General features: G+C 32.5%; 42 protein-coding genes and 2 tRNA genes (2 of these 44 cut by a window edge). 17 read left to right on the forward strand and 27 right to left on the reverse strand.

Translation table 11 applies throughout. The annotated features are described in order from the left end of the window. From JM80_RS03815 to JM80_RS03830, 4 genes are all read left to right on the forward strand, one after another. Positions 1–4,201, forward strand: partial view of a T9SS type B sorting domain-containing protein gene (locus JM80_RS03815; RefSeq protein WP_144709273.1) — the 3' end only. Its footprint begins 10,121 nt before the window's first position; the window shows 4,201 of its 14,322 coding nt (coding positions 10,122–14,322); its start codon lies beyond the left edge, outside the window; it ends in the stop codon at positions 4,199–4,201. A gap of 26 nt (positions 4,202–4,227) precedes the next feature. After that, a complete protein-coding gene (locus JM80_RS03820) occupies positions 4,228–5,181 on the forward strand; it encodes a type IX secretion system membrane protein PorP/SprF (protein WP_034644288.1) in 954 nt (317 codons plus the stop codon). 48 nt (positions 5,182–5,229) lie between these two features. Beyond that, a complete protein-coding gene (folB, locus tag JM80_RS03825) occupies positions 5,230–5,586 on the forward strand; it encodes a dihydroneopterin aldolase (protein ID WP_144709274.1) in 357 nt (118 codons plus the stop codon). A 216-nt stretch (positions 5,587–5,802) separates the two neighbouring features. After that, positions 5,803–5,873: transfer RNA gene (locus JM80_RS03830), tRNA-Cys, on the forward strand. Between the two features lie 74 nt (positions 5,874–5,947). On the opposite strand, the gene JM80_RS03835 is transcribed toward JM80_RS03830, so the two are convergent. Genes JM80_RS03835 through rnr form a run of 4 tightly spaced genes read right to left on the reverse strand, consistent with a single transcriptional unit; the run spans position 5,948 to position 10,072 of the window. Beyond that, the gene (locus tag JM80_RS03835) at positions 5,948–6,433 is read right to left on the reverse strand and encodes a Clp protease N-terminal domain-containing protein (protein WP_013620889.1); all 486 of its coding nucleotides are present in this window, start codon (positions 6,431–6,433) and stop codon (positions 5,948–5,950) included. 26 nt (positions 6,434–6,459) lie between these two features. Continuing rightward, positions 6,460–7,125, reverse strand: a complete 666-nt coding sequence (locus JM80_RS03840; RefSeq protein ID WP_013620888.1) for a LysE family translocator — start codon at positions 7,123–7,125, stop codon at positions 6,460–6,462. A 12-nt stretch (positions 7,126–7,137) separates the two neighbouring features. Then, positions 7,138–7,818, reverse strand: a complete 681-nt coding sequence (locus JM80_RS03845) for a head GIN domain-containing protein (protein WP_013620887.1) — start codon at positions 7,816–7,818, stop codon at positions 7,138–7,140. A gap of 58 nt (positions 7,819–7,876) precedes the next feature. Beyond that, positions 7,877–10,072: a ribonuclease R gene (rnr, locus tag JM80_RS03850; RefSeq protein WP_144709275.1), complete on the reverse strand. Its 2,196-nt coding sequence runs from the start codon at positions 10,070–10,072 to the stop codon at positions 7,877–7,879. A 620-nt stretch (positions 10,073–10,692) separates the two neighbouring features. Between rnr and rpiB the strand changes: the two genes are divergently transcribed. Together rpiB and JM80_RS03860 are read left to right on the forward strand one after the other, a co-directional pair. Continuing rightward, positions 10,693–11,124, forward strand: coding sequence for a ribose 5-phosphate isomerase B (rpiB, locus tag JM80_RS03855; RefSeq protein WP_013620886.1), 432 nt, complete (start codon positions 10,693–10,695; stop codon positions 11,122–11,124). Between the two features lie 8 nt (positions 11,125–11,132). Beyond that, a complete protein-coding gene (locus JM80_RS03860) occupies positions 11,133–11,573 on the forward strand; it encodes a GNAT family N-acetyltransferase (protein ID WP_013620885.1) in 441 nt (146 codons plus the stop codon). On the opposite strand, the gene JM80_RS03865 is transcribed toward JM80_RS03860, so the two are convergent. Next, positions 11,570–11,944, reverse strand: coding sequence for a hypothetical protein (locus tag JM80_RS03865; RefSeq protein WP_034644296.1), 375 nt, complete (start codon positions 11,942–11,944; stop codon positions 11,570–11,572). The two genes, JM80_RS03860 and JM80_RS03865, sit on opposite strands and share 4 nt — an antisense overlap. Positions 11,945–12,094: 150 nt before the next feature. Between JM80_RS03865 and JM80_RS03870 the strand changes: the two genes are divergently transcribed. Further along, complete coding sequence (locus JM80_RS03870; protein WP_144709276.1) at positions 12,095–13,300, forward strand: SH3 domain-containing C40 family peptidase; 1,206 nt, start codon at positions 12,095–12,097, stop codon at positions 13,298–13,300. 77 nt (positions 13,301–13,377) lie between these two features. Here JM80_RS03870 and JM80_RS03875 read toward each other — a convergent pair whose 3' ends face one another. From JM80_RS03875 to JM80_RS03910, 8 genes are all read right to left on the reverse strand, one after another. Beyond that, positions 13,378–13,911: a DUF4442 domain-containing protein gene (locus JM80_RS03875; RefSeq protein WP_255436623.1), complete on the reverse strand. Its 534-nt coding sequence runs from the start codon at positions 13,909–13,911 to the stop codon at positions 13,378–13,380. A gap of 16 nt (positions 13,912–13,927) precedes the next feature. After that, entirely contained in the window at positions 13,928–15,556 is a 1,629-nt protein-coding gene (locus tag JM80_RS03880; RefSeq protein ID WP_038505404.1) for a S41 family peptidase, read from the reverse strand. Further along, positions 15,540–15,950, reverse strand: a complete 411-nt coding sequence (rnpA, locus tag JM80_RS03885) for a ribonuclease P protein component (protein WP_013620879.1) — start codon at positions 15,948–15,950, stop codon at positions 15,540–15,542. The genes JM80_RS03880 and rnpA overlap by 17 nt, the downstream gene beginning before the upstream one ends. A gap of 193 nt (positions 15,951–16,143) precedes the next feature. Then, the gene (locus tag JM80_RS03890; protein WP_013620878.1) at positions 16,144–18,003 is read right to left on the reverse strand and encodes a M1 family metallopeptidase; all 1,860 of its coding nucleotides are present in this window, start codon (positions 18,001–18,003) and stop codon (positions 16,144–16,146) included. Between the two features lie 2 nt (positions 18,004–18,005). Continuing rightward, positions 18,006–19,646 carry a S8 family peptidase gene (locus tag JM80_RS03895; RefSeq protein ID WP_144709277.1) on the reverse strand — a complete coding sequence of 547 codons (1,641 nt, stop codon included), beginning with the start codon at positions 19,644–19,646 and terminating at the stop codon, positions 18,006–18,008. Between the two features lie 84 nt (positions 19,647–19,730). Continuing rightward, positions 19,731–20,591 (reverse strand): MBL fold metallo-hydrolase, encoded by an 861-nt coding sequence (locus JM80_RS03900; RefSeq protein WP_144709278.1) that lies wholly within the window; start codon positions 20,589–20,591, stop codon positions 19,731–19,733. A 54-nt stretch (positions 20,592–20,645) separates the two neighbouring features. Then, positions 20,646–22,856 (reverse strand): SulP family inorganic anion transporter, encoded by a 2,211-nt coding sequence (locus JM80_RS03905; protein WP_144709279.1) that lies wholly within the window; start codon positions 22,854–22,856, stop codon positions 20,646–20,648. Then, positions 22,837–23,715, reverse strand: a complete 879-nt coding sequence (locus JM80_RS03910) for a universal stress protein (RefSeq protein WP_013620874.1) — start codon at positions 23,713–23,715, stop codon at positions 22,837–22,839. Before JM80_RS03910 ends, JM80_RS03905 begins: the two co-directional genes overlap by 20 nt. Before the next feature lie 103 nt (positions 23,716–23,818). Between JM80_RS03910 and JM80_RS03915 the strand changes: the two genes are divergently transcribed. The 4 genes from JM80_RS03915 (at position 23,819) to JM80_RS03930 (ending at position 30,004) form a co-directional block, all read left to right on the forward strand. Beyond that, the gene (locus JM80_RS03915) at positions 23,819–25,672 is read left to right on the forward strand and encodes a sodium:proton antiporter (protein ID WP_038505398.1); all 1,854 of its coding nucleotides are present in this window, start codon (positions 23,819–23,821) and stop codon (positions 25,670–25,672) included. A gap of 181 nt (positions 25,673–25,853) precedes the next feature. After that, on the forward strand, positions 25,854–28,208 hold the full coding sequence (locus JM80_RS03920; protein ID WP_144709280.1) for an outer membrane beta-barrel protein: 2,355 nt from the start codon (positions 25,854–25,856) through the stop codon (positions 28,206–28,208). A 15-nt stretch (positions 28,209–28,223) separates the two neighbouring features. Next, entirely contained in the window at positions 28,224–29,234 is a 1,011-nt protein-coding gene (locus tag JM80_RS03925; protein WP_144709281.1) for a sensor histidine kinase, read from the forward strand. A 5-nt stretch (positions 29,235–29,239) separates the two neighbouring features. Continuing rightward, on the forward strand, positions 29,240–30,004 hold the full coding sequence (locus tag JM80_RS03930; protein WP_144709282.1) for a LytTR family DNA-binding domain-containing protein: 765 nt from the start codon (positions 29,240–29,242) through the stop codon (positions 30,002–30,004). A 55-nt stretch (positions 30,005–30,059) separates the two neighbouring features. Here the strand turns inward: JM80_RS03930 and lepA are convergent, their stop codons facing one another. Beyond that, on the reverse strand, positions 30,060–31,856 hold the full coding sequence (gene lepA / locus JM80_RS03935) for a translation elongation factor 4 (protein WP_144709283.1): 1,797 nt from the start codon (positions 31,854–31,856) through the stop codon (positions 30,060–30,062). Between the two features lie 301 nt (positions 31,857–32,157). Here lepA and JM80_RS03940 point away from each other — a divergent pair, with 301 nt between their 5' ends. Together JM80_RS03940 and dusB are read left to right on the forward strand one after the other, a co-directional pair. Then, entirely contained in the window at positions 32,158–32,988 is an 831-nt protein-coding gene (locus tag JM80_RS03940; RefSeq protein ID WP_013620869.1) for an OmpA family protein, read from the forward strand. A gap of 190 nt (positions 32,989–33,178) precedes the next feature. Then, a complete protein-coding gene (gene dusB, locus JM80_RS03945) occupies positions 33,179–34,171 on the forward strand; it encodes a tRNA dihydrouridine synthase DusB (protein WP_013620868.1) in 993 nt (330 codons plus the stop codon). 112 nt (positions 34,172–34,283) lie between these two features. Here dusB and JM80_RS03950 read toward each other — a convergent pair whose 3' ends face one another. Together JM80_RS03950 and rbfA are read right to left on the reverse strand one after the other, a co-directional pair. After that, on the reverse strand, positions 34,284–35,492 hold the full coding sequence (locus tag JM80_RS03950; protein WP_144709284.1) for an ABC transporter permease: 1,209 nt from the start codon (positions 35,490–35,492) through the stop codon (positions 34,284–34,286). A gap of 2 nt (positions 35,493–35,494) precedes the next feature. Next, a complete protein-coding gene (gene rbfA / locus JM80_RS03955; RefSeq protein WP_013620866.1) occupies positions 35,495–35,887 on the reverse strand; it encodes a 30S ribosome-binding factor RbfA in 393 nt (130 codons plus the stop codon). 114 nt (positions 35,888–36,001) lie between these two features. Between rbfA and mce the strand changes: the two genes are divergently transcribed. Both mce and JM80_RS03965 read left to right on the forward strand, forming a co-directional pair. Beyond that, the gene (gene mce, locus JM80_RS03960; RefSeq protein WP_013620865.1) at positions 36,002–36,415 is read left to right on the forward strand and encodes a methylmalonyl-CoA epimerase; all 414 of its coding nucleotides are present in this window, start codon (positions 36,002–36,004) and stop codon (positions 36,413–36,415) included. A gap of 74 nt (positions 36,416–36,489) precedes the next feature. Further along, positions 36,490–36,563 (forward strand) — tRNA-Ile (locus tag JM80_RS03965). A gap of 121 nt (positions 36,564–36,684) precedes the next feature. On the opposite strand, the gene JM80_RS03970 is transcribed toward JM80_RS03965, so the two are convergent. Next, positions 36,685–37,032 carry a YegP family protein gene (locus tag JM80_RS03970; RefSeq protein ID WP_144709285.1) on the reverse strand — a complete coding sequence of 116 codons (348 nt, stop codon included), beginning with the start codon at positions 37,030–37,032 and terminating at the stop codon, positions 36,685–36,687. A gap of 383 nt (positions 37,033–37,415) precedes the next feature. On the opposite strand from JM80_RS03970, the gene JM80_RS03975 reads away from it, so the two are divergent. Beyond that, a complete protein-coding gene (locus tag JM80_RS03975; protein WP_013620861.1) occupies positions 37,416–38,495 on the forward strand; it encodes a metallophosphoesterase in 1,080 nt (359 codons plus the stop codon). Between the two features lie 105 nt (positions 38,496–38,600). Next, on the forward strand, positions 38,601–39,776 hold the full coding sequence (locus JM80_RS03980; protein WP_034645812.1) for a dicarboxylate/amino acid:cation symporter: 1,176 nt from the start codon (positions 38,601–38,603) through the stop codon (positions 39,774–39,776). A gap of 129 nt (positions 39,777–39,905) precedes the next feature. On the opposite strand, the gene JM80_RS03985 is transcribed toward JM80_RS03980, so the two are convergent. From JM80_RS03985 to JM80_RS04030, 10 genes are all read right to left on the reverse strand, one after another. Further along, positions 39,906–41,543 carry a sulfatase gene (locus tag JM80_RS03985; RefSeq protein WP_144709286.1) on the reverse strand — a complete coding sequence of 546 codons (1,638 nt, stop codon included), beginning with the start codon at positions 41,541–41,543 and terminating at the stop codon, positions 39,906–39,908. Positions 41,544–41,545: 2 nt separating this feature from the next. Beyond that, positions 41,546–42,475, reverse strand: a complete 930-nt coding sequence (locus tag JM80_RS03990) for a carboxylesterase family protein (protein ID WP_034645810.1) — start codon at positions 42,473–42,475, stop codon at positions 41,546–41,548. A 9-nt stretch (positions 42,476–42,484) separates the two neighbouring features. Then, positions 42,485–44,749, reverse strand: a complete 2,265-nt coding sequence (gene bglX, locus JM80_RS03995) for a beta-glucosidase BglX (protein WP_144709287.1) — start codon at positions 44,747–44,749, stop codon at positions 42,485–42,487. Between the two features lie 56 nt (positions 44,750–44,805). Further along, positions 44,806–46,188 (reverse strand): glucoamylase family protein, encoded by a 1,383-nt coding sequence (locus JM80_RS04000; protein WP_144709288.1) that lies wholly within the window; start codon positions 46,186–46,188, stop codon positions 44,806–44,808. Further along, the gene (locus tag JM80_RS04005) at positions 46,178–47,515 is read right to left on the reverse strand and encodes a glucoamylase family protein (protein ID WP_013620855.1); all 1,338 of its coding nucleotides are present in this window, start codon (positions 47,513–47,515) and stop codon (positions 46,178–46,180) included. Before JM80_RS04005 ends, JM80_RS04000 begins: the two co-directional genes overlap by 11 nt. Positions 47,516–47,550: 35 nt before the next feature. Then, the gene (locus tag JM80_RS04010; RefSeq protein ID WP_144709289.1) at positions 47,551–49,275 is read right to left on the reverse strand and encodes a LamG domain-containing protein; all 1,725 of its coding nucleotides are present in this window, start codon (positions 49,273–49,275) and stop codon (positions 47,551–47,553) included. 13 nt (positions 49,276–49,288) lie between these two features. Beyond that, positions 49,289–50,839, reverse strand: coding sequence for a RagB/SusD family nutrient uptake outer membrane protein (locus JM80_RS04015; RefSeq protein ID WP_013620853.1), 1,551 nt, complete (start codon positions 50,837–50,839; stop codon positions 49,289–49,291). 5 nt (positions 50,840–50,844) lie between these two features. After that, positions 50,845–53,871, reverse strand: coding sequence for a TonB-dependent receptor (locus tag JM80_RS04020; protein WP_144709290.1), 3,027 nt, complete (start codon positions 53,869–53,871; stop codon positions 50,845–50,847). Between the two features lie 232 nt (positions 53,872–54,103). After that, a complete protein-coding gene (locus JM80_RS04025; protein WP_144709291.1) occupies positions 54,104–56,869 on the reverse strand; it encodes a triple tyrosine motif-containing protein in 2,766 nt (921 codons plus the stop codon). 66 nt (positions 56,870–56,935) lie between these two features. Further along, positions 56,936–57,671: the 3' portion of a sulfite exporter TauE/SafE family protein gene (locus JM80_RS04030; RefSeq protein ID WP_089118722.1), read on the reverse strand. It continues 20 nt past the right edge of the window; the window shows 736 of its 756 coding nt (coding positions 21–756); its start codon lies off the right edge, out of view; it ends in the stop codon at positions 56,936–56,938.

Below are 57,671 nucleotides of genomic sequence, written 5' to 3' on the forward strand. Positions count from 1 at the left end.
CTATATAGAAGTACAACAAACTCCAGATCCTAGATGTACGTATACACAAGCATTTACTATTGCTGGTCCTAGTGCTGCAATAACTGCTGCTACAGAAGTTACACCAGTAACTTGCTTAGGTAATGACGGAGTTATAGAAGTTATTAATGCTGCTGGTGGTTGGGGAGACTATGTTTACTTTGTAGATGTAACAACTAATCCTGCTCCAGTATATCCAACAGATTATGTTTCTAATCCTAGATTTACAGGTTTATCTGGTGCTGCAGCTCCGGCTGGTACAGATTACCAAGTTTGGATTGCAGATAAAAATGGGTGTATTGTTCAATTAGCAGATGTTAATTTAGTAACACCAGACCCTATAACTGCAACTTTACAGGTAAACCAAGAAAATTGTACAAACCTAGAAGGTGAAATTGAAGTTATTGGAACTACAGGTGGACAAGGAAGCAACTACACATACCAACTTATTAAAGATGGTACAGCAGTTGGTTCTCCACAGACTACTACAATATTCTCTGGTTTAGGTGCTGGTTCTTACACCGTATTAATTAACGATCAATGGTCTTGTGACTTTACAACACTTGCAACAGTATTGTATGAAGAAATGAATGTTTCTACTATTGTTGATAAACCAATAGATTGTAATACAGTAAATCCGGGCGGACAAATAACAGTAAATGTAACTGGCGGTTCTACAAACTTAGAGTTTGTAGCTACTTTACCAATAAGTGGTGCTACAATTACAAACACAACTGGTGTATTTACTGGCTTAACAGAAGTTGGTGTGTATAGCTTTAGGGTTCGTGATTTAGACACAAGTGCACCAATATGTGAAAAAACAGTTACACAAGAATTGGTTGATAAGGTAGATCCTATTTTATTAGCTTCAACTATAGAAAATGTTAGTTGTTTTGGTTTATCAGATGGTAGTATTACTGCTAATTTAGATCCTGCAACAAATGTAGATCCTATATATAACTATAATTTATATGATGCTACAGGAGTAACTCAAATAGGAGTAACTCAAACTAGTCCAACTTTTACAGGTTTAGCTGCTGCTTTTTATCAAATAGAAGTAGTATCTGCAAAAGGTTGTTCTATTAGACAAACTGTTGAGGTTACTCAGCCTACAGAATTACTAATAAGTGCAGTTGCAACAGACTTTGCTTGTGCTCCTAATAACACTGTAAATACAGCAACAATTACAGTAACTATAGAGGATGGTGCTACAACACCAGGAACTCCTTCTGGTACTAGTCCATATTTGTACAGTATAGATAATGTAAACTTCCAAACAGGAAATACATTTACTGTTACAGATACTGGAGTTACACAAACAATTACTGTTTATGTTAAAGATGATAATAGTTGTCCGCAGACAACAACAGTAACAATAGAGCCTATTAATAAGTTTACTGCTATAGTAACTAAGGATACAGACATATCATGTAATGGCCCAGAAGAAGTTACTATTACAGTAACAGATAACGGAGATGCTACAAATGTTTATACGTATGAGTTGTTACCAATTGGTAATACAAATGCTACGCAAACAACAACACCAACATATAACACTGCAACTTTTGAGTTAACTGCAGTGGGTGGTTATGTATTTAGAGTAACAGATACAAATACTGGTTGTTACGTAGATACAGATGTATATAATATTGCTCCTTATGATTTAATTAAGGTTTCTGCTAGAGCGTCGTCTCCAGTAACTTGTTTTGGAGATACAAATGGAGAAATAGAAGTAACGGTAACAGACGCTACTGCACCATTTACATATACAGTTTTAAATGCTGATGGTACTTTAACAGGTATAAATGGTAATGCAACTACAAATACATTTACAATACCAGGTTTATCTGGTGGTAATTATTATGTAGCTGTTACAGAAGATAATGCTCCTTTTTGTACAGAAGATTCTAATGTAATAACAATAGCATCTCCAGATATGGCGCTAACAGCTACAGTAAACAAAACTGCAGATGTAACTTGTGATGATAATGCTGGTGAGATAACAGTAGTACCAACTGGTGGTTACGCACCTTATGACATTGTTTTAAGAAACAATACTACTGGTGTAGAAACTACTTTTACAGATGTTAATTCTGCTAGTTTTGTAAGATTAAGTGCTGCTACATATACTGTAACAGTAACAGATAATGGTGGATGTCCGTTTACAGACACCATAACGCTAGACCCTGCAATACCTATTACTGCAGATATTACACCACTAACACAAATGTTAACTTGTTTTGGTGATAGTAATGGTAGTGTAAGTGCAGTAAACGTACTAAATGGTGAAGGTGTTTATACATATCAATTAAACGTTTATGATGATGCTGGTACAACAATACTATACTCTAGTAGTCCGCAATCTAACCCAATGTTTAACAATTTAGGTGCTGGTGTGTACACCATAACTGTTTCTGACGGATGGAATTGTGATGTAGAAACCGTACAAGCCGTTATAACAGAGCCTACAAATATCACTGGTTCTCTAGTTCAAGTATCACAATTAACGTGCGTAGATCCAGCTGAAATAAGATTAACAGCTACTGGTGGTACAGCTCCTTACGAGTTTAGTGTAGATGGTGTAAACTTTACTCCAATGAGCGGTGGAAATACACATACATTTACAGTAACACAAGGTGTATACCAATACTATATAAGAGATAATTTTAACTGTGGTAATATTATTAGTAACCAAGTAACTATTGATGCTGTACCACCATTACAAATATTGTTAGATGAAACTGCTGCAGTAATAAACTGTAACGGAGAATCTACTGCAAGTATACGTGCAACTGCAATTGGTGGTTTAGGTAACTATTCTTATGAGTTGTTAGATACCCCAACAAGTACAACTCCATTACAAGGACCACAAACTAGTGGTGATTTTAGAAACTTAGGAATTGGAACTTACTATATAAGAGCAACATCAGATGGTGGTTGTGAAGAAGTATCTACTGCAATTACAATTACAGAACCTGCACCATTAGTTGTAGAAAACGAAGAATTTACAGACGTACTTTGTTTTGGTGAAGAAAATGGTACTATAACTGTTGAGGTTAGCGGTGGAACAGGAGAAATTAAATACTCAATAACACCTAATTTAGACCAGTTTGATACTAAAAATGTATTTACAGATTTAGCTCCTGGAGTTTATGATGTAATTGCACAAGATGAAAATGGTTGTTTTATTACATTTAATTTTACAATTAGTGAACCAACTGCAATGCAATTGAGTACTACTACAACTGGTGAAACATGTACAGGTAATGAAGATGGTATGGCTACAGTTACAATAACTGGTGGTACAGCTCCTTACAGTACAAGTTTAGATTCTAATGATCCGGCAGATTATGAGCTAGACAGGGTAGACTTTACAGGTTTATCTTCTGGTACACACGTAATATTAGTAAAAGATGCCAATGGTTGTGATGCTAATATTGTAATAGATATTGCACCAGGTGTAAATTTAAAAGCCACAGCAACACCTATTTATGAGTGTAGTACAGATACACCAACAAATTATTTAGAAGTTGTTTTAGAAGACAACACAATAACAGACGTATTATACGGTTTAGATACTACAGATCCTGCTGCAATGCAATTAACACCAGACTTTACAAATATGTCTGCTGGTAATCATTATTTACACATATTGCATGCAAACGGATGTTCTGAAACTATTGACTTTACTGTAGCAGATTTTGAACCGTTAACTCTTGTATTAGAAAATAGAAATATTAACGAAATAACGGCAATTGCTGCAGGTGGTAACCCAAAATATACTTTCTATCTGGAAGGAAACAATAATGGGGAAGACAATACGTTCAGAATACGTAAGACTGATACTTATACCGTTGTTGTTGTAGACGAAAATGGTTGTGAAGCTACTCAAGATATATTTATTGAGTTCATCGATATAGAAATCCCAAATTTCTTTACACCTAACGGTGACGATGTTAACAACACATGGAAGCCTAAAAACACAGAAGGGTTCCCTAATATCTTAACTATTATCTATGATAGATATGGTAGAGAATTATATAGAATGGGAGCTGATGACAAAGGATGGGACGGAACTTATGATAATAAGGAACTACCATCTGGAGATTACTGGTATACTATTAAGCTTAAAGATGAAGTAGATGACAGAGAATTTGTTGGACACTTTACATTGTACAGATAAAAAATAAAAGAACTTAACCTATAATTATGCGATTTAAATTAGCAATCTTATCATTATTTGCTGGCACAATGCTATCAAATGCACAGGAGCTAAACTCCCCACAGCTCTCACAGTATTTAGCAGATAACCCATTTGTTTTATCACCAACATACGCAGGTATTGGTGACCACGTAAAAATTAGAATGAACGGCCTTGCACAATGGGTAGGAATAGAAGATGCACCTAGAACACAGTCTTTAGCTGCAGATGCCAGAATTGGGAATAAATCTGGTTTAGGACTATTTTTATACAACGATAAAAATGGATATACAAAACAACAAGGTGCCAGAATTTCTTTTGCTCACCACTTAACTTTAGATAGATATGAAGACGAGTTTTTATCGTTTGGTATATCTTACAACTTTAACCAGTTTAGATTAGATATACAAGAGTTTAACCTTGTTGCTAATCCTGATAATGCTGTAACAGATGATAGGTCTACTACAAACCATAACTTTGATGTTGGACTTATGTATAGAATTAATAAATTTTATGCTAGTTTAAACGTATCTAACCTTGTAAACAAAGACATATCTAACTTTAATGAAACTTTTGAGCCAAATGCTTTAAGAAACTATTACTTGTATACTGGTTACAGATACAAAAAAAGTAGAAATAGCGACTGGGAAATAGAACCTTCTGTACTTTATAAAATGTTTGAGAGTGATGGAAGATCTGAAACAGATTTAAACTTAAAGTTTAGAAAATACGATTTTGAAGATTACTACTATGCAGGTGTAAACTACAGGTTTTTAAATGACCAAATAGGTAAACCATTATACTTAGCACCTTTTGCAGGTTTAAAAAAAGATAACTATTATTTTGGTTATTCATATCAAATAATTTTAAATGATATTTTAAATTATAGTACAGGTACACACGTTATAACAATTGGTGTAGATTTATTCCAAGGATTAAGTAATTGTAGATGTACTTACTAAGTTTTTTTTAATTCTATTAGTTAAGTTTGCAAATCTAAACTAAACCTAATGGGAAAAATAACAGTAAGTACTATTAAAACATATGCTTACCATGGATGTTTAAATGAAGAAGCATTAATTGGTAGTGATTATGTAGTTAATGTTAGTTTAAATGCAGATTTAAGTAAAGCATCAATATCAGATGATTTGGTAGATACTGTAGATTATGTACATATTAACCATATTGTAAAAGAAGAAATGGCCATAAGATCTAAATTATTAGAACATGTAGCCAAACGCATTATAGATCGTATTTTTTTAGAATTACCTATTGTTACAGAATCTGAAGTAACAGTTTCTAAATTAAACCCACCAATAGGAGGAGATGTAGAAATGGTTTCGATAACATTGCAATTAACTCGTTAAACTGCATATTAGTAAATTTTTTATACATATAAATATATGTACATTTGAACTCTCCCCCGCATAAATGGCATTGTGGTCGAAATGGATAGACATAATCCCGCAAGGATTAGCATAGTGGTTCGAATCCACTCGATGCCTCGAAAAAAAATGCAAAATTGATTTAAAAAAACTTATTTGCTTATGAATTTATTTTTGTAAGTTTGCAGTCCAAAAAATGGCATCGTGGCCGAGTGGCTAGGCAGAGCTCTGCAAAAGCTTGTACAGCAGTTCGAATCTGCTCGATGCCTCAAAAACCTTCACTAACGTGGAGGTTTTTTTGTTTGTAGTTATAGCTATAAAATTATCTGTCTTAAAATCAATTTTATATAATAGAAAGCAATCCTAAAGAAACTAAGCGTTTATTGCTACCAAAAAATTCTAGAAATTTATTAGATTTTATGCTTCTAATTTTCTCACATTCTTTTTTAAATTTAAAATAATCCATTTCTATTTCATTTAAATAATTACCAGCATAGCTATTTTTATCAGCTAGCATAGCAAGTATTATATGTTCTGGATTAACTTTTTTATCTGAATATATGCGAGCATAAAATGAACCATTTTTTAAAACATTATTAAACTCTTTAGTTAAATAGTACTTACTAAGTATTTTTTTATCATCTGATTTTAAGAGTTCTATTAATTTTTGAAATTTCCAATCGTTAGATTTAAATATTTTTTGAGCAACATTATTAGATTTTAAAGTAGCTATTAAAAAATGAAAAGAAGAAATATATTCGGAATTTAAATCTATAGCTACTAGTCTACTATTAGCTATTATTTTTTCTAGTTCAGAATCAAATTCCATTTTTGTATACAATAGTATTTAAAAAATTATTTTTCTAATAACTCTAATCCTTCTTGTATATTTAATTGGTCTTTAGGTAAAAACCCTTTGGTTATAAGTACTAAACCACAAATCACAAGTATAATACCTAATATTTTTTTAGTTAAAAAAATACGTTTTGGAGTTAAGTATCTTTTTAATTGTTTAGCTAATAATATTTTAATTATGTCTGTAATAAAATATGTGCCTAGCATAGCAGAAAAGAAAACTAAAATTCTGTTAGGATTGTTATCTAAACTTGGGCCTACTACTAAAATTACACCCAACCAAAATACCAAAACACCTATATTTATAAAGTTTAATAAAAAGCCTTTAATAAATAAACTTAGGTAAGCGCTTTTACTGGATTTAAGTTGAGTTGGCTTTTCTTTTACAGGTTTTTTTATAATTACAATTATGCCATAAACAAGCAATATAACACCACCAAAAATATATAATCCTGGTAAATTACTTAGGTTTTCTAATAATTGGTAACTACTAAAATAAGCAACAGTTAAAAATAAAACATCTGCTAAAATAACACCAAGGTCAAAAACCAATGCAGCTCTAAAACCTTTAACAGCACTAGTTTCTAGAAGAACAAAAAAAACAGGACCAATCATAAAACTTAAAAAAAAGCCTAATGGTATTGCTGCCTGTATATCATCTAACATGTAATAGTTTTTCTATTTTCTAATAATTTTACCACCAAAAACGGTTTTCTCATCCATTTTTGCTGGGTCTCCGTAAACCAAAACTTCACCACCGGCTTTTACAGTGGCTTGTACATAATTTGTTGCATTTATTTCTGCATTTCCACCAGCATTTACACTAATTGTTGTAAGCTCAGTTTCAAAGTTTTTACCGTAATAAATACCACCAGTATTAATTTTTATATCTTGATTTTTAGCAAAACCGTTAGAAGTAATAACACCACCAGTAACGGATTTTACCAATAGTTGTGTTACCTGAGCATCTATAATTAACTCGCCACCTTCTTGAGATTTTAACTCTAACAAATCCTGTTTTATAGTTTCATTAGAGCTAATTCTTGCATCTTCATTTACATCTATAACAGTTAAATTATCTGTATAATACAAATCTATAAAAGTTCTATAACCACTAAAAATTTTATCCAATTCCATACGTAGTTTTAGAACACCATCATTATTAACAATTGCAACTTTTTGTGTATTAGCCCCTGTTATAACTGCTTCATTTTTAGTAGATTTTATTAGATTTACAGATAAACCGTCAAAAGCTTTAACTTCTGTAAAATTATCTAACTTTTGTGTAATTTTTTCGTTTTGCGCATTTGCTAAACTAATAGCAAAAAATAACAGCGTAAATAAGGTTAACTTATTCATTTTAATGTTTTTAGGTATAATTCCTAATCTAATTTACAAATTTCGTTCCAAAAATACTTTATTCTGCCTTTCTAAGTAATGAAAAATCTAAATGTCTTTTTACTAAATCTGTGCTTTTAACCATTACTACAACTTGCTCTCCTAACTGGTAGCTGTTGTTTGTACGTTGCCCTACTATAGAATAGCTTTTTTCATCAAAAGTATAGTAATCGTCTTTAATATCTCTTATACGCACCATACCCTCGCATTTATTATCTATAATTTCTACATAAATGCCCCATTCTGTTACACCAGATATTACACCTACAAATTCTAAATCTTTATGATCATCCATAAATTTAATTTGCATGTATTTTATAGAATCTCTTTCTGCACTTGCTGCCAAACCTTCCATATCTGAAGAATGCTTACATTTTTCTTCATAAATTTCTTGTTTTGCACTTGCTCCACCATCTAAATAATGTTGTAATAAACGGTGAACCATAACATCTGGATACCTACGTATTGGAGAGGTAAAATGAGAATAGTAATTAAAAGCCAAACCGTAATGTCCTATATTATCTGTGGTATAAATAGCTTTACTCATACTACGTATAGCAAGCGTATCTACTAAGTTTTGTTCTTTTTTACCTTTTACATCTTCTAACAATTGGTTTAAAGAACTACTTATAGTTTTTTTACTTTTAAAATCTAGTTTATGACCAAACCTAGAAATGATGCCATTTAAATTGGCTAATTTTTCTTCGTTTGGCTCATCATGAACTCTATATATAAAAGTTTTTTCTGGTTTTTGTTTTCCTATAAACTCAGCTACTTTTCTGTTTGCTAGTAACATAAACTCTTCAATAAGTTTATTGGCATCTTTAGACTCTTTAAAGTAAACACCAGTTGGATTTGCGTCTTCATCTAAACTAAACCTAACTTCTACTTTATCAAAAGAAATAGCTCCAGCATTCATACGTTTATCACGCATAATTTTTGCTAATTTATCTAATGTTAGTGTAGCATCAACAATTTCATTACTAACACTATAAGCTCCGTTTTCTCTAATAGAAATAGCCTCTGGAATGGTATTTTCACCAGTTTCTATTATATGTTGTGCTTCTTCATAAGCAAAACGTTCATTAGAGTTTATTACAGTTCTACCAAACCATTGGTTAATAAGTTCTGCTTTTTCATTAATCTCAAAAACTGCAGAGAATGTATATTTTTCTTCATTTGGTCTTAAAGAACAAGCATTGTTAGATAAAACTTCTGGTAACATTGGTACAACACGGTCTACTAAATATACAGATGTAGCCCTGTCATAGGCCTCATCATCTAAAATAGTGTCTGGTTGTAAGTAATGAGATACATCTGCAATATGAACTCCTATTTCATAATTACCATTTTCTAATTTTACAAAAGACAATGCATCATCAAAATCCTTTGCATCTTTAGGATCTATAGTAAAGGTAAGCGTATCTCGCATATCTCTACGTTTTGCAATTTCATCTGCTTTTATAGATGTATCAATTTTATTAGCATAATTTTCTACTTCTAACGGAAAATCATAAGGCAATCCGTATTCTGCTAAAATTGAATGTATTTCTGTATTATGTTCTCCTGGTTTACCAAGTACTTCTACAATTTCTCCGTAAGGTGAGTCTGCATCATCTGGCCAATCTTTCATTTTTACAATGACTTTATCACCATCTTTAGCATTATTAACTTTATCCTTAGGAATAAAGAAATCTGTATACATTCTAAAATCTGTAGCTGTTACAAAAGCGTAATTCTTTTGCAATTGTACAATACCAACAAAGTTAGTTTTGTCTCTTTCTATAATTTTAGTGATTTCACCTTCTAATTTTCTTCCTTTTCTTCTAGGAAAAATATAAACTTCTACAATATCTCTATGAAAAGCTTTTTTTAATTTATTGCTAGAGATAAATACATCATCTTCTAAACCTTCTATAACTATATAGGCATTTCCTTTACTAGTAATATCTACTTTACCTGTATGGTAAGTTTTAGTATCCCTAGCTACAGCTTTATATTTGCCTCTACTTTCTTCTATAATTCTTTTTTTCTCTTTTAATTGTACTAATCTCTTTACTAGTACATTTCTCTTATTTGCATCTGTTATTCCTAATTTAGCAGCAATTTGCTTGTAGTTATAACTAGCATTAGGATCTTTTTCTAATACCGTAAATATACCTTTAGTAATAAGATTACGGTCTTGGTTTTTAGGTCCTTTTTTTTTCTTAGTCATTCATTTTATTTATTTCTGGTAAATTACAAATTATAATCTACTCTTATCTTAATTAAACAGTTTCTTAATTTTTTAGTAAAGAAAACGTTGTTATAAACATATATATAATATACTATTTTTCTTTTATTAAATTTTTAAAAAAAATGGTGATTATAATAGTGTGTTAATATCTACAATAAAATTATGTAATATTTCTTGTGTTGAACAGTAATGTAAATTTATTGTAAAGTTATTAAGTCTTTATATTTAACTTTTTATTTAGAAATCAATCTATTACCATAATTATTAACGGTTATTAACAACTTCTATTAACAACAAATTTTTAATAATTTATGGCTAAAAAATTGTTTACATTATTAACAATAGTCTTAATATCTTTTATCTAAAAAGTAAAAAATAGATTTGGTTGAAGAAATTCTAAGCTATAATGCAACAATTTTTACGAAAAACAAAATTTATGTTTTGTATAGTTATTAAAGTGTTGTGAACAACTTGTTAGTTGTATGTGATACTATCAAAAATGTATGTAAAAATGGGGGTTTGTATTTATTAACAATTTTAGAATAGGATATACAATGGTATTTGTACTTTTGTAATGTAAAACTACAAAAAACAATATAATGCATATAGCTATAGGTAATGACCACGCCGGTACAGAGTATAAATTTGCGGTATTAGAACTTTTAAAATCTAAAGGTATAGAAGTAACTAACTACGGTACAGATAGTAATGATAGTGTAGACTACCCAGATTTTGTGCACCCAGTTGCAGCAGATGTAGATACAAAAAAAGTAGATTTTGGTATCCTTATATGTGGTAGTGGTAATGGTGTGTCTATGACAGCCAATAAATACCAAAATGTTAGAGCTGGTTTATGCTGGACTAAAGAAATTGTTTCTTTAACACGTGAGCATAACAATGCTAATATATTAAGTATACCTGCACGTTTTGTTTCTTTACCACAAGCATTAGAAATGGTAAATACGTTTTTAGATACAGAATTTGCTGGTGGAAGACATCAAAACAGAGTAGAAAAAATAGCTTGCAAATAATACAATAAATGATTGTATGTGTTAAAAGCTTTAATGAGCTTACTACAAAAGACTTATACGCAGTTCTACAACTTAGATCAGAGATTTTTGTTGTAGAACAAAATTGCGTTTACCAAGATATAGATGGTAAAGATTTTAATGCCCTACACGTTTTAGGATTTAAAAATGATAAATTAGTAGCTTATACACGTATTTTTAAACCCGGAGATTATTTTAAAGAGGCTAGTATTGGTAGGGTAGTAGTTAAAAAATCTGAAAGGCAACATAAATACGGTTATAGTATTATGGAAGCATCTATAGCTGCTGTAAAAGAACATTTACAACAAACTACCATAAAAATATCTGCTCAAAAATATCTTTTAAAATTCTATAATAATTTAGGCTTTAAAGAAGACGGTGAAGAATATTTGGAAGATGGTATACCACATATGGTAATGTACAAACACTAAATTTTTATAGGTGTTTTATTGGTAAGGTTTATATCTTCTAACATTGTATCTGTAAATTTAAAATGTCCCTTAGTGGTAATAATTCTAAATCTGTTAGAATTCATTCTACTTAAAGTGTCTAAAAACAGCCATTTAGATTTTAAAAGTTTAGGTTTATCAGACTTTAAACTTATTTCAAAAAAATACTTTCTTCCATTTTTCATAGCAACAATATCTGGTGTTACCTTATCGCCAGTACTTTTTCTAATGTATGACTTAGGAATTTCACAATCAGTTACATCAGCTTTAATATTAGTAAACCCTCTAGATTCTAAATAGCCAATTGATTTTTTTATAAACGCTGTATTTTCAATTTTATCTGTCTCTATCATAGTTATCAACATAATAAAATAAACTTTAATTTCCTAATTTATATACTGATTAACAGTACTTTAACGTAATTATTAACATTACAATGTTCATTTTGTCTACATTAAAATAAAATTTTCATAATTTCACTCATCCAAATAAATACGTTTATAATGATGAAGAAAATCAATTCTAAAATACCATTTATAGCCCTTACATTATTAATGGTTTTAGGTAGTTGTAAAAATGAAGTAGTTACAGAAGCAGAAAACCCTGTTTTAGAATATGTAAACCAAGTAAAACAAGAGTATGCACCAGATAAGCGTGTAGCTCTTTTTAATATTGATTCTAAAGCTGCAGACAAACAATATGTACTAACAGGTGAAACCAACCTACCAAAAGCTGTAAACGAGCTTAAAACAAAGCTAAATGAGGCTAAAATTGAATATACAGACAGTATACAATTACTACCAACAGCAGAATTTAAAAATAGCAATTGGGCTATTGTAAAAATTTCTGTTGCCAATTTAAGAAGTAAAGCAGGACACTCACAAGAACTTGCTACACAAGCAACTTTAGGTACACCAGTAAAAGTGTATAAAAATGATGGCGATTGGTATCTTATACAAACACCAGACAATTATTTGGCTTGGGTAGATAAAGGTGGTATAGAAATTTTAAAAAATGATGATTTTAAAACCTGGAAAGCAACTGAAAAAATAATATACACTAATATTACAGGTTTTTCTTATACATCAACAACAGGTCAAGAAACTGTTTCAGATTTAGTAGCTGGTAGTATTTTAGAATTGGTTGCTGATAAAGGTCTATTTTACCAAGTTAAATACCCAGATGGTAGAATTGCTTTTGTTAAAAAAGATGAAGCACAAACGTATAATAGTTGGTTGGGAGCATTAAACCCAACACAAGAATCTTTAGTAGCAACATCTAAACAATTAATGGGTTTGCCGTATTTATGGGGAGGCACATCTAGTAAAGGAGTAGATTGTAGCGGTTTTACCAAAACAATATACTTTTTAAATGGTATGGTGTTACCAAGAGATGCATCACAACAAGTAAACGCAGGTACAGTAGTAGATAAAGATAAAGATTTTAGTAAGCTAGCAGTTGGTGATTTATTGTTTTTTGGAAGACCAGCAACAGATTCTACCAAACAAAGAGTAGTACATGTTGGTATGTGGATTGGCAACAACCAATTTATACATTCTTCTGGCCGTGTACATATTAGTAGTATAGATAAAAACGCTACTAATTTTGATGAGTTTAATTTAAACAGATATTTACAAAGTAACCGCATGTTACACCAAAATACAGAAGCCATTTTAGAACTTAAAAATGCAGCACTTTTTATAGAGTAAAGTGTGTAGAAAACACCAAAAAAAGAGACCTAAAATAACTATATTTTAGGTCTCTTTTTTATTTATATAAACAAATGTTACGCCTTTTGTTTCTTTCTATTTTTCATTTTTTGCTTGTAAAACTCTTTGTTGGCTACATAAATGGTTTTATGTACCACGCAAAAGGTAGTAGTACCATCTTCGCTTTTAATTTCGGTAGTTTTTTTAACCTCAATTTCGTTTTCTGTGGCAATGCGGTTTTTAATATCTTGTAGTTCTTCTTCAGTATATCTAAAATCTGCATAAACATTTTGTTTGGCAGGCTTTTTAAATCGTATATCTGCAGCTTTATCCCAAACCACATAATCATCCCCAATTAAATACAACAACTGTATCATAGGTATTGGGTCTACAGCAGAAAACAAACTACCCCCAAAAATAGAATTTACATAATTTCTGTTTTTCCAACTAATAGGAATTTTCACTTTAACGTGTAGCAAATCTTTAGTAATTTCAATTATTTTACCAGTACTTCTTTTGTACATAGGCGAATAATTAAATCCGTATTTAAACAAAATGTGTTTAGAAAATAGTTTTTGACCAATACTGGCCATTTTTTGGTATGCAGACATAGTTAAATTAAGTATTCTACTTTAAATAATCATTGTATTTAGTAGCGTTATTAAGCAATTCTGTTGCTGTTAAAATAGCATCGTCATGAGATAAGTAATACTCATACAAACCATCTCTGTAAAAATAACGTTTTACAATTTCGTCTTCAATATTTTTTACAATTTGTGCTTTGTACTTATCTAAAGCTTTAATTTTATTTTTATTGATATCTACTAAAAGACTTTTATATTTATCCTGAATTTCTTCACCAAAAATGGCGTTGTCATTACTATTTATAGCAGCCGTTAATGCTTTTTCTGTATCGGTTTCAAATGAAAAATTAGAGGCGTTTACGTGCTCTTTAAAATTTGCAAAATCTGCATCAGTTAAATTAAAATCTGCAATACTATTTACTTTATTATTGTAGTAGTAGTTTGTAGCAAAATCAAAAATAACATTGTTAACAATAAGTGCTTTTGTTAAAGAGTTTGTTTTAGCAGCAGCAATTTGTATTTCTGGTAAAACACCACCACCATCTTGTACTTTACGTCCGTTTTTGGTTTTAAATTCATTAAACTTAGTATTTTTTACGGCTTTACCGTTTTCATCTCTATGCCAATAATCTAATGATTGTATACATCTTCCGCTAGGAGTATAGTATCTAGAAATGGTAACTTTTAATTGCGTACCATACGTAAGCTTAAGAGGCCTTTGTACCAAACCTTTACCAAAACTACGAGCGCCAACAATTACAGCCCTGTCTAAATCTTGTAAACTACCCGAAACAATTTCACTAGCAGATGCGCTAGAACCATTTACAAGTACTACCAAAGGTATTTCTGTATCTACCGGAGCATTTCTAGTTTTGTATGTTTTATTAAACTTTTTAACCTTAGATTTTGTGGTTACAATAAGTTCTCCTCTAGGAACAAATAAATTGGTAACATTTATAGCTTCAGACAATAAACCACCTGGATTTCCTCTTAAATCTAGTATAATTTTTTTAGCACCTTCATTTTTTAGGTTTACTAAAGCTTCTTTTGTTTGTGAAGATGCCTTTTGGTTAAATTTGGTTAAAACAATGTAACCCGTAGTTTCATCTACCATTTTGTAAAATGGCACAGCATCTACTTCTATATCTTCTCTGTTAATAGTTGTAGTGTTTGTTTTACCTTGTCTTTTATAAACAACACTAACACCGGTGTTACTAGCACCTTTAAGAAGTTCTGTTGCATCATCTTTAAAAGTTGCAACATCTGTATCGCCAATTTTAATAATCTCGTCACCAGCCTTTAAACCAGCCTTATCTGCAGGTAGGTCTTTATAGGCTTCTATAATTAGCATTTTATCTTTGTAAGTACGTACAGTAGCACCAATACCAGAGTATTTACCAGCATTATTAATACGGTAAGCTTCTACATCTTGTTCATTTAAAAAACGAGTATAAGGATCTAAACCATTTAGCATATTTTTAATGGCATTATCCATTAATTCTGCAGGATTGGTTTCATCCACATAATTCATATTTAACTCTTTAAAGAGCGTAGTAAAAATTTCAATTTGTTTTGCTATTTCAAAAAAATCGCCTTTAAAACTGCTGGCTCCTATTAAAATAAAAACGGCAAAAACCGGAATTATTATTCTTTTTTTAAATACGTTCTTCATTGTTTACTTTCTTATAAAATTTGGCAAGCACCTCTGCAACAGATTTCTCTATTTCAGCGTAATCTGGCATCTTTTTACCAAGGTATAAAAATAGTAACGCAAAATCTTTATCTATGTTGTTAAAAATTACGTGTTTGTTAAGTCTGTAACCTTCTCGTAATAATCTTTTAATTCTATTACGGTCTACAGCACTTTTAAAATTACGTTTAGGTACAGAAACACCTACTTTTAAGGGTGTATTTTGTAAGCTGCAAGGCAAGTAAATTAGTTTTACTGGGTAGCTAGATACACTTTTGCCGTCTGCAAACAATTCTCCTATTAACTTTCTGCTTTTTAATTTTTCCTTGGTAGGAAACTTAAAATTAGGAGTATTTTGTTGTTTTTGGGTAGACATTAAAAATGTATTAATTATTTAGTTTGATAAAAATGAGTGTTTAACGCAACTGCACATCTTTACTAAAGAGCAAAGGTATTATAAAGTTATTATTTATAAGTCTTATTGGTTTATTAATAGTTAGGTTAGAAAATAAAAATCCGTTTAAAGCAAAGCTCTAAACGGATTTTTATTGGTATTTAAAAGGAAGATTTTACTCTGCCTGATAAACGTTATTTTCTTTATTTATATCTGCCATAAGGTTAGATGGGTCTATAACAATTGCTTTAATACTTGCTTTTGGTTTGTTAATAGTAAAGCTGTAGTTAGAGTTTGCCCAAGGCCAATCTGGCAATACAGTTCTTTTTAAATCTGTATATGGGTTTTCTTTTTCACCACGCATCATACGCAAAGGAGCATAAAATGTTTCTTTAGTACCATCTGCATAAACAACTAAAATATCTAAAGGCATTGGCATTAAACCAATTCTTTCTAAAGCTACTGTAGAGCTGTTATTAGATTCTGTAATTTCTTTAATACCGTAATCTATTGTATTAGTTGTTTGTGTCCAGTCTGTTAAATACCAGTCTAGCTCCATACCAGATACCTTTTCTGCTGTTCTTTTAATATCATTAGGTGTTGGGTGCTTAAACTTAAAATCTTCATAGTATTTACGTACTGTTTTCATTAAGTTTTCTTGACCAATAATATAGCCTAATTGTGATAAAAACACAGATCCTTTACTGTAAGCAGCAATGCTATAAGGCATATTTTCATGGTAACGGTCTGCGTGTGTAGTTTGTGGTTGCTCTTTTCCAGATTTTACTAGGTAGTAATAACTTCCATAAGATCTTTCAAAAGGGTTATCTTTTTTCTGATCCATTACCTCATTCATACACAATGAAGAAATAAATGTTGTAAATCCTTCATCCATCCACTCGTGTTTAGCTTCATTAGTTGCTAATACGTGTTGAAACCAAGAGTGTGCCATTTCATGAGCAGTTGTACCTGCAAGGCTACCGAATTTTTTACCACCAGCAATTAATGTACTCATAGCGTACTCCATACCACCATCTCCACCTTGTATAATAGAGTATTGTTTGTATGGGTATTTACCAATATTTTTGCTAAAAAACTGCATCATTTCTGCAGCTTTAGGTTGTACTTTTTCCCAGTTTGCCTTAATTTCAGCATCATCACCTTGGTATAAAAAGTGTAATAATGGTCCGTTTTCTACTTGTAGCGTATCATGAATATAATCTGGATCTGCTGCCCACATAAAATCATGTACCATAGGTGCTTTAAAATGCCATGTTAATTTTTTACCACGTTGCTTTTTAACCTTAGTTCCAGGAGCCTCATAACCGTGTCCTATTTCATTAGCATTTTGTAAATAACCTGTACCACCAACAACGTAATCCTTATCTATTGTAAGTTTTACATCAAAATCTCCCCAAACACCATGAAATTCTCTGGCAATGTATGGGTCTGCGTGCCAACCTTCAAAATCATACTCAGCTAATTTTGGGTACCACTGCGTCATAGATAAAGACACACCGTCTTTGCTATTACGACCAGATCTACGTATTTGCACAGGAACCTGGCCTTTAAAAACCATATCAAAAGTTGTTTTAGCACCAGCAGCAATTGGCTTAGCCAATTCTACTACTAAAACAGTACCTTCTACACTGTATTTTACAGGAACACCATCTTGTTTTAATGAAGAAACCTTAATAAAGCCAATTTCATCTTCTTTTAAAGTAGCAATTCTGCTATTTTTATCTTTATCCGTCATTCTTCCATCAGGATCTGAAATGCTATGTAAACGGGCATCCATTTCACTACCTGGCTGAAAAGCGTTAAAATACAAATGGTAATACACACGTGTTAGCTCATCTGGTGAGTTGTTTGTGTATACCAATTTTTGTGTTCCATCATACTGGTAGTTTTCAACATTCATATCTATCTCCATAGAATAATCAACGTGTTGTTGCCAATACGGACTATTTTGCGCAGATAAAGGAGAAAGCAATGTTGTAAACACTGCTATCCCTGCTATTAATAATTTTTTCATAATTATAATTTTACTTTTCCTTTAGAAACGCTTTCAGCTAATAAAAGTGCGTTATATAAGTTTACCATTTTACCCGATGTAGATATATTAGCTAATGTATTGTTGTTTGATGGATCTCCACCAATAACCACTTTAGTTTTAGTTGCAATACCAGATTGCATGATTATTTTTTTAACCTGTGCAGCAGTTAATTTAGGATACTGAGATCTAATTACAGCAGCAACACCAGCAACACCAGGTGAAGCCATAGATGTACCACCCATAAACTCATACTTGCTACCTGGTACAGTAGAATAAATTTCTGCTCCTGGTGCAAAAACATCTACATTTATTTTACCGTAGTTAGAGAAATCTGCAAGCATTGTAGATCCGTATTTGTTGGCTAAAGCACCAACTGTTATTACGTTATCTGCAAATTCTGCACCATTTTTAATTTGGTCATTAGGGTAGTTAGGGTGATTTTCATAATCGTCTAAATTAGCACCATCATTACCAGCTGCGTGTACAAAAAGTACATCATTTTCTGCAGCATATTTTAAAGCTTCATATACCCATTCTGCTTTAGGAGAGTATGCCTTGCCAAAACTAGCGTTTATAACTTTAGCTCCGTTATCTACAGCATAACGTATACCTAAGGCAATATCTTTATCATACTCATCTCCATTTGGTACAGCTCTAATGCTCATTAACTCTACATTATTAGCAACACCATTAGCACCTTTACCATTGTTACGCTCTGCAGCAATAATACCAGCAACGTGTGTACCGTGACTTTCTGTATCTACAGTGTTCATTGGGTTACCATTACCATATTTTGTATCTGTAATATCGTAAGGATTGTCTCCAACTGGTTTTCTTCCGTTAAAATCTTTATTTAAGTTGTAGTTTACTTGGTCTGTAAAGTATGTAATACCACCAGTAATACTTTTTATAGCTTCAGGAATAGAAGCACTAAAAGAATACATTTGGTTTAACACTGCTAAGTTACGTTGCATAGCTTCGTCTTTAGCAGTAATACCAGCTAAATCTTTTTTAGTATAGCTATCCTTACCTAGTTCTTTTTTAACAGCTTCATCTGCATTTTTTACAGCTTGTAAAATTTGTTCATATCTTTGTTTACCAGCTAAAGCTTCAGCATAGTCTGCTTTTACTTCTGCCTTAGCTTTTGCTTGTAATGCAGCATCACCAAGACCTAACCTTACAATTCTTGCGCTTTCTAATTGCTCATTATAAGAGTCTCCTAAAAAGTTATATCCATGAACATCATCAATAAAACCATTGTTATCATCATCAATGTTATTACCAGGAATTTCTTTTTTATTTGTCCATAAAACATTTTTAAGATCCTCGTGGTTTAAATCCATTCCAGAATCCATAACTGCTACAATAACTTTGGTTCCTTTTTTATTACCAATAAGTTCTTTGTAGGCTTTATCTACACTCATTCCAGGTATAGTGTCTGTAGCAAGATCTGCATGACCCCAGTTTTGTTTTTGTTGCTCTGTAAGTTCCGATACTTTTAAAGGCAAAGCATCTATGTTTTCTACAGGAGTAGAAACCAAGGTAGGAGCAGAGCCACAACTAGCCATTATTAGGGCTACAGCTGATAAGCTTAAAACAGATTTTGATAGTCTGATATTCATATTATGTTAATTTAATTTGTGTATTTATTATTTTGATGAATTTAGTAATTTCTTTATAAATGGTGTAGAGCGTAATTTATACGCTTAATTAAAAAGCTCATTAAAGGTAAAAGTCTCATTTAATCTTACTCCTTTTTCTGTGTGTTTTACAGTACAAACTTGGTTGTGTGCATCATGCTCTAGTACCAAGTAATAATTATTATCTGCAGCAGTGTTTAAAAATAGTTCTTTTTCAGACAATGTTAATAAAGGTCTAGTATCAAAACCCATAACATAAGGTAGTGGTATATGGCCAACTGTAGGTAATAAATCTGCCATAAAAGCTAGTGTTTTACCTTTGTATTGTATGTGTGGTATCATTTGTTTTTCTGTATGGCCATCTGCATAAAAAATACCAAAACCAAGCTCAGATTCAGCTTCAAATTGATGCTGGTTAGGTTTTAAAAATTTTAATTGCCCGCTTTGTTGCATTGGCATTAAGTTTTCTGTTAAAAACGATGCTTTTTCACGTGCATTAGGTTTTGTTGCCCAGTTCCAATGGTTTTCATTAGTCCAAAATGTTGCATTTTTAAAAGCTACTTCAAAACCAGTTCTATCTTTGTTCCAAACAGCACAACCACCACAATGGTCAAAATGTAAATGTGTTAAAAATACATCTGTGACATCATCTTTACTAAAACCTAATTGTTTTAAAGAGTTATCTAAAGTATGGTCTCCCCACATGTAGTAGTAGCCAAAAAATTTATCAGATTGTTTGTTACCCATACCAGTATCTATAAGTATAAGTCTGTTGCCGTCTTCTATTAATAAGCAGCGGCCAGCAATATCTATCATATTATTAGCATCTGCTGGGTTTGTTCTGGTCCAAATAGATTTTGGAACAACGCCAAACATTGCACCACCATCTAACTTAAAATTGCCTGTTTCTATTGGGTAAATCTTCATATTTACAAAATTAGGTAAACTAAAATGTTTATAATGCGCTAAATTATGTTAACATTATTGTAAAATTTGATGCAATTGCTTGCCAAAATATAGCATTGCTTTTACTTCTTGTACACTTAATAATCGTTCTTTTTTAATAATTAGTAGAGCAGATCCGTTACACTCTATGTGGTAATAAGGATTACTTTCTAAAAATAGAATAAGTTCATCTGTAAATAACTGTTGTATTTGCTTTGGTTTTTCTCCACTAAGGTAAAACCTACGATTAAAATCTGGATGATTTTCTATATTTAACTCTTTAAAGCCAGCTAAGCTATACAAGTACTTTATAAGACCTTCTTTATCTAAAGTAAAAACAGGTACTTCTCTATCTAATTTTATGTGTAAAACGGTTGTTTTTATTACTTCTCTTGCTATAAATGCACCTTCAGTAAACTCTACATCCATAAGAGCAACTTTATTGTTTTTTGCTTTAAGTTGATTATAAAAATAGCGTATTTCTCTACTTTTAAAGAAAACAAAATTTGTTAAAAAATCTGCATTTTTATTTTTCTCTGGTATGTAGTCCCATTTAAAATTTGAAGCTGTATTTTTTAGTAACAACTGCCTTTTAGTAAGGTTGCCCTCTACAGGAGTTAATTTTGTAGCAAACGGAAGAATTTTACGTATTGCAAATGGGTGTGCAGAGTCGGTACCATGTTTATCTAGTCCAATAAGCTCAATGCTACCCCCTTTTTTACTAAAGGTATCTACATAGCCCTCTAAACCTTCCATAACAGTATGATCTACAAAATTACACATAGAAAAATCTAAAACCACAATATTATCTTCTGGTATGGCATCTAGTTTGTTTTTTAGTTTGTAAAAATTTAAAAAGCTACAAAAGTATTTTACACTAATATAAAAGTTACCACCGTCTGGCTCTTTATACATTAGTATGTTAGGTTTTAGTAAGTTACTAAAAAACAGCGTAAAACTTTTGTTAAGTATAATATGTATAATAAACGTTATTAAAATACCAGCGCTAATACCTGTAATTAAATTTGTAAATAGTGTTGTTAAAAGGGTAACTAAAAATATAATTATTTGCTCTTTACCAATTTTAGCAATTTTTTGAAGTGTTTTTGGTGTAGCAAGCTTATAACCTGTATAAACTAATATAGCTGCAAGTGCAGCTAAAGGTATTTTACGTAATTGCTCTTGAAAAAGAAGTACAAATGCCGTTAAAAAAAATGCCTGAAAGAAATTGGCAGACCTGTTTGTTGCCCCGTTATTAACGTTTACAGAGCTACGTGCAATTACTGTTACAACATTTATACCGCCTAAAAACCCACTTGCAATAGAGGCTACACCTAAAGCCTTTAAATCTCTATTAACATTAGAGCGCCTATTTAATGTATCTAACTTATCTACAGCTTTTATACTAAGTAAAGACTCTATACTTGCTATTAAGGTAATAGAAAAAACAGCTATAATGAAGTTAGGTTGGTATACTTTTGAAAAATCTGGGAATGCCAAATTAGAGGTAACATCTGCAGGTATTTTTACTAAAAAATCTTCGGTTAAGGGGTAATTAACACCTATACCAGCCAATACATAGCTTAAACTTACAACCAATACAATTATCCACATAGGAGCAGGTATTAATTGAAAATATTTGTTTCTTATTTTGGCATAAAAAACCATTATTAACAAACTAATTACGCCAATGGCAGCTGCGGCTAAAATACTACTATTTGTTGTTAACCATAGGTTTTGTATTGCAGACGGAAACTTTAGTACTAATGGAACAATATTACCGCTAACATTATTATTACCTAACATAATATGAAACTGTTTAGATAAAATACCAATACCAATGGCAGCTAGCATACCTTCTATAGCAGATGCAGGAAAAAAATCTGCCAATCTGCCCATTTTTAAAAAGCCAAGCAAAATCATAACAAATCCAGAAACAATAATAGCAGCAAGTGTAAATAAATATCCTTGGTATAAATTGCCTTCACCTAACGTATAAATTGCACTTAATAAAACAATTACCATACCATTACCTGGTCCAGTAATTGTAACATTAGAGCCACCTAAAATAGAAACTATAAAACCACCTACTATGGCAGCAATAACACCAGAAATTGGAGGTGCTTCACTGGCAAGTGCCAAACCTAATCCTAAGGGTAATGCTATTAATGAAACTACAAAGCCAGAAAAAATATTCTTTGGTAGTGCGCTTACAAACGTTTTTGTTTTATTTGTTTTCGGAGTCAAATCGATTACGTATTATAAATAAATCTGTTGGTAAATCAGATAAAATATATTCTATATCATGCGGAAAAATACGATCTAAAATTCCTGTTTTAGAGGGAGCATTCATTACCAATAAATCTGCCCTAACAATTTCTGCATAATGGCCAATAGAGTAGCCTCTTTTGCCAAAAATACCTTGGTTTTTTACTTTTATTCCTTCTTTACAAGCATCAGGAATATCTTTTACAATTTCTCTAACCCTTTGTTCTTCTCGGTGTTTTAATCGCTCTTTAACAATATTTGCTTTTTTCAGTGTTTTATCATCCTGTACACTTACCTGAATATTTTTTTGCAAAATTTCTTCTACAATTGTTAGCTGTGGTGCACCAAGTGCGTTAGCAATATAAAAAGCAGCATTTATAGTAAGTGGCGTATCTGGCGCATCTAAGCCGTTTACAACAATGCTTTTACAGGGTATACGTTCTTTAGAAGGCTTAATAAGTAGCAGTACAGAACAGCAAACTTTACGTGTTAATTTACGCGCAATAGAACCTACATAAAATTGATATATTTTTTCTTTTTGTAAAGCTCCAATAATTAACAAATCTATGTTGCTAGTTTTACAAGCAGTAGTAATAACAGTAATAGGATCACCTTTTTCCCATTTTACTTCTATATCTAAATTTTTGTATGCTGTTTGGTTTAAGATAGTTGTAATTTTTGCTTCTTTTTCTGGTGTTTTAGCACCTACATGAAGCAATATTAATTTAGCCTTAAAAAAATGAGCAATTCTGGTAGTCTCCAAAATATTTATCTCTAATTTTGGAGAAAAAGCAAATCCAAAAAGAATCGTTTTAAAAGGACGATTTTTATATATCATAAGCTAAATTTAGCCCAAGATAGCACAATTATATAACAAAACTTATTTGCAGGTTAAAATTGCTTTTTAAAATTAAAATGCTATTTTTCAAAAAAAATAAATTATGCTGGAATTAGCCGGAATTATAATACTAGGAATACTAGCGCAGTGGTTTGCTTGGAAATTAAAATTACCTGCAATTTTGCCCTTAATTTTAATAGGGTTAATAGTGGGACCAATATCCACACTTTTTACAGAAGACAGCAGTAAAATTATAGAGCCAATTTGGAACGGAAAAACAGGACTTTTTCCTGGTGATAGTTTGTATTACTTTGTGTCTCTTGCAATTAGTATTATTTTGTTTGAAGGTGGTTTAACTTTAAAACGATCAGAGATTAAAAATATAGGTCCTGTAATCTCTAAGTTAATAACTATAGGTTCTGTGGTTACGTTTTTTGGTGCAGGTATTGCTGCTCATTATATTTTAGGGTTAAGTTGGTCTATTTCATTTTTATTTTCAGGATTAATTATAGTAACTGGTCCAACGGTTATAACTCCAATTTTAAGAAACATACCTTTAAAAAAAGATATTTCTGCAGTTCTTAAATGGGAAGGTATTTTAATAGATCCTATTGGTGCTTTAGTTGCCGTTTTGGTATATGAGTTTATTAGTGTTGGTGGTGGTGGAGACTTTACCTTTACTGCTTTAATAGAGTTTGGTAAAATACTTTTATTTGGTACTACTTTTGGTTTTACGTTTGCACACGGTTTAACTGCAGCAGTAAAACGTAATTTTATACCTCATTATTTGCTTAATGTAGTATCATTATCTGTAGTATTACTTGTATTTGTAATGTCTGATGTTTTTGCACATGAATCTGGTTTACTAGCCGTAGTGGTAATGGGGATGGTAATGGGTAACACAGACTTACCTAATATTAAGGAGTTACTTTACTTTAAAGAATCTTTAAGCGTACTACTAATATCTATTTTATTTATATTGTTATCTGCTAACATAAACATAGCAGATTTAGAACTTATTTTTAACTGGGGTACTTTAATTCTTTTTGCAGTTATTGTATTTGTTGTACGGCCGCTTGGTGTATTTTTAAGCACAAGAGGATCTAATCTTCAACTAAAAGAAAAATTATTTATAAGTTGGGTTGGTCCAAGAGGTATTGTAGCAGCTGGTATAGCATCGTTATTTGGTTCTAAATTATTTTCTAAGGGTGTCCCTGGGGCAGATTACATTACTCCTTTGGTTTTTGTTATTGTATTAGGTACGGTTTTACTTAATGCAACCACAGCAAGAATGTTTGCCAAACTTGTTGGTGTTTTCTTAAAAAGATCTGAAGGTATTTTAATTATAGGAGCCTCTAAATTGTCTAGGTTAATAGCCCAATATTTAAAAGAACACAACAGGCATGTAGTATTAATAGACAATAACCAAACTAATATTAGCAAAGCAAAAAAATTAGGTATAGATGCTATTAGTGCCAATATTTATTCAGACTCTTTAACAGATAATATAGAGTTGAGTGATATGGGTTACGTTATGGCATTAACAGCAAACTCAGACATTAACAACTTTGCAGTAAAAAAGTTTGAAAAGCAATTTGGAGAAAACGGTTCATTTAGACTGGTAAATGCAGATGAAATGAACGATCCACAAAACAACCCTAAAGAAGGTTTGTTTTCTCATACAGATGATTTTATTAAGTTAATGGAGGCTGCACGTAAATATCCATCAATACATGAAATAAAACTAAAAGACCAAACCCATTATGAAGGTTTAATTGAAATTACCAAGGCAGATGAAAGTATAATACCTATATTTTTAAAATCTCCAGATGGTGAGTTGCACATTATACCATCGTTTAGTAAATCTTTTACAGATATTACAGAAGGGTATGAGCTTGTTTATTTAGGTAAAATGTTAGATGTAGATAAACACGCAGATATTACTGAAGAAGAATAAAAAGTACATATTTTTTTAAAACAAAGGCTTTCTGTTACAGAAAGCCTTTGTTGTTTATGCAAGTTACAATTGGTCACTAAAAAAATAGGGTTTAACCTTATTTTATCCCAACTTATCAGAAAATAGTTTCTGTAATATATTAGTTATTATACATTTATGGCATCAATCATAATCAACAGTCATGAAAACGTTTACAAAAACTATTTTTATTTTACTTCTGGGTGTATTATCTGTCCAAGCACAGAACAAGATTTCCGGCCTAATAACAGAGAGTAATGCTCCGTTAGAGTACGCCAACGTAATTTTATACAACCAATCCTCTAAAGAAGTTGTTACTGGTACTATATCAGACAAGCAAGGTGTGTACGCCTTTAACTCAGTAAAAAATGGAACATATTATATAGAGGTGTCTATGCTTGGTTTTAAAACCAAAACATCTAAAGCATTTACATTAACAGCAGACAAATTTTTTGACTTTGAACTACAAGAAGAAGCAGAATCTTTAAACGAGGTTGTTGTTAAAAGTAAAAGACCAGTTATTAGGCAAACAGCAGAAAAGCTTATTGTAGATTTAGAAAATTCAGAAATGTTAAATTCTAACTTACAAGATGTAATGAAACGTGTACCTGGTATAATTGTTAGCAATAATGGTATAAGCTACGCAGGCCAAAGCAATATTAGAATATTAATTAATGGTAAAACCACAGATTATATGGATATGAACACTTTGCTGCGCGATATGCCTGCAGATAACATAGCCAAAGTAGAAATGATAGAGCAACCTGGTGCCGAGTTTGATGCTGCTGGTTCTGGACCAATATTAAATATTATTTTAAAGAAAAATGTAAAGCTTGGTACACACGGTACTATTGTTGGCTGGATAGGTGAAGATGAAGGTGTAGAATATGGTACAAGCGCATCTATTGGTAGTTATATAAACAAACTAAATTGGCAGGCAAGTGCAGGGTATTCTAGTCCTACCTGGAGAGAAGATTTGTTTATTAAAAGAACCGTAGAAGACGCCACATATGACCAAGCTACAATAGAACCTTATAACCCGAAAAGTTTAAGGGCTAGTGCTAGTTTAGATTATTACATTACAGATGAACACAGCATTGGTGTTGGTGTTAGAAACATTACTACAGACTCTGACCGTAACTCTAAAAGTAGCAACATAATTACTACTGCTAATACTACAGATTATTTACTATCACAAAATAGTTTTAACAGAGATCAAACAGTATTTAATGTTAATCCATATTACGAGTATAAAACAGAAACACAAAAACTAACAGCAGATTTTAATTTTGTAGACTATACTAATGATAATATTAATAACATATCTTCTTTAGAGGGTAGTACAGTACCCTATACAAACCAACGTTATTTACAAGACGGAGAATATCAAATAAAAACATATAAGATAGATTATTCTAAACAGTTTACAGAAGACTTTAAACTAAGTTTAGGTAGTAAATATGCAGATGTTGACACAGATAGTGATTTAATGTCTTTTAGTGAAGATACTAATGGTGAATTTGTTTTTGATGAAGATGCTAGTAATCGGTTTTTAGTAGAAGAAAATATTTTTGCGGTGTATTCTAAACTAAATATTACAAGCGGAGATTGGTCTTTTTCTGGAGGTTTACGTTTTGAAGATAGTAACACAAAAGGAACCTCTAGCACCACAAATGAAAGTAGAGAACGTAAAATATCTAAACTGTTCCCTAGTGCATCTGTAAGTAAAAAACTAAACGAAAACTTAAGTGCTAACGTGGCTTATAGTTACCGTATTAGTAGACCAAGTTACAGTACATTAAACTCATTTGTAACGTATTATGATCCGTTATCATCAGACGTTGGTAATGAAAACTTAAAACCATCATTTACAAATAATTATCAATTTAATTTAACTTTTGATGGGCAGCCATTTTTTACCATTGCTTACAACGGTACTAAAGATGCAATGTTTCAATTCATATCTCAAAACACAGAGACAGCAGAAATTAGCAGAACTACAATTAATTTAACAGAAAAAGAAAACTGGAATTTTAGGTTGTTTGGGCCTTTAAGCTTTATAAAGGGTGTAGATGGTTTTACGGGTTTTATTGTAAATTACAACAAATTAAAGTCTGCACCAGATAACCTAAATTTAGACAAATGGAGCCTTATTTGGTTTACACAAGCTAGTTATGAGCTTCCTTGGGAAATTAATGCAGAAATAAGCGGTAACTACGGTACTGGTGCATTAGATGGTGGTATGGATGTAGACTGGTTTGCTGGTTTAGATTTATCCTTAGGTAAAACTTTTTTAGATGATAGGTTAAAGGTAAATTTTGGATTAAATAAAATACTAAACAGAGGTTTTGTTGGTAAAATTAATTACAACAACCTTAATGCAGATGTAGAAAGTAACGAGTCTAGAAGAAATGTACAATTAAGAGTATCTTACAGTTTTGGATCTAGATATGGTAAGCAGAAAAACAGAGAAAATTCATCTAAAGAGGAGCAAAACAGAATTGATGATAATAACTAATACACCAGCTGTTTAATGAACAAAAAAATAAACAAATCAGATATACTACTTATGGTAGTTTATTTTATAGTTTCTTTTTCTTTGCAAGGACGAGAATATTATAAAAACGACTCTATGCTTAGGGAATATCTTATAGATTTTCCAGTAGATTTAATTACCATCTGTGGTATTATTTTCTTGTTTGTTTTTTGGCTAATACCAAAGTTTGTAAAAGAAAAAAAGTATGTGCTTTTTGCTTTCTTGGGTATACTTATCTTGGTTGTTTTAACGGGAATTCAAAATGTAGTTGGCTTCTGGACAGGAGATAATGATTGGAGTAAGTTTCCAAAGGGTTTAGATTTTGTTATAGAAATGATAGACAGAGGTAGTTTACAAACCGCTTTTCCTTTTGCATTATTGCTTACTAAAAAGTTCTATGAAGGGCAAAACCAATTGTTAAAGTTTGAAAAACAACAAAAAGAAAACGAGCTTAAACTATTACGTTCACAAATAGATCCTCATTTTTTATTTAACAACTTAAATACATTAGATTCTTTAATAGATAGTGATACTCAAAGAGCAAAAGAATACATAAATCGTTTGTCATTAATATACAGGTATTTAATAAAAACAAAAGATGCAGAAGTGATGGAGTTGTCTGAAGAAATTCAACTTGCAGAAAACTATATGTTTCTAATAAAAACGCGCTTTGGTAACGATTACGATTTTAAAATTGAAAAAGAAACAACCACAAACGATAAATTTATACCCACAGGAGCCACACAAGCTTTGTTAGAGAATGTTGTAAAGCATAACAAACCTAGTGCAGGTGTTAGTATAAAAACAGTAATTTGTGTGGAGGAAAACGCTTTAAAAGTAAGTAATACTAAATCTAGTATAATACCTAAAAACGAATCTTTTGGTATAGGTATAGATAATTTAAAAGCTCGATATAAATTACTATCTGATAAAGAGGTAATTATTATAAATACGGATAAGGAATTTACGGTTTCTATTCCGGTAATTAAATTAATTGAAGATAATTAAAGTAGATGAAAATTTTAATTTTAGAAGATGAAATACCAGCTTTTCAAAAATTAGTTTCTTTTGTTAAAGACTATTTTAATGATGAGGTTGGGTATGACTGGGCAAGGTCTAATGCAGAAGGTAAACTTTTTTTAGAGAGTAATACATATGATATTATTTTGTCTGACATTCAGCTTTTAGATGGTGTATCTTTTGATCTCTATAATGAGGTTAATATAGATGCCCCAATTATATTTTGCTCTGCGCATGACGAGTATCTTTTTCAGGCATTTAATACCAATGGCATTGCGTATATTTTAAAACCATACACACAATTAGATTTTAAAAAGGCGCTAGAAAAATACCAAGCATTATTTAATAAAGGAGACTATAACTCGCTATCTACCAAAACACTTACAAACCTTAAAATTGCGTTACAAGAAGAACATAATAATTACAAAACACGTTTTGTGATAAAAAAGACCAATGGTATACAACTGTTAAACATTGCAGACATTAGTTGCATAGAGGCATCAGGAGATTTTTGTATTGCGACAGATGCTAAAGGAAAAAGGCATACAATATCTTTAAATTTAGGTACCATACACCAACAATTACACCCTAATAAATTTTTTAAAATAAACCGTAGCGAAATTATTAGTATAGATTTTATAGACAATATAGAGAGTCATTTTAAAAACCGCTTACTACTAAAAATGGTTGGTGTAAAAGACAAAGTAATGACTAGCACATCTTCCACAGCAGAGTTTAGAAAGTGGCTAGAGCAGTAAAACAAAAAACCTTCATTAAAAAATGAAGGTTTTTATATATAAAGTAATAGGTGTATTAATCGTTAAGTTTTAATACCGCCATAAACGCCTCTTGTGGTACTTCTACGTTACCAACCTGGCGCATACGTTTTTTACCTTTTTTCTGTTTTTCTAAAAGTTTACGTTTTCTAGAAATATCACCACCGTAACATTTAGCGGTAACATCTTTACGTAATGCTTTTGTTGTTTCTCTAGATATAATTTTTGCTCCAATGGCAGCTTGTATAGGAATATCAAACTGTTGTCTTGGGATTAACTCTTTTAATTTTTCACACATTTTTTTACCAATATGTACCGCATTGTCTGTGTGTATAAGAGCAGATAAGGCATCAACCGGTTGTGCATTTAATAAAATATCTACACGTACTAATTTTGAGGTACGCATACCAATTGGCGTATAATCAAAAGAAGCGTATCCTTTAGAAACCGTCTTTAATCTGTCATAAAAATCAAAAACAATTTCAGCAAGTGGCATATCAAAAGACAGCTCTACACGCTCTGGCGTTAAATATGTTTGGTTTGTGATTTGTCCACGTTTTTCTATACATAAAGACATTACATTACCCACAAAGTCTGACTTTGTAATTATAGTTGCCTTTATGTAAGGTTCCTCTACACGGTCTATGCTAGATGGGTCTGGCAAATCTGTAGGGTTATTAACAATAACCGGAGTATCTGGGTCTTTACGCGTAAATGCGTAGTAACTAACGTTAGGTACTGTAGTAATAACCGTCATGTTAAACTCGCGCTCCAAACGTTCTTGTATAATCTCCATATGCAGCATTCCTAAAAATCCACAACGGAAACCAAAACCAAGAGCAGCACTACTTTCTGGTGCAAATACTAAAGAGGCATCATTTAATTGCAATTTTTCCATAGAAGAACGCAATTCTTCAAACTCATCTGTATCTACTGGGTAAATACCAGCAAATACCATAGGTTTTACATCCTCAAAACCATCAATAGGGTTTATAGTTGGGTTGGCAGAATCTGTAATAGTATCACCAACTTTAACCTCACGCGCATCTTTAATACCCGTAATTAAGTAACCTACATCACCAGCTTTTACACTTTGTTTAATAACTTGGTTTAGTTTTAAGGTACCAACTTCATCTGCAAAGTAACTTTTATCTGTAGCTACAAATTTTATTTTTTGTCCTTTTTTTATTTCACCATTAATAACTCTAAAATATGTTTCTACACCTCTAAAAGGGTTGTAAACAGAGTCAAAAACTAAGGCTTGTAAAGGTTCGTCTACATTACCAACTGGTGCAGGAATACGTTCTATTACAGCAGCCAAAATATTATCTACACCAAAACCAGTTTTACCACTTGCGTGTATAACATCTTCTGGAGCACAACCTAAAAGTTCTACAATATCATCTGTAACTTCTTCTGGGTTTGCACTAGGTAAATCTACTTTATTAAGAACCGGAATTATTTCTAAGTCGTTTTCTAAAGCAAGATATAAGTTAGATATGGTTTGTGCTTGTATACTTTGTGCAGCATCTACAATTAGTAAAGCACCTTCACAAGCAGCAATAGATCTAGACACCTCGTAACTAAAATCTACGTGGCCAGGAGTATCTATTAAATTTAAAATAAATTTTTCTCCTTTGTATTCAAAGTCCATTTGTATGGCGTGCGATTTTATGGTAATACCACGTTCTCGCTCCAAGTCCATACTATCTAAAAGTTGATCTTGTTTTTCACGATCTGTTACAGAACCAGTATAGTCTAAAAGTCTATCTGCTAGGGTACTTTTACCGTGATCTATGTGTGCAATAATGCAAAAATTTCGAATATTCTTCATATATAGTACTAAAGTAGCTGCAAATATAGTTTATATTTTACAGGTTATAAGGGTCTAATTTTAAAGCACATCTAAAATTAATTACAATTTTTAATTGTAAACCATATAAAATGTGTTAGTTCCTCTTTTTTTATGCTGATTTTATACTGTTTTAACGCAATGGTTTTAAATTTAACAGCAACTTTTGTTAAAAAATTTAGATTTTAAGTGCTTTATTATCAGTCATTAAGATAAGAATTTTTAAAATAAAAAATCTATTTTAATCTTATCTACGTATCTATTGCAGAACAAAACATAAATTATGAAGAAAATATCATTAGCATTAACTGCGGTAGTTTTATTAGGATCATGTGTTTCAAAAAAGAAATATGTAGAATTACAACAAGCTCACGGTGAAACTAAAAGTCAATTAACCAAGACTGCAGTAGAAAAAGAAGAGTTAGAAGCTAAGTTTGCTAAAATAGAAGCAAGAGTTGCTGATTATAATTCTAAAATAAATGCATTAACTGAAGATAACGATGCAAAATTAATTTCTGCAGATGGTGCAGTTATTAGTAATAACGTTAAAGCCAAAATGCGCGAGACGTTAAAAAATGTTAGTCCAGAACAATTAATGGGTGCTAAAACACTTAAAGATTCTATGAACTTGGCATTGTCTCACAACTTAAAAAAATCTATTGGTACAAATAGCTTAAATGAAGATGAAGATATTGCAATTGATATTGATGATACAGTTGTTATGATTTCTATATCTGATAAGTTATTATTTAACACTGCTAGCTACAATGTAAGCAACAAAGCAGACGCTATTTTACAAAAATTAGCAGACGTTATTAACTCTGAGCCTAGTATAGAGGTTATGGTAGAAGGGCATACAGATTCTAGATCTATAAGCACTCCTAAAGTAACAGATAACTGGGATTTAAGTGTATTAAGAGCAACATCTATTGTACGTAAGTTACAAACTAAATATAACGTAGCTCCAGAAAAATTAATTGCATCTGGTAGAAGTAGTTATGTTCCTTTAGCGTCTAACGATACTAAAGAAGATAGAGCTAAAAATAGAAGAACACGTATTGTAATCTTACCTAACATAGATAAGTTTTTTGCACTAATGGCTTCTAACGAATAAGCAATAACACTAGCTAACAACTATAATTATTAAAGCGGATTTCCTTAACTGGATTTCCGCTTTTTTTATGTTTAAAAACTACCAATGGTATATACTCCTAAGTACGTAAGGTTATTAATTTCTAAAGATATAGGGTTAAGATAGAATGTTTTCTGTTTTTTAGGTAACGGATATGTTGTAAATTTGCCAAATGCCAAAAATAGGAGACATACAGTTACCAGAATTTCCGTTGTTGTTAGCACCAATGGAAGACGTAAGCGACCCACCATTTAGAGCTTTGTGCAAAGAACAGGGCGCAGATGTGGTGTATACAGAGTTTATTTCATCAGAAGGTTTAATTCGTGATGCAGCTAAAAGCGTTATGAAATTAGATATTTATGAGAAAGAACGACCTGTAGGTATACAAATTTTTGGCGCAAACTTAGATTCTATGTTACGCTCTGTAGAGATTGTAGAAAAATCTAACCCAGATATTATAGATATTAACTTTGGTTGTCCTGTAAAAAAGGTAGTAAGCAAAGGTGCTGGTGCTGGTATTTTAAAAGACATAGATTTAATGGTTAAGCTTACCGATGCAATGGTAAAGCACACTAAATTACCTGTTACAGTAAAGACTCGTTTGGGTTGGGATACAGATTCTATAAAAATTGTTGAGGTTGCAGAACGTTTACAAGATGTTGGCTGTGCAGCAATAGCTATACACGGTAGAACACGTGTGCAAATGTATAAAGGTAATGCAGATTGGAAACCAATTGCTCAGGTTAAAAATAACCAACGTATGCATATTCCTGTTTTTGGTAATGGCGATGTAGACTCTCCAGAAGCTGCTGTAAAAATGAGAGATGAATATGGTTTAGATGGCGCAATGATTGGTAGAGCAAGTATTGGCTACCCTTGGTTTTTTAATGAGGTTAAACACTTTATAAAAACAGGAGAACACAAAGCACCACCAACAATGCAAGAGCGCGTAGAAGCTGCCCGTAGACATCTACAAATGGCAATAGATTGGAAAGGTGAAAAGCTAGGTGTTTTTGAAACCCGTAGGCATTATACCAACTACTTTAAAGGAATACCAGATTTTAAACAGTACCGTATGAAAATGGTAACTAGTGACGATTCTGTAGATGTTTTTGCTGCTTTTGATGAGGTTTTAGATAAGTTTGGTGATCACCAGTTTTCTTAATCCAAAGCATTAAATAATTGGCACTTTTAATTGTTTAATTTAATCTCTTAACAGTTAGAATTAGGTGCAAGGTTTTGTTGGGTAGAGACCCAAAAAGAAGTGTTTTTATTTTTTATTGTGTAATTAATTTTTTGCTAATTCTGCTACTTGCAATTTTAGCAGATATTAATCCTAGTACAATAATAGTAGCTAGTACAATTACAACATTTAGTATTTTGTACTCTACAGGGTAAGCTAAAAAAGCGTTTATTTTTAGCCAACCAAAAGCTAGTTGAGACCATATTAGTAATGATCCAATAAAAACACCAACCAAACCACCAATACTGGTAACAAGTGTGCCTTGTACAAAATAAATTTTGCGCAACTCCTTAATAGTAGCTCCTAGGTAGTATAATGTTTTAGAGTTTTCTTTTTTATCTAAAATCATCATAATAATAGCGCCTATAACATTAAATAAGGCAATTATAAGCACTAATGTAAAAATTAGGTATGTAGCCAAGTTTTCTGTGTTTAGCATACGGTGTAACGTGCTATTTTGCTCTTGCCTATCTTTTAAAACTATATTTTGGTTAAAAACAGCAGCAATTTCCTTTTTAATGCTGCTAATATTTTTAGTTCCATCAACCTTAAAATTTATAGCAGATATCTGTAAACTGTCTTTCTCTAGTAATTTTTGAACTACAGGTAAACTTGTAAAAAGGTATTTTTTATCTAAGTCCTCTGCTACGTTATACATACCACTAACTACAACATTGTGCTGGTTGTAGGGTGTTTTATTAAATCCGCCTTGGTTAACCGCACCTTTTTTTGGTTTGGGTACTAATATTTGCAAAGGGCTCCTGTAATTGTTAACCGTTAGCCCTAGTAAATTTGCAATACCAATACCTACTACACCTCTTTGGCTATCTAGTAACCACTCGCCAAAGTACAAGGTACTATCTACGCTTGTAACTTTATTGTAGTTACTATCTACACCTTTAATATAGCCAATATGACTTTTTTCATTATGTAAAAAGTATACCTTTTCTTCTAGTTCTTTAGAAAAAGAAAGTACACCGTCTATATTTTGTAATTTGGTTTCTTGTTCTGGTAAAACCGATATAAATTTTCCGGTTAACGGAGAAGCTTTTAAATCTGGGTCAAAACTTTCACTAAAACTAAGGCTATATGTTTTTAATCCGGCAAAGCCAGATAATACAATAAAAAGCGCTGCAGAACCAATAACAATTACTAAAAATGTAATAAAATTGATAATGTTTACAGCGTTTTGACTGCTTTTAGAACGTACATAACGCTTAGCGATGTATAGCGGAAAATTCAATCTTAAGATTTTTTTCTGCGTTCTAGTAAATCTGGATTTTCTATAGGGTTATCCTCTCCCTTTAAAGATTTTTCAATACCGTCTATGTACTCTAAAGAATCGTCTATAAAAAATAACAATTCTGGTACACGACGCAATTGGTTTTTGGTACGTTGAGCAAGCTCATGTTTTATTAATGGTTGGTTAGATTTTATACCTTCTAAAAGCTCATCTGCATTTTTATGCGGAAAAATACTAATATATACTTTAGCTATAGATAAATCTGTAGTAACAACCACCTTAGAAACAGATATAAGTGTACCACGCAAACCACCATCAATCACTGCGCGTTGTAAGATATCTGCGATATCTTTTTGTATTACGCCTCCTATTTTTTTCTGTCTTTGAGTTTCCATGGGGCAAAAGTACAATTTATATTATTAGACTCCTATACCTTAACCTAGTATCCTAAGTATTAGCTAAAAGATTAATTGTTGTAATTTTAGCATTTATATTTTTAAAGATAAATTATGCAAAAAATAGAACATATAGGAATAGCGGTTAAAGATTTAAAAGCATCTAATATTTTGTTTGAAAAATTGCTGGGTATACCAAGCTACAAAGAAGAAGAAGTGGCGTCTGAGGGTGTTAAAACCTCTTTTTTTATGCAAGGACCAAATAAAATAGAGTTGTTAGAGGCTACAAAAGAAGATAGCCCTATAGCAAAATTTATAGCAAAAAAAGGAGAGGGTGTACATCATATAGCCTTTGCTGTAGATGATATTGTAGCAGAAATTACACGTTTAAAAGCTGAAGGTTTTGTGGTTTTAAACGAAATACCAAAAAAAGGAGCAGATAATAAATTAGTTGCTTTTTTACACCCAAAGGGTACAAATGGCACATTAATAGAGCTTTGCCAAGAAGCACCAACTGTGGCAGAATAAAAAAAGTAAATATAACTGCAATGTTCTTTTGGATTGTAACAAAATAAATAGTAATATTGCATCCGCAAAATGCGGGTCCTATAGCTCAGCTGGTTAGAGCACCTGACTCATAATCAGGGGGTCCATGGTTCGAGCCCATGTGGGACCACTAGCAAACAAAGCCTTTACAGAAATGTAAAGGCTTTTTTGGTTTTAGGGGATAATTGAGGAGACAAATTTTGATTCGTTTTTTTGTTATAAATAAGTTAATTAAAAATTAAGTTATTAAATTACTCCTCTTCCTCACTAAAATTTTTAATTGTAGCCACTGTTGCATATAGCATTACAGATGCAATGCCTAGTTCTTTTGCTTCTTCTGTATTGTATGTATTGCTTTTGCCTAGCAACGTATCTTCATTTAAATACAAATAAAAGTAGTGTTTGTTGTCTTTTGTTAATTTACTATGGTAGTAATCATAGTCATAAGCATATTGTTTTATAAAAATAATTTGCTGCTTACACTCTTCTAAACTTTTAAAAACCTCGCCATATAGTATTATTTCTCCTTCACTAGTTTTTAAATTAAAGTAGTACTCATTAGTAATGGTCTTCTTAATCCCGTAGTATGGTTTAGTCATATTGGTTGTGCGTAGAAAAATACAAACTTACATTATTTAGCTTACAATAAAATACAGAAATAAATAAATACATAAAGAAAAGGTCTTACCTACTAATTTGGATAACTTCCTCCTTACCGTATTAGCAAGCAGACCTATTACCTTACTAATTGTTACCAAACAACGCAAACTTATAACTTGCGTTAAATAAAGTATTACGGAAATCTGTAATGGGGAGCTATTTTTTTATGTTGACACTTTACAAATATGCTCCTTTTTTAATATTAAGTTAACTTTATATAATTTGTTTTATAGATTCCAAAAGTAATTTTTCAGTTATTTTTGATGACTAAAATAAAAGAAGACAATCAATTTTTTTAAGGTTGATAAATAATTACACTTGTATGAAAAAGGTTTACCAGTTTATAGTAGTAGCGTTGTTACTTTTTACAACCCAACAATCTATTATAGCCCAAAAAAAATACGAAGCACCAAAACTATCTAACCCAAACTCTTGGAGTTTAATCTTAGTGCCAGATACCCAAAATTACGTTAAGTACCAACGCAACCAAGGCACTTTAGATTTAATGACGGCTTGGATAAGTGAAAACGTAGATTCGCTAAATATTAAAATGGTATTGTGTACCGGGGATTTGGTAGAGCAAAACGATATGATTGTACCAAATGGAAAAAACGGAAACCAAACAAGCAGACAACAATGGATGGCTGTGTCTAGAATGTTTGGTAGGTTAGATGGGCAAGTACCTTATGTGTTGGCTGCAGGTAACCATGATTACGGATACAAAGGTGTAGAACACAGAGGATCTAACTACAATACGTATTTTCCGGCACATAAAAACCAAGCTAATTATAAGTTACTAAGTGCGGCTGCAAAAAATGCTGGCGGTCACCCAAGTTTAGAAAACGCAGCTTTTGATTTTACAGCGCCTAACGGGCGTAAATTTTTATTTATGACCTTAGAGTTTGCACCAAGAGATACTATTGTACAATGGGCAAAAAATGTGGTAGATGAGGATAAGTACAAAAACCATACAGTTGCAGTACTTACACACTCCTACTTAAACGCTAAAAACCAGCGTATAGAAAAAGAGAATTATCCTGTAAAAGATGCTAACTACGGAGAGGCAGTTTGGAAAAAATTAGTAGAACCATCTAAAAACATACAACTAGTCTTTTCTGGTCATATTGGTGGTGCAGATGATTTTAAAGCTCACGTGGGCTTTAAAGTAGACAAAAATAAAGGAGGTAAAAAAGTGAGTCAAATGGCATTTAACGCCCAAGCTATGGGTGGCGGGTGGCAAGGTAATGGTGGAGACGGTTGGTTAAGAATTTTAGAATTTTTACCAGATAATAAAACGGTAAAAGTGCATACGTTTTCTCCGTTTTTTGCAGCATCACCAGCAACAAAGCACTTAGCATGGAGCACAGAAAGTTATAATGACTTTTCTTTTTCTTTAGATTAACTCTAGTTTATAAACCTAACTAGTTAATAAGTAACTGTTATTATAAATTAGTGACTAGCTTACTTAGGCTATATTTGTGTTTTTTACAAACATAAAAACTAGGCTATGCTTAAAAAAATTACTTCAAACCTATTATTTAAAGTATTTATTGCAATTATTTTAGGTATTTTAATTGGGTTGTACTTACCAGAATCTGTAAATAGGTTATTTAACACTTTTAAAGCTGTTTTTAGTCAGTTTTTAGGCTTTGCAATACCGTTAATCATTTTAGGATTAATTATGCCAGCTATTGCAGATTTAGGTAAAGGAGCTGGTAAACTATTAGTTATAACGGCTGCTATAGCGTATGGGTCTACGTTGTTTTCTGGGTTTTCAACCTACTTTGTAGCATCTGGTTTTTTTCCTTCTTTTATAGAAGCACAAACAGTACAAAATGTTGGTGAAGGTGTAGAAAAATTAAGTCCGTTTTTTTCCATAACAATTCCACCTGTGTTAGATGTAATGTCTGCTTTAGTGTTAGCATTTGTTATTGGTTTAGGATTAGCAACGCAAGGAGAGAGTAGTTTAAAAAAGGTAGCTAACGATTTTCAAAAAATAATAATGCTGGTGATAGAAAAGGTAATTATTCCTTTATTACCACTATATATTTTAGGTATTTTTTCTGCCATTGCTTATAACGGTCAGGTAGAGTCTGTACTTAGTGTGTTTTTAAAAATTATAGGAATTATTTTTATAATGCACTTTTTACTAATGTTAGTACAGTTTATTATAGCTGGTGCAATAACCAAGCAAAATCCATTAAAAGCATTGCTTAATATGGCTCCTGCATATTTAACAGCTTTGGGTACACAATCTTCTGCTGCTACCATACCAGTTACATTACAGCAAGTACAAAAAAATGGTGTATCTCCTAAGGTTGCTAATTTTGTTGTGCCACTTTGCGCCACTATACATTTAGCGGGTAGTACAATGAAAATTGTTGCCTGTGCAGTAGCACTTATGCTTATGCAAGGTTTAGATTTTAACTTTACAATGTTTGCTGGTTTTGTAATGATGTTAGGTATAGCTATGGTTGCTGCTCCAGGAGTTCCTGGTGGTGCAATTATGGCTGCTGTAGGTATATTACAAACAATGTTGGGTTTTAATGCAGAGGCACAAGCGCTAATGATAGCGCTTTATATTGCAATGGATAGCTTTGGTACAGCGGCAAATATAACTGGTGATGGCGCAATTGCATTAATAGTAAATAAAATAGTAAATAAAGATGAGGTTAGCGCGTAATTGTTAATGCAACATTGATATTAAATTAACATTTAAGACTTTAAAAACAGTAACATTTGCACTAGATTAATTGTTCTTTTATTAATCTAATTTAAGTCAGTTTAAAGTCGGTGTGTATGCACCGACTTTTTAATTTATGGGTGTTCCTCTTAGTTTTTTAAATTGCTTGTATGCCTTGTCTACGTCTTCTTTTTTGGCTTTTGTAAACTCTTTATTAGTTATTTTATATTCTTTTTGAAGCTGTTTAAGCTTTGTATGCATTAACTTAATTTCTTTGGTATACGCTGCATTATTTATTTGGTTGTTTTGCTCTTTAGGGTCTGTTTCTAAATCGTAAAATTCCCAACTATCTATATCATCATAAAAATGAATAAGCTTATAGCGCTTTGTTCTAATACCGTAATGCTTTTTTACCATATGAAAAGCAGGATAGTCGTAATAGTGATAATAAATAGCGTCTCTAAAATCACTCTCGTTAACAGAACCATTTAATAAGCCCTTAAATGATACTCCTTGCATCTCTTTTGCTTTATTAGGTATGCCAACAAAGTCTAAAATTGTTGGTGCATAATCTAAATTTTGTACTAAAGCATTAATTTGCGTACCTGGTTGTATGGCTTTGGGGTATTTTATAAGTAAAGGTGTTCTAAAAGAGTCTTCATACATAAAACGCTTATCAAACCAACCATTTTCACCCATATAAAAACCCTGATCAGAAGTGTATACTACAATAGTATTTTCATCTAAATTGTTCGTCTTTACATAGTTTAAAATTTCACCCACACCTTCATCTACAGCTGCTATGGTTGCCATATAATCTTGTAAGTACCTTTGACCTTTCCAAATTGCTATTTCTTCATTACTTAAATCTGCCTCATAAAAAGCGTTGTTTTTTGCTAAATAAGCGCTGTCCCAAGTAGCTCTCTGAGTCTCTGTCATTCTATCAAAATCAGTGGTCCAAGGGTTATGTGCAAGCTTGGTTTTATTAACACCAGTAGATAGTTTTAAGTCGTGCCCTTCATACATATCATTATAAATGGTTTGTAATTGAGCTCTGCTAGCTTTTTGATTATTAAACTCTGGAAAATAAGAAGTAGGTAAAGTGAAAGAAACAGAATCGTATTTATTTAAATGGCGTAAGGCTGGCATCCAATTTCTGTGAGGTGCTTTGTGTTGTACCATTAAAAAAAACGGAACACTATCTTTTCTTTTATTTTTTAACCAATTTATGGCATCTGCAGTAATTAAGTCTGTAGCATAGCCTTGAACACGGGTTGTATCACCATTAATTATAAAATCTGGATTGTAATAATTACCTTGATCTACAAGAATTTTCCAATCGTCAAAACCTTGTGGGTAATCATGTAAATGCCATTTGCCCATTAGGGCTGTCTGGTATCCTTCTTTTTTTAAAATTTTTGGCAATGTTTCTTGGTTTCCATCAAAATGATCTCCGTTTTGCCTAAATCCATTTGTATGGCTGTGTTTACCGGTTAATATTACGGCTCTGCTTGGCCCACAAATAGAATTGGTAACATAACTACCATTAAAAATTGCGCCTTCTGTAGCTATTTTATCAATATTTGGCGTTGGTGCCAATTTACTAATAGGGTGGTTGTATGCACTAATGGCTTGTATTGCATGATCATCAGACATAATATAAATAATATTAGGTCTTTTTTTTGTTTGCTTTTCTGGAGATTTCTTTTGTTTGCAACCAATAGCAAATACTAATAAAACTACAATATAAAACTCCTTTTTAAACATAATCAATTTTTGTGCTTTACTTTAATTGTGCTTTGTATATTTTGTTTTTCTAAAACACTTTCTGTAATAAACTTGGCAATAAGGTTGGTGTAACTATAGGGGATGTTAGCCCAGTTATGGTTGCCATCTTTGTCACTTACAAGTGTGTGTGCAACATCCAATTTTTCTAATTTTTCTGCAATAGTATAAGAGCCATCTAGGATAATAAAACCAGGTTTATTTTCTTCACATAAATGATGAGGTGCAGTTGCGTATGGCACCATATTATCTTTAGCTCCGTGAAAAAGCATTGTTGGTATAGCTGTATTTTTAGTAATGTAATTTGCATTAACTATAGCACCTGCAAAAGAGATAACTCCTGCGTATTTAATAGTAGCATAAGGCAACTTTTTAAAGGTGTATTCATTCTTCATAAATACTGTGTTTAAAACAGCTTCTGCGCCAGCGCTACTACCAACAAGTATTATGCTTTCTGGATTAAATTTTAATTTATCTTTCTTATCAATTAAAAACTGTGTTGCTTTAATAATATCTCTAGATACAGATACAAATGTTTCTATTTTTTGATCTGCCGGACAATTACATCCAAAACCAAGTGAGTTGCCTTTGCGTACTAACCTATAGCTCATAGAGGCTACAGCGTAGCCTCTTTTAGCCATATCTTCACAAAATTTTATTTCTAACGGATTGTTGCGTTTTCCCCCACTGAAACCGCCTCCGTGAACTAAAATTAGTAAAGGTTTGTTTGTAACTGTATCTTTTTTGTAGCTATAAAAATCTAACTTTAAAGTATCTGCATAGCTATAGGTTTTCACCTTAATGTCTGAAAACACTTTTTGCGTATACCTTGTTTGTGCATAACCAATAGTAGTTGTAAGTACAATTAATATTAAAAAAGTAGCACGTTGTAAAAAAGTTAAATAATTAGGCATTTGTATCTTTTATTTTAGGGTTAAAGTAGTCTTTAATTGGGCGTTAGAATTTGTCCCTACAAATATTTCAAAATCTCCTGGTTCAGCAACAAAATCTAAAGTACTATTGTAAAACTTTAAATCGTCTGCAGTAAGTACCAATTCTACAGTTTTAGACTCTCCTTTTTTTAAGAATACTTTTTTAAATCCTTTTAATTGTCTCATTGGAGGTGTAATGCTACGTACAACATCTCTTAAGTACAATTGAACAACTTCTTCACCATCAAAATTACCAGTGTTTTTTACTGTAACAGATACTGTTACGTCTTCTCCTTGTGCAATTTCTTTTTTAGATAGGTTGATGTTAGAATACTTAAAACTGGTATAACTAAGTCCGTAACCAAAAGGCAATAAAGGCGCATTTTTAACATCTAAATAATTGCTTTTAAATTTTTCAAAAGCAGGAGAAGGAGCTGGTCTCCCTGTAGTTTTAATACTATGGTAAATAGGAATTTGTCCAACATTTCTTGGCCATGTAGCTGTTAGTTTACCAGACGGATTATAATCACCAAAAATAACATCAGCAACGGCATTACCTGCTTCTATACCAGGGTGCCAAACTTGAAGAATACTAACAGGAAGATTAAATTCTTCTTCAATAGTTAACGGTCTACCGCTCATTAATACTAAAACAACCGGTTTGCCTGTTTTAACAAGTTCTTGTATTAATCTTTTTTGACTATTAGGAATAGAAATATCTGTTCTACTTGCAGCTTCACCACTCATTTCAGATGCTTCACCAACAACGGCAACAACAACGTCTGATGTTTTAGCAAGGTCTAATGCTTCTTGCAAAAGTTCTTCAGATGACCTTTTGTCAATATCTACACGTGTTCCAAAAACATTTACTTTTTTAGCTAACTCAGTATCATCTGTAATATTTGCACCTTTAGCATATGTTATTTTGGCTTTAGAAGCAACGTTTTTAAATCCGTTTAAAATAGGAATAGACAATTGCGGGTCTCCTGTTGGTGCCCAAGTACCCAGCATATTATTTTTGTTATTTGCTAAAGGCCCCACTAACGCAATTTTAGCTGTTTTACTTAGTGGTAGTACGTTATTATGGTTTTTAAAAAGTACAAAAGAGCGTTTAGCAGCCTCCCTTGCTAATGTTTTGCTCTTTTTGGTTAAAATGTCTTTTTTAGGTCTTTTTGCATCAATATACTTGTACGGATCATCAAAAAGGCCAAGTTTATACTTAGCTTCTAAAATTCTTCTACAAGCATTGGTAATTTCTTCTTCTGTAACACGGCCTTCATCTAAAGATTTTTTAAGTGTAGTTAAAAAACCCTCGCCAACCATATCCATATCTAAACCAGCTTTTAAAGATAATGCAGATACATCTTGTAAATCTCCAAGCCCGTGAGCAATCATTTCGTTTACAGAAGTGTAATCTGAAACTACAAAACCTTTAAACCCCCATTTTTTGCGTAATAAGTCTGTAAGTAACCATTTGTTACCGCTTGCAGGTATGCCATCTACATCATTAAAAGAAGTCATTATACTTGCTGCACCGGCATCTATACCAGCTTTATAAGGAGGTAAGTACTGGTTAAACATTTTTGTTCTGCTCATATCCACAGAGTTGTAGTCTCTACCAGCCTCTGCAGCACCATAAAGTGCAAAATGTTTTACCGTGGCTAACATTGTATTTTTAGCAGTTAAATTGTTTCCTTGGTAGCCGTGCACCATTGCCTTTGCTATTGCAGAACCTAAATACGGATCTTCACCAGCACCTTCAGCAATTCTACCCCAACGAGGATCACGCGCCACATCTACCATAGGAGAAAAGTTCCAGTTTATACCATCTGCAGTTGCTTCTAATGCAGCGGTCTCTGCCATTTTTTTAATCAAATCCATGTCCCAACTAGATGCTGTTGCAAGCGGAATAGGAAAAGTTGTTTTGTACCCATGTATTACATCAGAACCAAAGAATAACGGAATTTTTAAACGTGTATCATTTACCGCAAAGTCTTGTGCTATTTTTAGTTTTTCTGGTCCAGATATACCAAACATACCACCAACTTTGGCGGCTTTAATTTTTTCTTCAACGTTACTACTTACAACAGAACCTGTAGCAATACCTCCGCCAGGTGTTACCAAGTTTAGTTGTCCAATTTTTTCCTCTATAGTCATTTTAGCAAGCAAGTCTTCTATAAAAGGAACTTTTGTTTGCCCAATAGCCAAAAAGCTGCTGCAAAATGTGAGTATTAGTAGTAGGTTTGTTTTTTTCATATGCTGTAATTTTATTTCCCGTGGTGGGTATTTTTTATCTTTTAGATTGATGTTTTTTATTCTGTATAGCTAAATTCTAACTTGTCTAAACCATTTTTTACATCGATATTTTGCATAAATAAGTCCCATAGAAGTCCGGTTCTGTAATTCTCTATCATAAGTAAAATAGGTCCTTGGTCTATAGCTAAATACTGTTCTGCAACCCAATAATTATATTCCGGACTAAACGCATCATAAAACCCAGCAGGGCCTAACAACTTATCTTTATTTTTGTAGAAATAATGCAATGCCAGCATAGATTCTGTTGGTGTATACGGTAAAGAACTAATTGCTGCTGTTGGCGAGATGACTCCAGTATCATTAGACGGACTATGAGCATTATACCCAATTGTACCGTCTGAATTTCTTGTATAACTGGCTGTTAAACCCCAACAATCTTTTCCATAATCTTTAAATTGCTTTGGATTTTCTACACTATAGCTGTAATTTATTTTAGCGTGATTAGTGTTTACGTTCCAGTAATTTAAATACTCGTCTGATAATCCTTTAGGGTTTAGGCCCAAGTACGAGTAATGAGCCCAAAATAAAGGCCCGCCATATTCTTGGTTGCCAGCGTGTTTAGCCAATATAGGAAACCCATACTTTGTGTTAGTAGATGCAATTGAACCGTTAGATGCCCAACCGTTTGTATATACCTCTTTAGAAATTGAATAATTGGGTGAAGCAGCAGCTAATACATAAGCAATTAATACTTCATTATACCCTTTTAGCTCTAGGTTTATAGCAAAATTGTTGTTAGGGCTCCAGTGCCAGTATAGCGTATTTTCATTGTTTGTATACCAATCCCATTGCACACCTTTCCAAAGCTCATCTGCTTTTGCTGCTATAGCTTTTTCTTTATCAGAGCCATTTTTTAAATACTCCTTTAAACAAATTAAACCTTGAGATAAAAAGGCAGTTTCTACCAAGTCTCCGCCGTTGTCTAAGTCGCTAAAAGGCATAACCTTAGCAGTTTCTCCATTAATCCAATGTGGCCAAGCACCGTGAAAACGATCTGATTTTTCTAAAAAATCTAGAATTTTGGAAAAACGATCTATACCTTCTTCCTTGGTAATAAAACCCCTTTCTATACCCACAATAAGTGCCATAATACCAAAACCTGTACCACCTGTTGTAACTGTGTATTCACTATTACTTGGGTCGTTAGGATGGTAGCGCTCTCTTGCTGCGCCAGAATTTACCTCAGCAAAATCCCAAAAATATTTAAAGGTTTCAGCCTGTGTAATATCTAGCAGCTCCTCATCTGTTATTGTAGGTGTAGAAATTGGATCGTCATCAGTAGGAAATTCAATTGGAGTATACTCGTAATCATCTCCGCTTTTGCACGAGATAATTACAAGTATAAGTAATGTTGTAAAAAGACTATTTTTAATTGTCATTTTTGTGCGTTGTAGAGAAACCTAGTTTTTCTAATCCCTTATGTAAGTCTTTGTTTTTCATAAATAAATTCCATAATAAACCTGTTCTATAGTTTTCTATCATTACAGGAATTGGACCTTGGTCTATGGCCAAATAACGAGGTAAAGACCAGTTGTTTTCTAAGCTAAAAGCATCATAAGGACCATACTTACCAACAAGCGAATCTTGCTCTGTATACATATAGCGTAAAAACTGCATACTTTCTTTTGGTGTATATGGCATAGAAGATAATGCTGCTGTTGGTGATATTACACCTAAGTCGTTATCTGGTCTGTGGCCAGCATAGCCTTTTACAGAATAGCTAGATGTTAACCCCCATAAATTTTTGCCATAACCCTTATACTTATTTGGATTTTCTACGGCGTGTCTGTAGTGTATTTTAGCGTGATTAACATTTAGTTTCCAATAGTCTGCATAGGCATCTGTTAATCCTTTAGGGTTTAAACCTAAGTATGAATAATGTGCCCAAAATAACGGACCAACAGGAGATGCATCATGCTCATAATGATTAAGCTCTGTTTCTAAACCATAATAAACAGTGTCTTTTGCAATTTGCCCATTTAGAGCCCAACCTTTATCATAAACCTCTTTAGATACAGGGTGTGTTGGTGATGCAGCAGCTAATATGTACATTATTAATGCTTCATTGTAACCACCAACAGGGAAATTCATTTTCCATGCTACATTAGGAGACCAATGCCAGTATAAGGTGTTTTCTCCTTTTGTGTACCAATCCCACTCTACTTCTTCCCAAAGTTTCTGAATTTTAGCAACTAGTTTTTGTTCACGTTCACCGCCATTTGCATAGTATTCTTTTACAGTTAATAAACCCTGAATTAAAAAGGCAGTTTCTACTAAATCTCCACCATCATCATACTGACTAAAGGGAGCAACTTTGCCACTAGGCATTAACCAATGTGGCCATGCACCATGAAAACGATCTGCTTTTTCTAAGAAATCTACAGATTTTTCAAATCTAGATAAAGCTTCTTCTTTGGTAATGTAGCCACGTTCTGCACCAACAACAATGGTCATTAGTCCAAATCCTGAACCGCCAATAGTTATAATGTCTTTATGGTGTGTTGGGTAAATACTGTCTAAATGTATACGTTCTCTAGCTAGTCCAGAAACAGGCTCTGCGCCATCCCAGAAATAGTTAAACGTTTGTTTTTGTACAGAGTCCAGTAAAGCTTCATCTGTCCAAACTTGTTTTTGAATTTTTTTTGGCTTGTTGTTGCATCCTGTTAATAAGGATGCAACAGCCAATACTACTAAAAATAATCTCATAAAAATGAATTAACTAAAAACTAAAAATGTATTTATTATAAATCTGCGTCTCTAATAGACTGTATTTCTTGTTGTGAAAGTGCTTTATTGTATAGGCGTAGTTCGTCTATAGCACTGTTATCTGATTTATGATCCCAGTAACTAAATGTTTCACCACCAGAACCCACTGTTATAAGGTCACAACCTGTCCAGTCTATAGGAGCAGCTAAGTCTACAGAATTAACAGCAACACCATCAAAATAAATAGTGCTTTTTGTAGCAGAAACAACTAAGGTTACAAATACCCACTCTTGGTCTGCAACGTTAATAATGTCACCATCATTCCAGCTTTCATTAGTTCCAATACCAATATTGGCTTTAATTCTTTGTTCTGTGTCACTACCTTCTCTAAATAGCCTTAGTCCTTGAAAACGATCATCAGCATCATCACCAATAACTAAAATTCCTGCTCTGTCTGGGGTTGCATTTACTTTATACCAGAATGTTGCGCTAAACTCTGTGCCACTTAATAAGTTATTTGCAGGATAAGTTATGTAAGAATCTGTAGTACTTGAAAAGGCGTTACTACCAATAACACTTTCATCTGCAAACCCTGGAGAACCAACTACGGTAGCCTCTTGAGCCGTAAATTTATTTTTTGTGTCGTTATCAAAAGCAGCGTAGAACATTTCTCCATCATAAACACCTGTATAAGGGTTAGTAACGTTTATCATATTTTCTATGTCGCTATCAGTAAGTGCTTTGTTAAAGAAACGTAGCTCATCAATAGCACTGTTGTCTGATTTATGGTCCCAGTAACTAAAAGTATCTCCACCAGCACCAATTGTAACAGTATTACAATTTGTCCAATCTACAGGTGCTGCCAAATCTGCAGTATTTACTGCAACACCATTAAAAAAGATAGTACTCTTGGTAGCAGAAACGGCAAGTGTAATATATATCCATTCTTGTTCTGCAACATTTATAACGCCACCATCATTCCAGCTTTCTCCTGCTCCTGTCCCTACATTAGCTTTTATTCTTTGCTCAGCGCCGTTACCTTCTCTAAATAATCTTATACCTTGAAAACGGTCTTCTGCATCATCACCAATAATTAAAATACCAGCTCTGTCTGGGGTTGCATTTACCTTGTACCAGAATGAAGCACTAAACTCTGTACCGCCAATTAAACCGTCTGTAGGATATTCTAAATATGCATCTGTAGCGCCTGCATATGCATTGGTGCCAACAACACTTTCTCCAGCAAAATTAGGGTTACCAACTTTAGTTGCTGCTTGTAAGCCAATAAGATCTATATAATCACCATCAAAAGGCATATATAAGGTTTCTCCGGCAAACAATGGTGTATAGGCAGGTTCTTTTTCAAAGTTTACAGAGGCTTCAGTGGTTTTACCTTCTAAATCTGTTGCGGTAATTGTTAGTTTATGTGTGCCATCAACTAAATTATCAAAAACTAAATCATCTATTAAAACACGTCTATAGTCTTTAAAACTTGTAAAAGATTGTATTGTATTATTATCTATGGCAACATTTATAGAGGCAACTTCTATATCATCAGTAACTTCAAAATCTATTACAATAGAAGTAACAATGTCTAGTACTTTAATTTTTGTGCCTTCTGTAGGATAATTTATTTTAACTTCTGGAGCAGTTTCATCTGCACCTGCAGCTACTTGCGTTATGTTATCTATACCTTGGTCACAAGAATAGAAAAATAATGCAGAAACCAAACAGGTTATTGTATATTTTAAATTTTTCATAGCGTTTAGTTTTTTAGTTTGATGAGTTTCCTAAAATTGGAAATTGGTCTACCTGTGGTTGTGGGTAAGGAAGGTAAACCTTGTCTTCAGAAAATGTTCTTCCGTCATAGTTTAGCTCGCTAAATCTGCCTAGTCTAACCATATCGTAATAGCGTTTGCCCCATTCCATACCCAGTTCGGCAAATTTTTCATCTATTACATTGTCTAATGTTACACCAGTAAGAGATGGCATACCAGCTCTTTCTCTTACCAAGTTTACAGCATTATCTGCAGTTATAGATGTTGCTGTTGCTCCTTGTGTAATGGCTTCTGCATACATTAATAAAATTTCTGCATAACGTATAACATTGTAGTTTTTGTTACTACCATATTCTGTTCTGCCTTCTATTAATTGGTTTGATGGCAAATAGTGTTTACCACTAGAAAATAGGGCTCTAGAATAGTCGTTTATAACATCACCATCTCTGGTTGTGTTTTTTACAAAACTTGGTAGAGTAGCGTAATTTGGATCTGTTTGAAGCTCTGCAATACCGCGATCTGTAAATAGTACGCTAGTTTCTAAACGCACAGCTTCTCCACGGTCTAACATAAATTTTATAAATTTTAAGCTAGGCTCATAAAAACCCCAGCCAGATGCAGCACCAGTAACAGCCGGAGTCCAGTTTTGCGGGCCATAAGGAGCAAACAAATGTCCTTCTCTATCACCTTCACCTTGTCCAAAATCTGAATATTGTAAATCTAAAATACTCTCATCACTTAATTTACCAGGAGTTTTAAAAAGCTCATAATAATCTGTAAATAAACTAAACTTACCAGAGTTAATTATTTGTCCGGTTGCAGCAGCAACTTCTTGGTAATTTTTAAGTTCTTGGTTAGCCAATGCTTTTATAGCTAAAGCAGTATATTTTGTAACCCCTCCAGGGATATCTATACGCTCATTAGGTCTTGCGTCTGGTAAAAATGAAATTGCTTCATCCATCTGGTTAGATATATGTTGCATAACCTCATCCTTAGTAGGTAACTCTGTAACGTTTAAAAGGGCGCCAGTGTCTGAAGATTCTGGAATAAAAATATCTCCCCAAACCTGAGAAATTTGAAATAACATCATTCCTCTTAAAACTTTAGCTTCTGCAATGTATTGGTTTCCTTTATCAATACCGTCTGCATCTGCAAACTCTTGGTAACGTGCTATTTGTTCCATAGCTGTATGTGCTGTAATAACATCTACATATACGTTTTCCCAAAGAGAATTGTACATCCAATAATCTTTGTTATAATTAAAAAGGTCAGTTTCAGCAAAATCTTGTTGGTCACCTAAACCACCAGCATTAACATCGTCTCCACGAACAGAAATTAATAAAGGTTGTTCCCATCCACGAGATTGAAAAGCATCGTAAACACCAATGATAGACAATATCATATCCTCGGTTTTTGTAAAATCTGTACCACCAGCAAAGTTGTTGTTTTCCTGTGGCTCATCTAACTTGTCTGAACACCCAACAAATACTGATGCAATAAATGCTAGTATAAGTAGAGGTGATATATGTTTTTTATACAGTTTCATAAGTCTTATATTTTAATGTTAACTCCCATTGTATAAACTGCAGGGATAGGATATGTTTGGTTATCTATACCATTAGCAACCTCAGGGTTAAACCCGTTATAACCAAATATGGTTAATGGTTTTTCTGCTGTTAGGTAAATACGGGTTTTAGGAATACCTTTTAATTCTCCATTTTTATTAATTGTGTACCCAAGTGTTATGTTCTGAATTCTAAAGTAGTCACCATCTTCTACGTAGTAATCGTTTAATTTTTGGTTCCACCCTTTACGTACTGCGGCTGCAGATGGGTATGAGTTTGTAGTACCCTCACCGTGCCAACGATTAACAGCAAAGTCTCTGTCCCAGTTAGTATCACTAGTAAAAATTACTTCTAGTCTTTTACGGTTAAGTATTTTGTTGCCACCTTGACCAGAAGCAGTAGCCGTGAAGTCAAAATTTTTGTAGTTAAACCCAAAGTTAAATCCGTATGAGTATGTTGGTAAGTAAGATCCTAAAACTACGCGGTCATCATCATCAATAGTAGTAGGATCTCCACCGTTTTCTTTGTATTTAAAATCGCCAGGGACTAAGTTATTAGCTACAGCAACAGGATCTGCAAGTATTTCTGCTTCATTTTGGTAAATGCCAACAACCTCGCGACCATAAAAAGCGTAAAGAGGTTCACCAACTATAGAACGTTGACGAAATTCTGCTGAGCCAGCATCTATATATTGTTGACCATCTAAACTTAATACTTCATTTTTAAGTGTAGAAAAATTACCGCCAATGTTATAACTAAAATCATCTGATACTTTTTTACTCCAGTTTAATGACATTTCAAAACCAGAGTTTCTAATTTCTCCTACGTTTTGTCTGGTAGAACCGGGTATTAATGGTCTTTGTACAGGGATAACGGCGTCTTTTGTATCTCTAACATAATAATCTGCCTCTAAAGATAAATTGTTGGCTAAAAAACTAGCATTTATACCAATGTTAGTTTCCTCTGTAACTTCCCATTTTAAAGAAGTAAAATCACTACCTGTGTTTAAACCGCTAAACATAGTGTCTCCTAACGCAGTTGTAACTACAGAAGAAGTAATAGAACCGTTACTGCCAGCAACATTATCATTACCTAATTTACCCCAACTACCGCGTAGTTTAAGAAAATCAAAAACACCATTGTTTTGCATAAAAGGTTCTTCAGATACAACCCAACCAGCACCAACTGTAGGGAAATAACCCCATTTTTCTTGGTATTTGTTAGTTCCGTCTGCTCTAAAGGTTCCGTAAAGTAGGTATTTACCATCATAATTATAAGATACTCTACCAAAGTAAGAGAATCCATACTCTCTTGCACCACCATCACCAACACTATTTTCTACAATAGTTTGTGCTTGGTCTAAATAATAAGCTTCTTCACCAGACAACGGAAAGTTTAATCCTGTTGCACTTAAAAACTGATAAGATTCATCTCTGAACGAAGTACCAGCTAAGACAGTTACATCATGATTACCAAAAGATTCTTTATAAGTTAAAGTATTATCCCATATCTGATTTGATATTGTTGTGTTACTCTTTGTTAATGAAGCATCTGGTCTTTGAAAACTATTGCCAATGTAGTAAGGTAAATTAACACTTCTGTACTCTAGAGTTTGGTAGTTGTGATTGTATGCAGTTTTAAACTTAAGTTTAGTAGGTATTAAGTCTATTTCTGCATAAAAATTAGCAAGTATATTTCTAATTTTTGTTCTGTTTTCATTAAAATCTAAAAGGGGAAAAGGGTTTTGACCACCTCTATAGCCTAAATCTTGTGCATTAGCATAGTTTGTAGGGAAAACATCTGGGTCGTTAGCTAAAGCCTCATCATACACAGGTAAAATAGGTACAGCAAAATAAGCAGCACGCCAAGCAGAGTTATCACCATCATATCTAGTAGCGTTACTAATTACCGTGTTAGCACCAACTTTTAACCAGTCGTTTGCATTAAACTCTATTTTACTTCTTAAGTTAAAACGCTCATATTCATTTTTAGTGTCTAATATACCTTGCTGCCCAAAGTAATTAGCCCCTACAGAATAACTAACATCTTCACTACCACCAGTTACACCAATACTATGGTTTTGTATTAAAGCAGGTCTTATAATTTCATCATACCAATCTGTATTAACATTAGGTACATTTGGGTTAACTCTACTACGACCATAACGCTGCATAGCATTTAGAATATAGTCTGCATCTGGTGCAGAACCAGATTCTAACGCTAAGGTTGTAAATTGTTCTGCGTTAGCAACTTTTAAAACGTTTTGTGCTACCTGAAAACCAGAGTAGCCATCATATGTAATTTCTGCTTTTTTATTAAATGCTCCAGATTTTGTTTCTATTAGAACAACACCATTTGCAGCTCTAACACCATAAATTGCAGATGCAGAAGCATCTTTTAAGACAGAAATGGATGTTATGTCTGCTGTATTTAAAAAATCTATATTGTCAAAAAACATACCGTCTACAACATACAAAGGGGCAGAGGCACCTGTGTTGTAAGACCCTATACCCCTTACTCTAATAGTTGGTCCTTGCCCAGGAGAACCGCTACTTACTACTTGCATACCCGCAACCTTACCTTGCATAGCCTGCATAGCAGAACCTGTAGGTACAGCTGCTAATTCCTCGGCTTTAACAGTGGTTATAGATGAGGTTAAATCCTTAGACTTCATTTCACCGTAACCAATTACAACAACTTCATCTAAAGACTCTGCATCTTCTTCTAAGGTTACATTAATTGTATTGGAATTATTTACAGCAATTTCTGATGTGATAAAACCAATGTAACTTATAACTAAAGTTCCGTTGTTTGGAACGCTGTTTAATTGGTAGTTACCATCAAAATCTGTTTGTGTTCCTGTTGTAGTACCCTTAATAATAATACTAGCACCTAATAAAGGTGTGCCATTATTGTCTACTACTTGTCCTTTAACCGTTATATTCTCTTGGGCGTAGGCAGACATCCCGAACAGAATAAAGCAGATTAATAATATTTGATTGAGTATTTTCATAATACATTAAAAATTGAGTTAGATTTTTACTAAATTAATAAAAGAGGCTGTTTGCTAAGGTTTTAGCAACTACATAAAAACTACATCAACACAAAAATTACGCTACACACCGCCAATAGTATGGTTTGCAGTAGTATTGTAACCTAGTTTTTTATACACTTTTAACACTTTGATGTAGTAATGATGTACTGCGTGTTATGTAATTGTTAAGCTGTTTATGACAGAAAAACCTTTATTTAAAGGTGATTAAGAAGTTAGATATGTTCTCTGAGCTATCTATATTTAATTTTTTTCGTAAACGGTAACGATGTATTTCTACACCCCTAACTGTAATAGCCATAAGGGGTGCAATTTCCTTAGTAGATAGGTTCATTTTAAGGTAAGCACATAGTTTTAAATCTTTAGGAGTAAGCTTTGGGTATTCTTTTAAAAGATTCTCAAAAAAGTCGCTATGCAATTCTTTAAAATTCATTTCAAATCGTTTCCAGTCTTCTTTGTTGTTAACAGAATTGTTTAACCTTTTCATAAAGGATTTATAACGTTGCTGATTAGGAAATTTATCTTTGTTTTGAGTTAATAGGTTTTTTAGGTCTAAAATAATTTCATTCTTTTTAGCAATATTTAATGTAGTATTAGCTAATTCTTTTTGTTTAAGCTTTACTTCTTTTGCTAATTTTTCTTTCTCTAAAAGCGCAATTTTTTCATCTTGCTCTTTTTGCATACGCTCTTTAAGCTTATTGTGCTTAAGGTTTAGTTTGTATTTGTTGTATTTTCTAATAAGTATTATGGCGGCTATTACAAGTAAAAAGTAAATTAAAAGTGCAGGGCCAGACAAATACCAAGGAGCTTTAATAGTAAAGTTAATGACATTTGGAACAGATTTTTTATTGTCAATACCTACACCGTAAACCTCTAAAGTGTAACTACCGTGACTTAAGTTTTGAAACGATATAAAGCCATTATCTAATTTAGCAAATTGAGCATCTTTGCCATCTAAACTATAGTAATATTTTGGGTGCATAACGCCAGATGAAGCAATTTTAATACTAATATTACCAGCATCTTTAAAAGGCAATGTTATGTTTTTTGTATGTATTGGGTAACTGTTTTGTTTACCAGTAAAACTCACTAATTTAGGAGTTGGTAGCCTATTATTATCTTTTAACTGATTGTTTAACTTGTTAAAGTTTATTTGACTGTAACCATCTACAAGGGTAAAATAAAATGTAGAGTCGTTTACCTTAATAATATTTTCTGCCTCAGGTATTATACGTTTTTTTAAACTTTGGTTTTCAATAATAATATTGTCTTCCTTAAAATTGGTATAAGTAATTTTTTTACTGTTTTCATTGTCAATAAACCAAAAATGATCATCATTATAATACAACAACTCATTATTTTTAAATGAGCTAAACTCCTCTAACGTTACAATTTTGTCTAAAATAGGATCGTATTTAAACCACTCTCCCTGACTGTAAAAAACAATTTGGTTTTTAATATTGTAGAGTTTTACATTGTATTTATTAGGGGCATTTTTTCCGTTATATTCTTTGGAGCTAATTACAGAGTCATAGGTGCTATTTAATTTTAGTTTGTAAAAACCTTTATATGGGTGAGCAACCCAAAGTGTGTTAGAGTCTTCAAAACACAATTTTTTTACTGGTAAATTAAAGCCTTTTAATCGTTCTACAGTCCATTGGTTAATATCATCTTTACTGTATTTTGCTATTCCGGTATAAGTACCCTGTAAAAAGGATGATTTGTCCTCAGGTATTTTCTCTATTTGATAGCCTCCAGAAATATTAGAAACCTTAACCAAGCCATCTTTATTTAACTTAAATGTTCCTGTATTATGTCCACAAAAGAGCTCATTGTTTACAACTGCAATATCCCAAACGTGCCCCTGAGTGCCTTTTACAAAATGTAGCACATCATTATCTACATAATACAAACCAGTATTAGAGCCTAAGTATACTTTGTTGTTGTACAAAGCAATGTCATAAACAGTACCTAAAACACCAGTAAAATCTGTGTAATACGTAATTGGGTGGTCTAGTTGAATGTGGTCTATACCATTGTCTAACCCTAACCAAAGCTGATTTTTAAAAGCAACCATAGCTAAAATGGTGTTGTTTTGTAGTCCAACTTCGCGATTAATGCTTTTATAGGTTTTTGTGTTATTGTTGTATAAAAAGAGTCCGTTTTTTATAGTGCCAAAAGCAATGCTGTGCTGATTTAACACCATAATTTTATTAAGCTGATGCTGTTTTAATGTGTCGTTAATAGTGCTACCCCAAACATTAATTTCATTATTTTTAATTAAGTAACAACCGTTTAATTTGGTGCCAATTAACAAACCTTCTTTAATAGAAACCATATCTACTACAGTTTTATTTACAAAAGAAATGTTGTTTTTTAAGACAAGAGGTTCTAAGGTGTCACCTTCTAAATAAAACAAACCATCATCACCACCTGCAACAATAATTTGGTTGTTGTGTTTTGCAATATTGTTAACAATAATATCTGCTTTAATTACCGTTATTTTATTGTTTTTGTACACATATACTTTAGAAAATGACCTAAAAACAATTGCATTGTTATAAGGTATAATTTGCCAAAACTCTTCACTAGTAAATACGTGGTTTTTTATAAGATGTGTTAATGATGTGTATTTTAAAACACCTAGGCTATCTTTTTTCCAAAATCCAAATTCTTCATATGAACCGGTGTAAATTTTATCATCTATAGCAGCAACAGATCGTATGGTAGTTTTACTAGGTAAGGCGTTAAGTTTCCATTCTTCTCCATTAAAATGTAAAAGACCAGCATTATTGGCAGAAAATAATTCGCCATCTTTATTAGTGGCTAATCCCCAATTTTTACTAGCAGCATTGTAATCAAATATTTTATAGTTGTGTATAGGTGGAAAAAGATTTTGTCCAACAATAACGTAGCAACTAATAAAGAAAAGTAAAATAAGCGAGGTTAAATTTTTCATAGGGGATATAGAAAACTTAATGATTTTATGTATGAATATAAGATTATTACAAGGAAAACCAATTAATTATCTAAGCAAGATTAGCAAAGCACCTATAGCTGTAAGAATTAGTATCATTTTTCTGAAAAATTTATCCTTAATGTACTTTACTAGAATGGTGCCAACAATAAAGCCTACAAAAATAGCAGGTAAAAGTTTTAGGTTTAAAACAACAGATTCTTTTGTAATGGTATGCCACACAAAAATGTGAAAAGGGAGCTTAAAAATATTGGTAATTAAAAAAAGCCAAGCAGCTGTGCCTATAAACTGATTTTTAGGCAAGCGCATTGCTAAAAAGTAGATGTTAGAAAAAGAGCCAGCCAAATTACCAATCATTGTAGTAATACCAGCAAGTAAACCCATAGAGCCGGCAAATGCCCAATGTGTTGGTACATTTTTAGATTTTTTTTGATCCCACCAAAGCATCATCAAAACGGTAATTAATATAATACCACCCATACAGTATTTAAAAGAAGCTTCTGGTAAATCTTTACCAACAAATACACCTATTAAAATACCGCCAATCATCCAGGGTAAAAACTTTAAAATGTATTTCCACTGGGTATATTTCCTATAATAAATTACAGCAAAAATGTCGCCTACAACAAGCAATGGTACAAGTAAACCTGTAGATGCTTTAGAACCAAAAGCCAAAGCCATAAGTGTAACTACAATTATAGAAATACCTTTTAAACCAGATTTAGAAACACCCATTACAAATACGGCTGTAAAAGCCAAAACCCATGCAGTTGTAGAAATGTTT

This window comes from Cellulophaga sp. RHA_52 (assembly GCF_007827205.1).
Classification (GTDB): domain Bacteria; phylum Bacteroidota; class Bacteroidia; order Flavobacteriales; family Flavobacteriaceae; genus Cellulophaga; species Cellulophaga lytica.

What these genes read in the sequence shown, in the direction of transcription:
- rbfA (WP_013620866.1), bottom strand. Translation starts at nt 35,887, where the DNA reads ATGGAAACTCAAAGACAGAAAAAAATAGGAGGCGTAATACAAAAAGAT.
- JM80_RS03925 (WP_144709281.1), top strand. Translation starts at nt 28,224, where the DNA reads ATGAACAAAAAAATAAACAAATCAGATATACTACTTATGGTAGTTTAT.
- JM80_RS03975 (WP_013620861.1), top strand. Translation starts at nt 37,416, where the DNA reads ATGAAAAAGGTTTACCAGTTTATAGTAGTAGCGTTGTTACTTTTTACA.
- JM80_RS04020 (WP_144709290.1), bottom strand. Translation starts at nt 53,871, where the DNA reads ATGAAAATACTCAATCAAATATTATTAATCTGCTTTATTCTGTTCGGG.
- folB (WP_144709274.1), top strand. Translation starts at nt 5,230, where the DNA reads ATGGGAAAAATAACAGTAAGTACTATTAAAACATATGCTTACCATGGA.
- JM80_RS03900 (WP_144709278.1), bottom strand. Translation starts at nt 20,591, where the DNA reads ATGAAGATTTACCCAATAGAAACAGGCAATTTTAAGTTAGATGGTGGT.
- JM80_RS03845 (WP_013620887.1), bottom strand. Translation starts at nt 7,818, where the DNA reads ATGAATAAGTTAACCTTATTTACGCTGTTATTTTTTGCTATTAGTTTA.
- mce (WP_013620865.1), top strand. Translation starts at nt 36,002, where the DNA reads ATGCAAAAAATAGAACATATAGGAATAGCGGTTAAAGATTTAAAAGCA.
- JM80_RS03835 (WP_013620889.1), bottom strand. Translation starts at nt 6,433, where the DNA reads ATGGAATTTGATTCTGAACTAGAAAAAATAATAGCTAATAGTAGACTA.
- dusB (WP_013620868.1), top strand. Translation starts at nt 33,179, where the DNA reads ATGCCAAAAATAGGAGACATACAGTTACCAGAATTTCCGTTGTTGTTA.
- JM80_RS03940 (WP_013620869.1), top strand. Translation starts at nt 32,158, where the DNA reads ATGAAGAAAATATCATTAGCATTAACTGCGGTAGTTTTATTAGGATCA.
- bglX (WP_144709287.1), bottom strand. Translation starts at nt 44,749, where the DNA reads ATGAAAAAAACAAACCTACTACTAATACTCACATTTTGCAGCAGCTTT.
- JM80_RS04000 (WP_144709288.1), bottom strand. Translation starts at nt 46,188, where the DNA reads ATGACAATTAAAAATAGTCTTTTTACAACATTACTTATACTTGTAATT.
- JM80_RS03920 (WP_144709280.1), top strand. Translation starts at nt 25,854, where the DNA reads ATGAAAACGTTTACAAAAACTATTTTTATTTTACTTCTGGGTGTATTA.
- rnpA (WP_013620879.1), bottom strand. Translation starts at nt 15,950, where the DNA reads ATGTCTACCCAAAAACAACAAAATACTCCTAATTTTAAGTTTCCTACC.
- JM80_RS03910 (WP_013620874.1), bottom strand. Translation starts at nt 23,715, where the DNA reads ATGATATATAAAAATCGTCCTTTTAAAACGATTCTTTTTGGATTTGCT.
- JM80_RS03970 (WP_144709285.1), bottom strand. Translation starts at nt 37,032, where the DNA reads ATGACTAAACCATACTACGGGATTAAGAAGACCATTACTAATGAGTAC.
- JM80_RS04005 (WP_013620855.1), bottom strand. Translation starts at nt 47,515, where the DNA reads ATGAGATTATTTTTAGTAGTATTGGCTGTTGCATCCTTATTAACAGGA.
- JM80_RS03985 (WP_144709286.1), bottom strand. Translation starts at nt 41,543, where the DNA reads ATGTTTAAAAAGGAGTTTTATATTGTAGTTTTATTAGTATTTGCTATT.
- JM80_RS03915 (WP_038505398.1), top strand. Translation starts at nt 23,819, where the DNA reads ATGCTGGAATTAGCCGGAATTATAATACTAGGAATACTAGCGCAGTGG.
- lepA (WP_144709283.1), bottom strand. Translation starts at nt 31,856, where the DNA reads ATGAAGAATATTCGAAATTTTTGCATTATTGCACACATAGATCACGGT.
- JM80_RS04015 (WP_013620853.1), bottom strand. Translation starts at nt 50,839, where the DNA reads ATGAAACTGTATAAAAAACATATATCACCTCTACTTATACTAGCATTT.
- rnr (WP_144709275.1), bottom strand. Translation starts at nt 10,072, where the DNA reads ATGACTAAGAAAAAAAAAGGACCTAAAAACCAAGACCGTAATCTTATT.
- rpiB (WP_013620886.1), top strand. Translation starts at nt 10,693, where the DNA reads ATGCATATAGCTATAGGTAATGACCACGCCGGTACAGAGTATAAATTT.
- JM80_RS03820 (WP_034644288.1), top strand. Translation starts at nt 4,228, where the DNA reads ATGCGATTTAAATTAGCAATCTTATCATTATTTGCTGGCACAATGCTA.
- JM80_RS03930 (WP_144709282.1), top strand. Translation starts at nt 29,240, where the DNA reads ATGAAAATTTTAATTTTAGAAGATGAAATACCAGCTTTTCAAAAATTA.
- JM80_RS03880 (WP_038505404.1), bottom strand. Translation starts at nt 15,556, where the DNA reads ATGAAGAACGTATTTAAAAAAAGAATAATAATTCCGGTTTTTGCCGTT.
- JM80_RS03895 (WP_144709277.1), bottom strand. Translation starts at nt 19,646, where the DNA reads ATGAATATCAGACTATCAAAATCTGTTTTAAGCTTATCAGCTGTAGCC.
- JM80_RS03980 (WP_034645812.1), top strand. Translation starts at nt 38,601, where the DNA reads ATGCTTAAAAAAATTACTTCAAACCTATTATTTAAAGTATTTATTGCA.
- JM80_RS03890 (WP_013620878.1), bottom strand. Translation starts at nt 18,003, where the DNA reads ATGAAAAAATTATTAATAGCAGGGATAGCAGTGTTTACAACATTGCTT.
- JM80_RS03990 (WP_034645810.1), bottom strand. Translation starts at nt 42,475, where the DNA reads ATGCCTAATTATTTAACTTTTTTACAACGTGCTACTTTTTTAATATTA.
- JM80_RS03840 (WP_013620888.1), bottom strand. Translation starts at nt 7,125, where the DNA reads ATGTTAGATGATATACAGGCAGCAATACCATTAGGCTTTTTTTTAAGT.
- JM80_RS03860 (WP_013620885.1), top strand. Translation starts at nt 11,133, where the DNA reads ATGATTGTATGTGTTAAAAGCTTTAATGAGCTTACTACAAAAGACTTA.
- JM80_RS03870 (WP_144709276.1), top strand. Translation starts at nt 12,095, where the DNA reads ATGATGAAGAAAATCAATTCTAAAATACCATTTATAGCCCTTACATTA.
- JM80_RS03865 (WP_034644296.1), bottom strand. Translation starts at nt 11,944, where the DNA reads ATGATAGAGACAGATAAAATTGAAAATACAGCGTTTATAAAAAAATCA.
- JM80_RS03875 (WP_255436623.1), bottom strand. Translation starts at nt 13,911, where the DNA reads ATGTCTGCATACCAAAAAATGGCCAGTATTGGTCAAAAACTATTTTCT.
- JM80_RS04025 (WP_144709291.1), bottom strand. Translation starts at nt 56,869, where the DNA reads ATGAAAAATTTAACCTCGCTTATTTTACTTTTCTTTATTAGTTGCTAC.
- JM80_RS04010 (WP_144709289.1), bottom strand. Translation starts at nt 49,275, where the DNA reads ATGAAAAATTTAAAATATACAATAACCTGTTTGGTTTCTGCATTATTT.